Origin of the sequence: Bacillus cereus group sp. MG9 (assembly GCF_040459995.1) — a bacterium.
GTDB classification, from domain to species: domain Bacteria; phylum Bacillota; class Bacilli; order Bacillales; family Bacillaceae_G; genus Bacillus_A; species Bacillus_A mycoides.
The window spans coordinates 5,042,085-5,099,755 of record NZ_JARVHC010000001.1; the positions used below are offsets into that span (position 1 = coordinate 5,042,085).

The window sequence follows — 57,671 nt, forward strand, 5'->3', positions numbered from 1 at the left end:
AAAGAAAAGTATACAAGTGATGAATTACTTGAGCTTCTCAGAGGAAAAAATGCGTTCAGCGTAGCTGATGTTGAATTTGCTGTACTAGAACCGAGCGGTGAATTAAATGTATTATTAAAGAAAGATCGCCAACCACTTACAGCAAAAGATATCAGCTTAAAAGTGCCAAACGAAAAAGAACCGCAAACTGTTATTATGGATGGAAATGTACTAGATGAACCTCTTTCTGCTAGCGGGCATAATCGCGCTTGGTTACATTCTGAGCTAGAAAAACTCGGTGTTGTCATTGAAAATGTCTTTCTTGGTCAAGTTGATTCATACGGACAACTTACTATCGACATCTATAATGATAAACTCCAAATGCCTTCTCCTCAAAACAAGCCTTTACTATTGGCATCCTTAAAGAAATGCAATGCTGATCTTGAATTATTCTCTTTAGAAACAAAATCAAAATCAGCGAGTGATATGTATAGTAAAAACGCAAAACAAATCGAGAAAATCTTAAATAAAGTAACCTATCTGTTAAAAGAATAAAAAATGAAAGAACGCTTCTATACAAAAGGCGTTCTTTTGCCTTTCCCACACCATTAATCACGTTTAAATTTATGTAATTCGGTTATGATGTTGAAGATACATAAGCAGGGAATTTTAAAAACATAGCGAATAAATCATGATACAACTACATATTTTTTGATTTAAAGTGGTTTCGTTTGACCTTCATTGACCATAATTGTATTATAAGACTAAGAAAGCTTTTAAAGGAGGAAATAACAGATGAATTTAATTCCTACAGTAATTGAACAAACAAATCGTGGAGAACGCGCTTACGATATTTACTCTCGACTATTAAAGGATCGCATCATTATGCTTGGTAGCGCAATTGATGACAACGTAGCAAACTCAATCGTTTCCCAGCTTTTATTCTTGGAATCTCAAGATCCAGAAAAAGATATTCACATTTACATCAACAGCCCTGGTGGTTCTATCACAGCTGGTATGGCAATTTACGATACAATGCAGTTTATTAAACCACAAGTATCAACAATCTGTATCGGTATGGCTGCATCTATGGGTGCATTCTTACTTGCAGCAGGTGAAAAGGGAAAACGTTACGCACTTCCAAACAGTGAAGTTATGATTCACCAACCACTTGGCGGAGCACAAGGTCAAGCGACTGAAATCGAAATCGCTGCAAAACGTATCCTATTCTTACGTGAAAAATTAAACCAAATTCTTGCTGACCGCACAGGTCAACCACTTGAAGTTCTCCAACGCGACACAGACCGCGACAACTTCATGACAGCAGAAAGAGCTCTAGAATACGGCTTAATCGATAAGATCTTTACAAATCGTTAAGACACTTAAAAGCGGAGGCGGCTCGTTTAGAATGAGAGGGGGATGGAGCTTCTGACAAAGAGGTGCTTTTTACCTCGACGGAAGAAGCGAAGCCACCGACCATTCTAGCCGCTGGAGCTGGATACAACTAAAAGCGGAAGCGCCCGTCAACAGGGCGCTTTTTTTATTATGTACAAGGGTATCACATACCCCCACCACTCAAACTCACCTCACCCCACAAACAGAAAAATAAAAAAAGCTATCGCACATTCGCGATAACCCTTTATTGTACATATGCAGTTAATGCTTCCAAAGCCTCTTCTGCATCTGAACCTTCTGTTGTGATTGTAATCATGCTACCAGTTCCGATTGCTAAGCTCATAATCCCCATTATGCTCTTTGCATTCACTGTCTTTCCATCTTTCTCGATGAAGATATCCGCATGAAAGCGATTTGCCTCTTGTACAAACAACGCAGCCGGACGTGCTTGTAAGCCGTTTTTTAATGCCACTTTAACCAGTTTTTGAACCACAGCTCCATTTCCCCTTTAACCTTTTATTTTTTTGCTACTGTTTCCCCCGCGCGTAATTTCTCTGCAATTTCATCGATTTTACGCAAACGATGATTAATACCCGATTTACTAATTTTCCCCCCGGATACCATCTCACCTAACTCTTTCAATGTTACATCTTGATAATCTCTTCGTAACTGTGCAATTTCTCTTAATTTATCTGGCAAAATATCAAGCCCAACCGTCTCATCAATATAGCGGATGTTCTCAATTTGCCTTAGCGCTGCACCAATTGTTTTATTTAAATTAGCTGTTTCGCAATTAACTAAACGATTTACTGAATTACGCATATCGCGAACAATTCGAATATCTTCAAATCTTAAAAGTGCATTATGAGCACCTATAATATTTAAAAACTCTGTAATTTTTTCAGCTTCTTTCAAATACGTAATGTACCCTTTTCTTCTTTCCAACGTCTTACTATTTAAATCAAATCCGTTCATCAGTTCACATATAGAATCATTATGTTCCTTATATAACGAAAAGATCTCTAAATGATAAGATGATGTTTCTGGGTTATTTACTGAACCACCTGCTAAAAATGCACCGCGTAAATACGATCGTTTACAACATTTCTTCTCGATTAATTCCTGCGATATATTTCGAATAAACGAAAAGTCATCTCGAACAATGTGAAGATCTGCTAATATTTCACGAGACTTCTCAACAAGCCGCACGATATATACATTATTTTTCTTCAATCGCATTTTTTTACGAACAAGTAATTCTACCGTCACATCATATCCTTTTTTCAAAAGCGTATAAATCCTTCTTGCAATTGCTGCATTTTCCGTTTGAATATCGATAGATAGGCGACGGTTTGAAAAAGAAAGCGATCCGTTCATTCGAAGCAACGCCGATAATTCTGATTTCTCGCAGCATTCCTTCATTTCAAGGTTGGTCAACTCTTTCTTTGTTTCTGATGCAAATGACACAGTCAACACCTCCTTATACTATTACTTTGGAACAAAAATCTTGTCCTATATGAATGAGGAGCGTTACCTCAAATGAGGCAACGCACATTTATAACAATGAATATAAAATAGAAGCTAACTTTAATGTATCATGTCTTACAACACGATCATCATATTTCGCTAATCGATCTTGAATGATTTCGATATTATGTTCAGCAAAACGATTTGTATCCAGTGCAACTGGTTCCGACATCTCTTCCTCATATAACTTACGTAATTCACGAGGAATATCACGATTATTTACAATCGCAGTGTCGATAAATGGTTTACCTAAATGATCATGTAACGCCTGCACATGATCAAATGCAGTATAACCCTTCGTTTCGCCCGCTTGAGTCATAACATTACATACATATACCTTCTTCGCTTTTGCAGCAAGAACAGCGTCTCCAATTTTGTTAACAACTAAATTCGGTAATATACTTGTGTACAGACTTCCTGGACCGAAAACAAGCAAATCAGCTCGTTTAATTTCCGTCAACGTTTCACATAACGGTTCTACATCTTCTGGAGTTAAAAAGACACGATTAATCTTCTTCCCGAAATGAGGAATCTTTGATTCACCTGTTACAATTTCTCCATCTTCTAATTCTGCATGAAGTACCGCACTTTGATTCGCTGCTGGTAATACACGTCCTCTGACATTTAATACTTTACTCGTTTCCGTAATCGCGTGGTAAAAGTCTCCTGTAATCGAAGTCATACCTGCCAATAGTAAATTTCCTAACGCATGCCCTTTCAGTCCGTCTCCAGTTGTAAAACGGTGCTGAAATAAAGCCTCCACTAATGGTTCTACATCCGATAACGCAACAAGTACGTTACGAATATCACCTGGAGGTGGAATTTCTAGCTCATCACGTAGTCTACCTGAACTGCCTCCATCGTCGGCTACTGTTACAACTGCTGTAATATCAACAGGATATTGTTTTAATCCCCTTAATAAAACAGAAAGTCCAGTTCCACCTCCCATGATAACAATTTTAGGTTTTCTCTCTTTTTTCATCCCTTAATGGCCCTTTCTCTTCTCCACATCACGATGAGATACATGAACGCTATACTCTGGTTTCAAATGTTTCCCAAGGTACTCTGTAAGCGTAACAGAACGATGTTGCCCACCTGTACATCCAATCGCAATTACAAGTTGACTCTTACCTTCTCTTTTATAATGAGGCAGCATGAAAGTGATAAGATCCGTCAATTTCTCTAAAAACTTATGTGTTTCATTAAATTTCAACACATACGACGAAACTTCTTCATCCAGTCCTGTTAATGGCTTCATATGTGGAATATAATATGGATTTGGTAAAAAACGAACATCAAATACTAAATCAGCATCAATTGGAATTCCGTACTTAAATCCAAATGACATAACATTTACACGAAATGCTTGCTCAGTTTCTGTTGAGAATAAGTGAACAATTTTTTCTCGTAATTCTTTCGGTTTCAAATCAGATGTATCAAGCACAATATTCGCTCGTGCCTTCATATCAGTTAAGAGACCACGCTCAGCTTCAATTCCCTTTAACGGCAATCCAGTTGGCGCAAGTGGATGTGAACGTCTCGTTTCTTTATAACGAGTTACAAGTGTGCTATCTTTCGCATCTAAAAATAAAATATGAGGAATAATCCATGTACGTTCTGATAAATCATCAAGCGCTCCCCATAAATATTCAAAAAACTCTCGGCCACGTAAATCAATACCGAGTGCCACTTTATTCATTTTACCTTTTGAATCTGCCATAAGTTCAATAAACTTCGGCAATAACATCGGTGGTAAATTATCTACACAAAAATATCCTAAATCTTCGAAACTTTGTAACGCTACCGTCTTTCCAGCTCCAGACATCCCTGTAATAATTACCATTTTTATATCATTATTCTCTGTCATCGTATCCTCTCCTTGCAGGTTTAACTCGGATCTAATCGATATGAAAGCAACTCAAAATCTGGGGTATATACAAATGTACCGTAGATTATACCATTCCCTTTAATTAAATAATCAATAATGTGATAATCTCCTGGTGCCATTGCTAAATCATCAATTTTATCAAATGTATGCCAACCAATGATGCCTTCTTCGCTCTCTAATTTATTTTCTCCTGCAAAATCTGTTGCTAAAAAGGAGAACATCATCCATTCAGAAACAACTTTATCACCTTCTTGGATGACAAAAGTGAAGACCCCTTTTAATGCTGGATTCTTTAAATAAATACCTGTTTCTTCACGATACTCGCGAACAACGGAATCTCTTACTGTCTCACCACGCTCCATTTTCCCGCCCGGTGCAACCCACCAATTCCGGCGAGGTTTTTGGAGTAAGAGTACTTCATTATCTCTAATTAACACACAGTTTGTCACTCTTTGCATGTTTCTTCACCTCAGCTACTTGCAGCAAAATTTCTCACTGCATACTCATTTCATTATACTATCAAAAACAGTTTGCTACAACGAAGGTGCCAGTCCCCTTTCGCTAAGCAATTGTAAAAATTCTTTCTATAACAAGCAATCAAAACACCTTACTTCCCATGAATAGCACATAAAAATCCCCTTAACGATTTTTATCGTTAAGGGGATTAAAACACTTATTTCTTACCGAAATAAGTAACAACCGCAAATCCTAAAATAAAAGTAATAATTGAACTTACAATTGAAATTCCACCAGTCGGAATGCCAGGGAACACAATGACAATCGACCCGATAACGAGCCCAATAATTGCCGCAAATGTCATACTTTTATAACGATCTAACAAATAACTAATTCCTTTACTACTTACAACAAATCCAGCCATCACGCCGGCACCGATAACCACGATTAACGGTAAATTGAGTGTAGTTAAAGCGTTAATTGCTGTCGGATACACACCAATAATTAATAAAATAAACGATCCACTAATTCCAGGAAGAAGCATAGCCATACTAGCCATCCATCCTGCGAAAAATAAACCAATTGCATTTAAAATTGTTAACGTCGTAATCGGATCAGCTGCCTTATCTGGTTTAAAGAATGCTGTTATTGCAACAAGAATTGCTGCAATTATTAATAAGACGATATGACTACCTTTAAACGTTGCCTTTGCATCAGCTTCTCTCATTAACATCGGTAATATACTAATAATTAAACCGAGGAAGAAAAATTGAGTCGGTTCATAATGATTTGCTAATAAATATTTAATAACGTGACTTAACGTTAGAAAAGCTGCCGCTACACCAGCTGCAAGTGGGATTAAAAACGCTAAATGTTTTTTCCATTCACGACTAAAAAATCCGCTAATTGCTGCGAGCAATTGTTCATAAATTCCCAACACAACAGCGATTGTTCCGCCACTCACACCAGGAATTAAATCACTAACGCCCATACAAAATCCACGATATATATTACGCCATTCCATACTGAATAAATTCCTCATTTCTTATAATGATTTTTCCCGTAAATTTTAGTATAACAATAAGAATCATTATATTCTTAATTGTTTTTGACAATAGTTTGACATTTGGACAAAAAAAGAAAGCCACCTATCGGTAGCTTTCTTCTCAAAAGGAAAAATAACCTTATTTTTCTGTTACAGTCTTTAGTTCCTCTACTAACTCTTCTATATAATGCTGTGCACTCTGCGCTGCAATACTACCATCGCCTGTTGCCGTTACAATTTGACGAAGCATTTTTTCACGAACATCACCAGCTGCGAAAATACCAGGAACTTTCGTTTCCATACGCTCGTTCGTTTCAACATAACCATTTTCATTTGTAATACCTAGCTCAACAAACGGTTTTGATAATGGTAACATACCGATGTATATGAAAACGCCGTCAGTTTTAACTTCTTGTTCTTCTCCGCTGTTTACATCTACAAGTGTTACGCTTCCTACTTTACCATTTGCATCGTTAATTTCTTTTATAGTGTGATTCCAAATGAAATCTACTTTCTCATTTTGGAAAGCACGATCTTGTAAAATTTTCTGTGCACGAAGAGTGTCACGACGGTGAACGATCGTTACTTTTGATGCGAAGCGTGTTAAGAACACACCCTCTTCAACAGCAGAATCTCCGCCGCCAATAACAACAAGTTCTTTCCCTTTAAAGAATGCACCATCACATACTGCACAATATGATACACCGCGGCCGCCAAGTTCTGTTTCACCTGGCACACCAATTTTTTTATACTCTGCACCGCTTGAAACGATAATTGCACGTGCTTTATATTCTTTTTTACCAGCAATAATTGTTTTGTACTCTTTACCATCGATGATTGCTTTCACATCACCGTATGCATATTCAGCACCAAATTTCTTCGCATGCTCAAACATTTTATTTGATAAGTCTGGTCCTAAAATAGACTCATAACCTGGATAGTTCTCTACATCTTCTGTATTTGCCATTTGTCCACCTGGAATACCACGCTCAAGCATCAGTGTGCTTAAATTCGCACGAGATGTATATACCGCAGCTGTCATACCAGCTGGTCCTGCACCAATAATAATGACATCATAAATTTTTTCTTCTGACACACTATTCACTCCCATTCATTCATACACATTAAGTTACCCTCATTATACTGTTAGCATCATTTTTTTCCCAATGATTTGCCTACCCTACGTGTGCGTGCGCTTAACAGCCTGCACATACTTTCGTACAGTCGCTACAGATACATTATATACATCACCAAGCTCTGCCTGTGTCATCTTATTTCTTTGTTCGCCGCGCACAATGTATTCAATTGCCGCTGACCAACCGTACACATTTGTAAAAGTCGCTCCAGATGTATATAAACGTATGAACGTGCAAAACCAAAAATTCAAACACTCTTCGATTAATTCATCGTCTTTTTTCGTATAATTGTATAATGCATCCGCGATTCGTACGCACTTTTCAAATTGCTGTAAATCAGCTGGGATGCTTTTATGACTATTAAGTAAAAAGAAATATTTTGCAAGTTGCGATACGATTGGAACACCATTTTTCGCTTGCGTTACATCAAAGAAGAATCCAACCTTCTCTGGTGTTGACAATTCATTCATTAAATATAAAGCTAGCATTTTCTCTTCTAGCGTCGTACTTTGCTGAAATGATTTTCGTAACTCTTCAAATAAAAGATTTTGTCCTTCATCTGCTAAATTCAGTGCATTCCACGGTTCTTTTCCTTTTTTATCAGGATGCAATTCTACAACATGTTGCCACATTTTTTCAGCTACTTGCTGTTCCTTCACCATATACGCAGAGTATGCAAACCAGTAATAAAAACTGACGTCTCCTTCGTACCCTTGACGCTTTAATACTTTGAACCATTTATATGCAGGTTCAAAATGACCAATTGTTGCAAGCGTTGTTCCAAGTTTCAAACGATGCTCAAATGAAATTGGATATACCGAAACTAACTGCCCCGCTAATGACTCTACTTGCTTATGCTCTCCAATTGAATATAGAAAAATAAGCGTATTACAAAGCGCATGCATATTACCAGGATTTTTCTCTAAAATCATTTCTGTTAACTTAAGCGCTTGATCTACATTACCTGATTGAAAATGTGCAATCGCTAAATTATTATGTCCTGACCAAAATTCTGGATATTCTTTCGTAACAACTTCTAGTGTAGCAATCGCCTCTTCTAATTGTCCGTTACGAATGTAGCGGTTCGCTTCTTCTTGCATAACAATTAGCTCATCTTCATCCTCAATCTCTTCCGCACCCATTGCATCTTCTTCCATAATCTCAAGCAATTCTAATGTATCTTCTACAAATTCCTTCTCTTCCGCAACTTCTAAATATCGCTCTGCATACTTCTTCGCCTGTTGAAACAAGCCCATATATGCATAATTATTTGAAATAAAATAATAGCATTGCTCAAGTTCAGGATTGGATCTAACAAGCTTTAGAAATATCTGATTCGACTCTTGATATTCACCAGATTCAGATAATGCTATTGCTAGTTGGCATAAAATAAACGGCTCCTTCTCGCTTTGTGCTGCTCTTCGAAAATATTTAATTGCATCTTGCAATTTTTGCCCTTTATAAGCCCTCATCCCTTTTTTATAAAAGAAGTCCGCTAACTGATTAAAAGAGATAACTTGTCCGTTCTCCTTATATATTCTTTGATTTTTCCCCATATATCCTCCAGTTTTTTGTTTTCTTCGTTCACACATTCTTCTATCTATAAGTATAAACGATTCCATAAAAAACAAAACAGTATATTATAATCAATTATTTCCTTTTTATTCATAAAAAGAGAAGGGAAATGTTACATTTTTAACATCAACCTTCTCTAGTGGCCATTTCCTCTTTCGTATAAATAATACGCATCGGATTTCCGCCTACGAAAGCGCCGCCTGGTACATCTTTATGGACAAGTGTGCCTGCAGAAATGATAGCTCCATCTCCAATTGTCACACCTGGTAAAATTGTCGTATTCGCTCCAATCATAACTTCATTCCCTATGACGATTTCTCCGAGTCGATACTCACGAATTAAATATTCATGCGCTAAAAGCGTTGTATTATAGCCGATAATTGAATTGTCTCCCACAGTAATCTTTTCTGGAAACATAATATCTGGCATTACCATAAGTGCAAACGACGTTTTCTTTCCTACTTCCATCCGTAAAAACGTGCGATATAACCAATTCTTTACGGATAAAAATGGCGTGTAACGTGCGATTTGGATGATAATAAAGTTTTTCATTACCTTCCAAAAAGAAACTGTTTTATACACATTCCACAATGAATTTTCTCCTGAAACAGGATAGCGCGTTGTCCGTCGCACTGAACTCTCTCCTCTACTTATATAAAGTGACACTTTAACCGGCAGGAATCTTACTACCCGTTAATGCGGGACAAAATCGGTAGTAAATCACTCATTTTATCTAGCACAAAATCTGGTTTATACGCTTCTAAATACGCTCTACCTTTCAATGTCCATGAAACCGCTACTGTTTTCGTACCTGCATTTTGTCCACCGACGATATCATGATGATTATCACCAACCATCAATGTTTCTTCTGGCTTTGCATCTAATAATTTCAATGCTTTTTGAAGTGGTTCTGGATGTGGTTTCACATGTTCCACATCATCAATCGTCACGACAACATCAAAAAACTGATCAAGTTTCGAAAGCTTTAATCCCATTTCAACCGTCTGTCTCGCTTTCGTTGTAACGATGCCGATCTTATAACCTTGCTTCTTCAATTCTTGAACCGTTTCATATACAGTTTCATACTCTTCCACTAATTCATCATGATGCTCATGATTAAATTGACGATAACATGTAATCATCTCTTCAACCTTACTTGCATCAATCTTACTAAAAGTATCATGCAAAGATGGACCGATAAATGGCAATACATCTTCACGCTTATACTGATTAGAATAATAGTGATTTAACGTATGTAAAAAAGAAGAGATAATAAGTTCATTTGTATTAATTAACGTTCCATCTAAATCAAATAACACTGTATTTATTTTCATCGTCCTTAATCCTTTCATTACCTGAATATGAAAGAAGCAGCATCTTATATAAGATGCTACTTTTCTCTAATTTTCTAAATATCTTTTATCAGCTTGCCCCATTTTTCGTCTCACAATAATGAAAATGATAGAAATAACAACAATTCCAATAGACATTACTTGTGCAATACGAAGTGGTCCTAACATTAAACTATCTGTACGCAAACCTTCTACGAAGAAGCGTCCCACTGAATACCAAATTAAATATGTGAAGAATAATTCACCACGGCGTAAATTCACTTTTCGTAACGCGAGTAGTAAAATAACACCTGCAAAGTTCCATAATGATTCATATAAAAACGTTGGGTGATAATACACACCATCAATGTACATTTGATTAATAATGAAATCTGGTAAATGAAGACCTTCTAAAAACTGTCTCGTTACTTCATCACCATGCGCCTCTTGGTTCATAAAGTTTCCCCATCGGCCAATTGCTTGTCCTAGTAAAATACTCGGCGCAGCAATATCCGCTAACTTCCAGAATGAAAGCCCGCGTCGTTTCGCAAAAAGGATTCCTGTAATAACAGCCCCGATTAAACCACCATGAATCGCCAAACCACCTTGACGAATATTAATAATTTGACTCGGATTTTGCGAATAATATTCCCATTCAAAAATGACATAATACATTCTCGCAAAAAGAATGGCAATTGGTACTGCGATTAATACAAGGTCGATAAATGTATCTTTGTGAATACCAAGCCTTTCTCCCTCGCGAGTTGCTAGCCAAAGACCTAATAGCACGCCTGTACCGATAATAACCCCATACCAATAAACAGGGAACGGCCCAAGTTGGACTGCTATACGGTCAAGCTGTGGTACAGAACCTAACAGCATATATATGACCTCCCTCTCCAGAGTCTACTCTTGATTTCCTAACTCAATCGCACTCATTAATCGTTCAGAGAACTGTTGTGCCGCATTGACTCCCATACGTTTTAATCTGAAGTTCATCGCTGCTACTTCAATAATAACAGCCAAGTTTCGACCAGGACGAACTGGAAGTGTAATCTTCGTAAGTTCTGTATCAATAATCTTCATCTTCTCTTCATCAAGACCTAAGCGATCATAATTTTTCTTTTGATCCCAAATTTCAAGATTAATAACAAGTGTAATACGTTTATAATTTCGTACTGCCCCTGCACCGAATAACGTCATTACGTTAATGATACCTAGACCACGAATTTCTAATAAGTGCTCAATTAAATCAGGTGAGCTCCCTACTAATGTATCTTCATCTTCTTGACGAATTTCTACGCTATCATCCGCAACAAGGCGGTGACCACGCTTTACAAGTTCAAGCGCTGTCTCACTTTTCCCGACACCACTTTGACCTGTAATTAAAACACCAACACCATAAATATCTACTAACACACCATGAACAGCTGTTGTTGGCGCTAACTTACCTTCTAAATAGTTTGTTAAACGACTTGATAATCTCGTTGTCGTTTGAGCAGAACGTAATAAAGGCACGCCTGATTCACGTGATGCTTGTAATAACTCATCCGGTACATCTTGATTACGAGTTACAATAATACAAGGCGTCTCCTCAGTACAAAGCGCTTTCATTCTCTCTTGCTTTTGCTCTGTCGTTAACGTATCAAAGAACGTAAGCTCCGTTTTTCCAAGAAGCTGCACGCGATCAGCTGGATAATATGTAAAAAACCCTGCCATTTCAATTCCAGGTCGCGATAAATCACTCGTATCAATCGGACGATGAATCCCTTCTTCACCACTTACTAACTCCAATTGAAATTGTTCAATTAAATCTTTTGTCCTTACTTTCGGCATATGTATAAACCTCCACTCCGCTGCGGGTTCAGTCTCATTTGATGTAAAATTCCATTCTATCGGATATTGTACCATTTTTTTCTGGAAACAAGAAACTCGGTTTCTAATAAATAGAAAAAAACATTTCATATGAATCATGAAATGTTTTTCTTTTTGTCATTTTCTCTTTTTTTCATGTAATGGTTCAACAATTACTTTTTCAATTATCATATTAAAAATAGAAATACAAATTGCCGCAACAATCGCTACACCAAATCCAGATATATTAAAGGCGTCCCCTAATAACGAATCCGTCATCTTTAACGTAATCGCATTAATAACAATTAAGAAGAAACCGAAAGTTACAAGAGTAATCGGTAGCGTAATTAAAATTAAAAGCGGCTTTACAAATACGTTTAAAATCGCCAATATAATACTCGCAATAATTGCAGTTTGTATATTTGCTATGTAAAATGCGTCTGGTGCAACCCCTTTTAAAAGTCCGGATACAGCGATTAACACAACGCTATTTACAAGAAGTGATACAATCCATCTCATTTCCTTACACATCCTTTTAACATATATATTTCATCATACGCTAATAGCTAATAAACGCAAGTAACATGCAAACACTTATACCAATTTATTCTATTCTTTATACTTGTATACCTACTAACATTCTTGCCAGTTTCCCTTAGTGAAATAAAAACCGAGTGCAATTCCCACTCGGTTTTTATTAACAACTTATTGTGATAACTCTACTTCTTTTATTTTCTCTTTCATTCTTGCTTTATCACGATCTAAAATCTCTTTTAAATACTTACCTGTATAAGAGCGCTCTTCTTTCACTACTTGCTCTGGCGTTCCGGAAGCAACAATTTGTCCGCCTTTGTCTCCGCCTTCTGGTCCAAGGTCAATAATATAATCAGCTGTTTTAATAACATCTAAATTATGCTCAATTACAAGTACCGTCTCACCACTCTCAACAAGACGTTGCAACACTTCTAGAAGGCGTGCAATATCATGTGCATGTAAGCCAGTCGTTGGCTCATCTAAAATGTATAACGTACGCCCTGTAGAACGACGATGTAATTCAGAAGCTAATTTCACACGCTGCGCCTCACCACCTGATAACGTCGTAGCTGGTTGTCCTAATTTCATATAACCAAGCCCTACATCTACAAGCGTTTGAAGTTTACGCTTAATTTTCGGGATATTAGCAAAGAACTCTACCCCATCTTCAATTGTCATCCCTAACACTTCAGAAATATTCTTATCTTTATATTTCACTTCTAACGTTTCACGGTTGTAACGTTTACCGTGACAAACTTCACACGGAACATACACGTCTGGTAAGAAATGCATTTCGATTTTAATAATTCCATCACCACGGCACGCTTCACAACGGCCGCCTTTTACGTTAAAGCTGAAACGTCCTTTTTGATACCCACGTACTTTCGCTTCATTCGTGTGCGCAAATACATCACGAATATCATCAAATACGCCAGTGTATGTCGCCGGATTTGAACGTGGTGTACGCCCGATTGGTGATTGATCAATATCAATCACTTTATCTAACTGCTCAAGACCTTTAATTTCTTTATGAGCCCCTGGCTTCGCTTTCGCCTTATATAGCTTTTGAGCTAATGTTTTGTATAGTACTTCATTAATTATCGTACTTTTTCCAGAGCCAGATACGCCTGTTACTGCTACAAATGTTCCTAGAGGGAATGACATTTTCGCATTCTTTAAGTTATTTTCTTTCGCACCGACAATCTCCACTTTACGTCCGTCACCTTTACGTCTTTCAAGTGGTACCGGAATAAACTCTTTACCGCTTAAATATTTCCCAGTTAATGAATTCTCGTCTTGCATAACTTCAGCTGGTGTACCTGCTGATACAACTTGACCACCATGAATACCTGCACCAGGTCCGATATCAAGTAAATAATCAGCAGCCATCATCGTATCTTCATCATGCTCAACAACAATTAACGTATTTCCTAAATCACGCATTTCCTGCAATGTACGAATAAGACGATCATTATCACGCTGATGCAAACCAATAGAAGGCTCATCAAGAATGTAAAGTACGCCAGTAAGGCGAGAACCAATTTGTGTCGCTAAACGAATACGCTGCGCCTCACCACCTGATAAAGTTCCTGCAGCACGACTTAACGTTAAATAATCTAAACCGACGTTCACTAAGAACCCAACACGTTCCTGAATTTCTCTTAAAATTAAATGAGCAATTTTTTGTTGTTTCTCAGTTAGCTCAACAGTTGAGAAGAACTCCTGTACTTCTTGAACAGAATATTTCGTTACATCGGCAATCGTTTTTTCACCAACGAAAACAGCTAAACTCTCAGGCTTTAAGCGTCCACCTTTACACTTCGGACAAGCTTGCTCTGCCATATATTTCTCCATCTGCTCACGAATATAATCAGAACTCGTCTCACGATAACGACGCTCAATATTCGGAATAACACCTTCAAATAAAATCTCATTTTCCTTTACTTGACCAAATTCATTCACATAGCGGAAATAAAGCTTCTCTTCCCCGCTTCCGTACAGCACTTTATCAAATAAATCCTTCGGTATATCTTTCACCGGCATATCCATATCGATGCCGTAATGATTACACACAGATTTTAATAATTGCGGGTAATATTGTGAACTTGTCGGTTCCCAAGGAGCAATCGCATGTTCATTTAATGATACATCCCAGTTCGGAATAACAAGTTCTAAATCTACCTCTAACTTCGATCCAAGTCCATCACAAGAAGGACACGCGCCGAACGGACTATTAAACGAGAACATACGCGGCTCTAATTCTCCGATTGAAAAACCACAATGTGGACAAGCATGATGTTCACTAAATAGAAGTTCTTCCTCTCCCATTACATCGATTAAAACTCGGCCCCCGCCAAGCTTTAAAGCACTTTCTAGTGAATCTGCAAATCGGCTTGCAATTCCTTCTTTCACAACAATACGGTCAATAACAACTTCAATTGAATGCTTCTTATTTTTTTCTAAAGTAATCTCTTCCGATACATCCAGCATCTCTCCATCAACGCGCACACGAACATAACCTTGCTTCTTAATATCTTCTAATACTTTTGCATGCGCACCTTTACGCCCTGACACGATAGGCGCTAGCACTTGCAACTTCGTACGTTCAGGATATTCAAGAACACGGTCTACCATCTGTTCCACTGTTTGTGATGTAATTTCAATTCCATGATTCGGACAAATCGGCGTACCAATTCGTGCAAATAATAAACGTAAATAATCATAAATCTCCGTTACCGTTCCAACCGTTGAACGAGGATTACGACTCGTCGTTTTTTGATCAATTGAAATCGCTGGAGATAAACCTTCAATCATATCAACATCCGGCTTATCCATTTGCCCTAAAAACTGGCGCGCATACGCAGATAAAGATTCCACGTATCTACGCTGCCCTTCTGCATAAATCGTATCGAATGCTAACGATGATTTCCCCGAACCAGACAATCCCGTCACAACAACAAGCTGATTTCTCGGAATGGTTACGTCAATATTTTTTAAATTATGCGCTCTAGCACCTTTTACAACAATAAAATCTTTACTCACTCTTTTCACCCTTCCGCTTTTAATTCTAATAGTAAATCTCTTAATTCAGCTGCACGCTCGAAATCTAATGCCTTTGCTGCTTCTTTCATCTCTGCTTCCATCTTCGCAATTGTATTTTCACGTTCTTTTTTCGTCATCTTCTTAGCTGGTGTTGCTTCATATATTTCCGTATCCTCAGCTGCTGTTGTCGCACGAATAACGTCACGTACTCCTTTTTGAATCGTTTTCGGCGTAATACCATGCTTTTCATTGTAAGCTTCTTGTATACTACGACGACGCTGTGTTTCTTCAATTGCAATTCCCATTGATCTCGTTATGCGATCTGCGTACATAATAACGCGGCCGTTTGCATTACGCGCCGCACGACCAATTGTTTGAATTAATGAACGCTCTGAACGTAGGAACCCTTCCTTATCTGCATCTAAAATAGCTACAAGTGATACTTCTGGAATATCTAACCCTTCTCGTAATAAGTTAATACCGACAAGTACATCAAACTTACCAAGGCGAAGATCACGGATAATTTCAATACGCTCTAATGTTTTAATTTCAGAGTGAAGATAATTCACTTTAATTCCTACATCTTTTAAATAGTCCGTTAAATCCTCTGACATTTTCTTCGTTAAAGTCGTAATTAATACACGTTCATTTTTCGCAATCCGGTCATGGATTTCTCCTAATAAATCATCTATTTGTCCTTCAATTGGTCGTATATCAATTGGTGGATCTAAAAGCCCTGTTGGACGAATAATTTGTTCTATTGCTTTCGGTGACTGCTCTAACTCGTACGGTCCTGGCGTTGCCGAAACGTAAATAACTTGATTCGTTTTCTCTTCAAACTCATCAAACGTGAGCGGTCTATTATCTAAAGCTGATGGCAGACGGAATCCATGATCAACAAGCACTTGCTTACGTGCTTGGTCCCCGTTATACATCGCTCTTACTTGCGGAACCGATACGTGCGACTCATCCATAACGATTAAGAAATCCTCTGGAAAATAATCTAAAAGCGTATACGGCGTTGAGCCTGCTGGACGAAGTGTTAAATGACGGGAATAGTTTTCAATCCCTGAACAAAAGCCCATCTCGCGCATCATTTCTAAATCATAACGCGTTCGCTGTTCTATGCGCTGCGCCTCTAACAACTTACCGTTATCATTTAATTCTTTTAAACGCTCTTCTAATTCTTTTTCGATATTTTCAATAGCAACCTTCAGCTTTTCTTCACGTGTAACGAAGTGAGATGCCGGGAAGATTGCTACATGATCACGTTCTGCTAATACTTCACCCGTTAATGCATTTACTTCTCGAATACGATCTATTTCATCCCCAAAAAATTCAATTCGAATACAATGCTCATCAAGTGATGCGGGGAAGATTTCAACTACATCTCCGCGCACACGGAATGTACCACGCTTAAAATCAATATCATTACGTCCATACTGTACATCAACAAGTTCACGAAGCAATTGATTGCGGTCCTTTTCCATACCAACTCGAAGCGAAACAACTAACTCGCGGTATTCTTCCGGAGAACCTAAACCGTATATGCACGAAACACTCGCAACGATAATAACATCATCTCGTTCAAATAAGGAAGACGTTGCCGAGTGGCGTAATTTATCAATTTCATCGTTAATTTGCGCATCTTTTTCAATAAACGTATCCGTATGTGGTACGTACGCTTCCGGCTGATAATAATCGTAATAACTAACAAAATACTCCACAGAATTGTTAGGAAAGAAATCTTTCAGCTCACTATATAACTGTCCTGCTAACGTTTTATTATGAGCCATTACAAGTGTTGGCTTCTGCACTTCTTTAATGACATTTGAAATTGTAAATGTCTTACCCGTTCCTGTCGCTCCAAGCAACACTTGCTTTTTCTTTCCACTATTAATTCCCTCTACAAGCTTCTCTATCGCTCCCGGCTGATCACCTTGCGGGGAATACTCTGAGATAATTTCAAATGGATGTTCCAACTAAAAACCGACCTCCTCATAAAAATCTGTATTATTATTTTACCACGAATGCCCATAAAAAACCTAAAAAAACGAACAGATATTCGGTAAAATTTTCGACAAGATATACATAAAAAAAGAAGGAATAAATACTTCCTTCCTTTACTAACTCTATTTTTCAAGTACATATAATAAGTCATATCCATTGCGCCCATTTTCATTCGTACAATCTATTAACCTATATACCGTTTCTGATTCACGTTGCTCTTTAACAATCCTTTTACAACTATCTTTATGTAACCCTTTATGGTCACCAGCAAATTGATCTTGTCTATTATCTAACACATAAAGTATATCTTTCTCACTATGCTCTAACGTTTGAAAAACAGGATCACCTTCATGTGTATACTGTACAATTCTTATTTTATCAACTTTCCCTTGTTCCACATTCCAAATGAACTTCTCGAATTTATCTAGATTAGAAATTTCTGCCCCCTTTGCAACGACATCATTCTTCTTATCAATTGCACTGTTAGGTTGTGAACATGCTACTAAACTAAAGAGAAATAAGCATATAAAACCTGTTCTTTTCCCTATTGTTATCCTCTCCTATACAAACTATTGGTATACTAGAAAAAAGCTACTTTCCTCTATGAAAGTAGCTTCTTGTTTCCTTTCTCCTTCTTCGGAAAAATCACATATGAAAATGAAATCGCAGTATCCACTAAAAGAATAATAGCCCATACTTGGCTTACACGGCTTGCTGTTTTATTTAAAACGATTCCTGACTCTAACCAATTCCCCCACTGTTCTACTGGAATAAGCCCATACATGAAGAAAAAGAATATATGAACCGCAATAAACAAAATAAGATGTAAAATCCAATTTTTTATTTCCTGCTTCGCATGCGCCATCCCTGTTACTTCAAGTGGTTCTTCGATAATAGGCGCCGGTTCATTCCGCCACTTCGCAACTAATTTTTGTGCATATATGTCTAATTTCTTCAAATCCTTTTTCCCATAAAAAACTGCATATAATAAAATGATTACCGTAATGATTTGAAAATTAGAGAACTTCCCTGTTTGATAATAGTCCAATACCCCTAAAGTTAAAATAAACACTTCATTTATGAGTAGCACAATCCCCATAATAAAGCTCGCCTTTTTCAAGCGAAATCCATACCTTAGTAAAAAGAATCCGATAGCTGATAGCCAAAATACAATCTCTGCACCAATTAAAAAGTACCATCGATATTCTGCGAGTATACTCATTTATCCCTCTCCCTTTCATCATATATACGAAAAGCCTCATCCATATATACTAGAAGCTCTTCCTCAATTGGATACATACTCATTTTCTGTGAATCTTCTTTTGACTTTCTTACTTCCCACAGTTTATCTAAAAATGCTTCATCACCATTTGCCATCTCTAAACACTTCTGCATTAATTTCTTTGTTGCGCCTTGTACCTCATCACATGATGCTTCCTTACCGTCTTTCATAAAGTTACGTAGTTGCTTCAATAAATTTACCCATTCTAAAACATTCGGATCTTCTTCACTCATGTTCGGCAAATTATGAAGCAACTTTTGTTCTCCCTTAGAAAAAACTTCATTTTGAAACATCTCACGTATTCGCGGAGACTGTTTCGAAAGCTGAATGAGTTCAAACATAACTTTCCAATCCAGTTCTCCCTCCACATCTACTGAATAAACAACTGCCTGTAAAATACGTTCCATTCGATTAAATTTTTTCTGTTCTTCCTGTACAAATCTAAGTTGCTTTTCAAGCGATACTTTTAAATTGAGCTCATCCGTTATTAACATATTCATAATCTCTTTTAATGAAAAACCCATTTCTTTTAAAAATAAAATTTGCTGCAAACGAACAACATCTCTCTCGCTATATAACCGATGTCCTCCATCAGTTTTCCCACTCGGCTTTAATAAATCAATTTGATCATAATAACGTAACGTCCTTACTGTAACCCCTGTTTCCCTCGTTAGTTCTTGAATTGAAATCAACTCCATCACCTCTTCTCCTTCATTATAAAAGGTGACGTAACGTAACTTTCAAGTAGTTTGTAAAAAAAATACAAAAAGCTATTTATACCTTTTGTATAAACAGCTTTTATGGAAATAACCCCTTTTGTATAGCACGCCCACAAAATAAAATAATTGCCCCTACAACAACACTTGTTGCTGTTTTATGATAATGCGCTAAAATTAATAAATAGTATGATAAACCTACAGCACCAATCATAATACATGCACTTGGCACTGGATTACGAGAGAAGTTTTGTATTCCCCAAAACAAAGCAAAAATAGCCGTAGCGACACATAATACCGGTAATCCCATCCCAGTTCCCCTTTTTCTATCTATTCCTTGTTGCTAACACACTCGTCGATGCCATACTTATTAATAAACCAAAAATAGCAATATATAATAACTCATTTACATGTACTACTTGCCTATCTAAATACTTATTTACACAAAGTTACATAATGAACAAAAAAACGCAGCTTGTAATACAAATCGTAAAATATGACTTCATCTTATTCACAACTCGCTCATCAATCGACGGTACTCCCTCTTCTTTCAAACGCTTTTGTTCTCTATATTCCGAAATACCATATAAAATGACTAGTGCTACATTCGATATAAAAATAGTTCCCCACGAAATACGTGAACTACCCCCACTTAGTATCTCTTACGAGCTTACCCCTAAGTGGGGGCTTCTCGGTTCATCGCTACTTTTGATAGCTAACGAATTTGTCCTAGGACACCCGAGCTAACTCCCTTGTTCCAAAGGTTATTTTGTTACTATTTATGCCAACGCTAATAAGCGTATGGATTCCTTTTTGATATTGATCGCTGCGTTATAGTCACGATTGATTGTGAGTCCACACGAACACACATACATGCGCTCACATAATGGCATTTCTTTTTTGTTGCCACAACGACTACACATCTTTGTAGAAGGAAACCATTTATCTATTTTTACAAGCTGATTTCCTTGTTCTTGTAGCTTATATGCTAAAAATGTCGTAAACATCCTCCAACCGTTGTCCGCTACACTTTTACCAAAGCGAAGCGCTTGTGACATTCCTTTCATATGTAAGTCTTCGATTGCTACAACGTCAAAATTCGTAGCTAATTCTTTAGACTTGTGATGAAGGAAATTTTTACGTTGATTGGCGACCTTTTCATGCAATTTCGCTACACGAATGCGCTGTTTATTCCAGCGCTCTGAACCTTTTACACGTCTGGCTAATACTCGTTGTGCCTTCGCTAATTTGTCTAACATCTGGCGATAAAAGCGAGGATAATTGGCTTTCTCATCTTCGCTACTCACGTACAATTCAGCCATTGCGAAGTCTAATCCAACTATACTTTGTACTTCTTTTTGTACAATCTCTTTTTCATATTCAGTCAAGATGGACACATAGTATTTACCAGTAGGTGTCATCGAAATCGTACACGATTTGATGATATGATTTGGCGGTATCTCCCTATGTTGCTTCAGTTTCACCATTTTCAATTTTGGTAATTTGATATAACCATGAAATAACATAATATTTCCGTTTACTCGATTCGTTGTATAGGATTTTCTACTTTTTTTACTTTTGAATGTAGGGAAATCATTTTGACCACTAAAAAAATTCTTATACGCAGCTTGCAAGTTTAATTGCGCGTTGGCCAATGCCAATGAATCAACTTCTTTCAACCATTCATACTGCGCCTTGTATTTCGCAGGAGTAGGAAATTTTTTCTTCTTCAGTTCTTCCTTATTCGCTTTGTGTTTTTCATATACTTCTTTTCGTTCAGCCAACATTTTATTATATACAAAGCGTACACACCCGAACGTTTTACGTATGAGATGTGCTTGTTCTTCTGTTGGATACAGACGAAATTTGTACGCCTTATTCTGCTTTGTCATATCCATTCACCTCAGTTTTCGCTTCATTTCCCATAAGCTATGACGGTGATCACACAACCTGAACATTACAAGATTATTATCTACTTTCATTGTTATACCAAACTTTACCTCTTATAAGACTGATTATATCAGAGGCAAAATAAAGAAGAAAACCAATTTTCTGACTACCGCAAACTGAAATTCATCTCCCACCTGCCGCTAGACTATCGTCTTTCACACGCTTGAGGAAGGAGACTTCTTTCGGATAATACGTTAAAGCAAGACCCGCTAAAAACAAACTTCCTATGAACCGTATAACATCTTACTTACTCATACATGATCAGCCTCTTGTTGATTTCTATACTTCCACTTCGGCCAATAGTTCACAAGAAAATACACCCACTGCCCTAGTACAAATAAAACAAACGGCATACCAGCATTTCCATCAACAATTAAATTATATAAACTCCATATCGCTAAACTAATCGTAAAAAATAACCCTACATATTTAAACGCTTTATCTGACTGGAATCTCTCAAACTCATCTTGCATTTTTCATTCCTCCTATCTCTATGCTCGTTTCCCTATCATGACTCCTATGATGAGACTACCCGCAAATAAGGAACTACATATCCTAAATATTTCTTGCACTGGTATAACAGCTCTGCCCATTGCTTTACTCGCAACAATATAAACAATAAGCAATAGAAACGCGAATACAAATGAGACATTTACATATTTTTTATATTTTCATTTACTCGCTCATCTATATCTGGAAGTTCTTCTTTTTTGTACTTACGCTTTTTGTAATAGGCATACACTATCAAAAATACAATTGCTAAAACGTTACTCACTACGAGCGGTAAAATTGGTATAGCCGGATTCATAATATGAACTACAATGTCTCCCAAAAACAATCCAATAGTCGCACCAATCAATAACTTTTTAGTATCTTCCATTTTTTCTCCCCTTACTCTAGCGTAAATATTTCCTCCACCTTCACCCCAAAATATTTGGCGATTTTTAGGGATAACTCTAGACTCGGGTTATAATGATGGTTTTCAATCGCCACAATCGTCTGCCGTGTCACCTGCATCGCCTTTGCCATTTCAACTTGCGTTATATGATGTTGCTTTCTTAACTCTTTTATTTTATTTTTCACACCCATAGGCTCCACCTTCGAAAGTAAAGATATCTTTACTTTAATTATAAATATTTTCCAGTTGTAAGTAAAGATATCTTTACAAATTTTAGTAAAACATTTCACTGAACATCTTCTCTAACCAAGTACAAGAGTAATTCAATTTATATCAGCGATTTTTTAAATATATCGACATCCGTAGCACTATAATCATAAGAAAAAAGCTGTCCCAAAATATCTTTTGGAACAGCTTCTTCGTCCTACTACATAAATCCTAAAGCATACACAAGAACATACCCAAGAACAGATAAGCAAACCGAGCCAATCAATCCTGCCATGAATGCCCTACTTCCTAATTTACGGAACGTTTTAAACTCTACATTTAAGCCTAGCCCTGCCATCGCCATTGCAATAAGCATGTACGCAATTACTACAATATATCCGGCAACAACTTCTGGGATAATCCCAATCGAATGCACCGCACTCATTGCTAAAAATCCGAAGATGAACCAAGGAATCGGAAGGTCGCGCCACGATCTTTTTTCCTTGCTGTCCTCACTCTTACCAAACCATAATCCAATTAAAATCGCTACTGGCACAAGCATCGCAACGCGCGTTAATTTCACAATAACTGCGATGTCTACAGCCGTGCTACCTCCTGGCGCCGCCGCAGCGATAACGTGAGCAATTTCGTGCAGCGTCGCCCCTGAGAACACCCCGTAACCGTAGGGTGAGAAGCCAAGCACTGGGTATAATAGCGTATAAATAAGTGTAAATATTGTACCTAAAATTGCAATAATTGCTGCCCCAACTGCCGTTTCCTCATCTTTCGCTTTCACTTGCGGTGCAATTGCCACGACCGCAGCCGCACCGCAAATTGCAGTCCCGCATGCTGTTAAAATTCCAAGTTTCTGTTCTACTTTAAATACTTTCGTTAGTCCATATACAACGAAAATTGTAAATGTAATAACAACCGCTGCGATGACCAATACTTTCGGCCCCGCCTTCGCAATATCTACAAGATTTAACCGCATTCCAAGTAAAATGATCCCAAAGCGTAGCAACTTCTTACTCGCAAAGTTCGTTCCCACTATCGCTTCTTTAGGAATCCCGATTGCCGCGCGCCAAACCATCCCGATTAGAATAGCGATTACTAATTGTCCCATAATATTTAAAAATGGAAGCTCTGCTAAATATTTCGCGGCGATTGCGATTAATAACGTAATCCCAATACCTTGCGAAAATCCAAAGCCCTTCTTCTTTTGTATAACAAGTGTTTGTTCCACTTTGTACCACCCCAATAATCGTATTGGAACATGCATGTTCTTTCTAGTTACATTATAAGAGAGTTTTAATAATAAGTTTAATATCAATATTGAATCCCTATCATCAGAAATACTTATGATAAAATAAAAGCAAAAATAAAGGGGCCTAACAAATGAACGTCGACATTTTAAAGATCTTTGTTACTGTCGTTGAACAAAAACATTTTTCGCGTGCTGCGGAACTATTAAACCTTTCACAACCTGGCGTTAGTATGCACATTCGCAACTTGGAAAATGAATTTGGGACTACACTTATTCAGCGCTCCCCAAAGCACGTCCAAGTTACGGAAGCTGGAAACATATTATACATACACGCAAAGCAGATGCTCTCACTTTATGAAGATGCAAAACAGGAAATTAATGCGCTGCATAACGTCGTAACAGGAACACTTCGCATCGGCGCTAGCTTTACAATTGGCGAATACTTACTTCCAAAAATACTTGCGCGCTTTGCCAATGAAAATGCACACGTCGAAGTTCATACATTTATCTCCAATACGGAAGAAGTTTTGCAAAGCCTCCGCTCTAATCAAATTGATATCGGCTTAGTGGAAGGCCAAGTCGTGTACGCTGACGTAGATGTTGAAACTTTTATGCAAGATGAAATGAAACTCGTCGTCCCGCCAAACCACCCATTGCTCCATATCAAGGGGATTAACGAAAATGCATTGCAAGACCAAGTCTGGGTATTAAGGGAGAGCGGCTCTGGCACACGTGCCTATAGCGATCGATTTATACACCAACATCATTTAAAAATGAAACGCTTCTTTACATTTAGCAGTATTCAAAGCGTGAAGGAAGCCGTTGCAGCCGGTCTTGGCATCGCCATCCTTTCAGATTGGACTGTTCGAAAAGAACTATTAGCAAAAGAACTATTCCACATCCCTGTTCCGAACGAAGAGCTAATCCGTCCATTCTCCATCGTGCGCGGCAAATATTTTATCCCGTCTAAAGCTATTCAAGTCTTTTTAAAACACGTAGATTCTTTTGCGAAAAAACAGAGTTGACCTTCACATCAGTGTGAAGGTTTACAATACATGTAAAAGGAGTGAAACGCATTGCGAATTGGAGAGTTATCAAAAGAAACTGGGGTTAGCGAAAGGGCACTAAGACATTATGAAGAAAAGGGATTACTCCCTTCGAAACGCCTAGCAAATGGCTACCGTGATTTTGATGAAAGTGCAATCGAAAAAGTAGAGCTGATTCAAATGTACTTGCAAATCGGCTTAAATTTAGAAGAAACAGAACGAATGCTACGTTGCCTCGAAATCGAGCCACATCTCTACGAAAATCCGTGTAGTAGTATCCTTGCACTTTACGAAGACAAACTTGATGAGGTAACGAAGCAAATCACATTACTTTCCAACATTCAAACGAATTTGCAAAAACACGTTTCACTCCTAAAACAAGCAAAAGAAAAGGGATGATTACATGTTTGTTATACATGGCAGTTCAAGACAAAACGGAAATACGGAAGCTTTAACACATATGGTGATTGATGGGATTGAAACAGAACAAATCTACTTGCGTGATCATATCGTCCACCCAATCATAGATCACCGCCATGATGTAGAAGGATTTCAACCTGTAAATGATGACTACGAGCAGTTAATCGAGCGCATGCTAGAGCACGACACGATTATCTTCGCTACACCGCTATACTGGTACGGAATGAGCGGCCACATGAAGAACTTCGTTGATCGCTGGTCACAAAGCTTGCGTAATAAATCTCTTCATTTCAAAGAAAAAATGAAAGGCAAAAAAATGTACGTTGTCATCGTTGGCGGAGACAGTCCAAAACTGAAAGCATTGCCACTTATCGCCCAGTTTCAATATATCTTTGATTTTGTTGGTTCATCATTTGAAGGGTATATTATTGGGGATGCGAATGGACTAGATGAAATCAAGAACGATGCTGAGGCGCTGGCAAAAGCACAATTGTATAATAATAAATTCAAAAATAGCACACAGAAATAAGTTTGACAAATCCATTTGTATGCGCATACAATAAAAATAATATTATGAAAGGAAGGTACTTTGACCAATGAAGTTCTAATTCTCTTATTTATTTCATCCATCACAAATAGTGAACAAAAATGATGAAAACTAGCAGAGGATTAGTCTGTCCATTTGTCGATACTTTCTTTCGATACGATCATGTAAAAAATCGTTTATTTATGTACGATTTTTACATTAAAGGGCGACATTTATCCTCTCTAGTGAAACTAGGGAGGTTTTTTTTATGACTATTTTAATCGCACGTAATATCGAAAAGAGCTTTGGTGATCGCACCATATTTACGTTACCATCACTAGAAATTCAAGCAAACGATCGTATAGGAATTGTCGGAGTCAACGGAGCTGGAAAATCTACGTTATTACAAATATTAAGTAAAGAAATAGAAGCTGACAAAGGCACAGTAACTCATCATAGTTCTATCGCCATCATTCCACAGCTTAGCGAGGGGATACCGGAAACCGCTTCTCCCCTCGCTAAGGGCAAATGGAATATTTCAAACGTCGCAAATTCAATGAGCGGGGGTGAACGAATGCGCCTAAAGATCGCCCATGCCCTCGAACAAGATGCAGGCATTCTATTTGCTGATGAGCCAACAAGTCACTTAGATATGTTCGGTACAGAGCAATTAGAAAAGGCACTTTTATCTTATAAAGGTGCACTTGTTTTAATATCGCATGATCGTGATCTTTTAGATGCCATATGTACAAAAATCATCGAAGTTGAAGACGGTACTATTCAAGAATATAAAGGTAATTATTCAAACTATCGAAAGCAAAAAGAACGTGAGCGAATACAAAAGCAGGCAGAATATGATCAATATATACAAGAAAAAAATCGGTTAGAACAGTCAATTTCACAAAGAAAGCAACGTGCTTCTAGCATGACAAAAATCCCAACACGGTTCAGTTCATCTGAATCTAAACTTTATAAGTGCAGCGGGGCTCATGGGCAAGAAAATGTTAGCAAGGTAGCGAAAGCACTAGAAACACGCCTTGAAAAGTTGGAACAGAAAGAAAAACCGAAGGACTTTTCTCAAGCTCAGTTTGACGTACAATACCACACACCAATTCATAGTAAAGCAGTTGTTCAGTTTAATAAAACAACGAAGAAAATAGGGGATCGCACATTATTTAAAAATATGAATGGAACAATTGTCCCTGGGGCAAAACTTGCTATTTTAGGGGAAAACGGAAGCGGAAAAACAACTTTGTTCAAAATGCTTCTCGCGAACGAGCGTGGCATTCAGCTTTCGAAAAGTTGTAAAATTGGATACTTTGAACAAACATTATCTATTTTAAAAACAGATAAAACAATTTTAGAAAACGTTCTAGAAGAAACAAACTATACAGAATCGTTCGTTCGAACAATACTTGCAAGGCTCCTATTCCGCCGTGAAGATGTTCATAAACCTGTGCACATCTTAAGTGGTGGAGAACGCATGAAGGTTGCACTCGCAAAAGTATTTTTAGGAAACTATAATATGCTTCTGCTCGACGAACCGACAAACTATTTAGACTTGGCAACGCAAGAAGAATTAGAAAGCATGTTACAGGAGTATCCTGGTACAATACTTTTCATTAGCCATGACCGTGCCTTTATTCGTTCTGTTGCAAACCATATTCTACAAGTAGATGAGAGCGAACCAAGAATATTCCACGGCAATTACGAGCAATACACAAAAAGAACCACCCAAGCTTCTGTAAACGTTACTGAACAAGAATTATTACGATTACAAACAAAATTAACAGAAATCATCAGCCGGATTTCTATCCCAAATCAGCATGATGACATCACATTTCTCGAACAAGAATACGAAAAATTATTAGTTCGAATTCGGCAGTGTAAAGAAGCGCTCTAATGTCTTCCCCATATATCGACGGGACCTTCCGCATTTCCCAAGAAATATCGAGGCTTCGACATAGAATATCACCCTACCTATCATGTTAGACACAATAACAACAAAAAGCCGTGCACCAGCACGGCTTTTCACTTTATCCCGCTATTTGTGGGCAGTAAGACTCCCACCTCAAAATTCGGCTTGAGCAAAGAAATTAGGTGGGAGATCAACTGCCCGTAAACGCCCGATTGGTTCAACTAATAATCAGTGGGGGATGACCATTAAAGTTTCACTTTATATACGGACAGCAGTCCCACTCACCGCAACCATTAGCATTCCTTCGCGAACTACTTCGTAGTCCACATCGATACCAACAATGGCGTTCGCATTTTTTTGTCTTGCGAGAGTTTTCATCTCTTCCATTGCAATGTCGCGCGCTTCTTTTAATTTACTTTCATAGGCGCCTGCGCGACCACCGACAACGTCACGGACAGAAGCGAAAAGGTCACGCACGATATTCGCACCCATGATTGCTTCGCCATTAACGATATCGATATAATCAATAATTTCTTTCCCTTGAATTGTAGAAGTTGTTGTTACAATCATGCTTTGTAGCCTCCCAAATAAGATTTCCACTTACTTATGGTGCACTAATTCAGCAGAAATTATATTTACGAACTAAACTGCGCCTCATACAATCGGCTGTAACCCTCGCCACGTTTGATTAGTTCCTCATGTGAACCTTGTTCTGCAATACCGTCTTTATTTACAACGACGATGCGATCTGCATTTTTAATAGTTGCAAGCCTATGAGCGATAACTAATGTTGTACGGCCAACAGATAGTTCTGCAAGTGATTTTTGGATGGCAAGTTCTGTCTCTGTATCTAGCGCAGAAGTTGCTTCATCTAAAATTAAAATTGGCGGGTTCTTCAAGAACATACGGGCAATTGCTAAGCGCTGCTTTTGTCCTCCTGAAAGTTTCACACCACGCTCACCGATAACTGTATCTAAACCGTCTGGTTGCGAGTATATTAAGTCCTCTAGCTGAGCACGTTTTACCGCCTGCCAAATTTCAGACTCTGAAGCTTTTAAGTTTCCGTAAGCGATATTTTCACGAATTGTTCCTGAGAATAAGAAAACATCTTGCTGTACAATTCCGATTTGCTTACGAAGTGACGATAACGTCATCTCTTTGGTGTCAATGCCATCAATTTGAATTGATCCAGATGATTGTTCATAAAAACGAGGTAATAAACTACATAGTGTTGTTTTCCCTGCCCCTGATGGTCCAACGAAAGCAACTGTTTCACCTGCATGTATTTTCAAACTAATATCGTTTAAAATCGGCTCTTTATTTTCATATCCGAACGTGATGTTATTGTATTGAATATCGCCGTGTACATGTTTAACTTCTATTGCATCTTTAGAATCTACAATATCCGGCTCTGTTTCCAGAAGTTCTACATATCTTTTAAAACCAGCGATTCCTTTCGGATAACTTTCAATAACCGCGTTAATTTTTTCAATTGGGCGGAAGAAAATATTCGTTAATAAAACGAATCCAATAAATCCACCGTACGTTAATTCACCTTGCAGAACAAACCATGTACCACATATTAATACAAAGAGTGTTACAAGACGCATCAGCATATAACTAATCGATGAATTTAACGCCATAATTTTATACGCCATTAATTTTGTTGTACGGAAACGAGCATTATTTACAGCAAATTGCTCTTTCTCAAACTTTTCATTTCCGAATGCTTGTACAACGCGGATACCACCTACATTGTTCTCGATACATGCATTGAAATCAGCAACGTCTGAGAATAAACGTCTAAACGTACCTGTCATTTTTTTATTGAAGTAAAGTGCCAACCATAATAAGAACGGGATTACGAAGAATGTTAGAAGTGCTAACTTCCAGTTAATCATCATCATAAATGAAAATGCTCCAACTAAAGTCATAATGGCAATGAATAAATCTTCTGGTCCATGGTGAGCAATTTCCCCAATTTCCATTAAATCGTTTGTAAGACGTGAAATTAAATGACCTGTTTTATTATTATCAAAAAATCTGAATGATAGCTTTTGAATGTGATCAAATAATTTCTGCCTCATATCTGTTTCAATGTTAACCCCAAGCATATGTCCCCAATATGTAACGACATATTGCAGACCTGCATTTAACACATAAACTACGAACAAGCCGAAACAAGCCCATAAAATAAGCGTCCAGTTTTGTCCTGGTAATAACTTATCAATAAATTGATTTACGATAAGCGGGAAACCAAGTTCGAGTAAACCTGCGATAACTGCACAGGAAAAATCGAGTACGAATAAACCTTTGTACGGTTTATAGTAAGAAAAAAATTTACGTAGCATATCTTTCCTCCCTTTTCCAAATTAAAAGACTCTCTAAATGATAACCATTATCAAATAATTATTCAAGTTATCCGTCTACGAAACTAAAAAAACCTTCATCTATATTTGATGAAGGTTTCCATTTTATTTTATATAGCTTCCGAATCCCACTCGTGCTCTTGCTGAACAAATACAACACCTAATTCATGATGTCCCCCGGCGTATAATGCCGTTTGAGCAAGACGAAGCTCACCATTTGTATCTACTACTTCTAATTTACAAAACGCTCCTGTTGTCTTCGTTTGAAGCGCGTCATAAAACTCTTCGGTACTTCTTGGAATGATTCCATTTACTTTCGTAATAACTTCTCCAGGCTTTAAATTCATCTCTGCCCCAATTGTATTCGGAATTGTATCTAACACAACAAGTCCATCATTACGTGCGGCAAAGTATGCTGGTCTTTTCTCGTCTGCAATTTTCTCTTGCATCGAGATTGTAAAGCGTCCAAGCATTGCGACTCCCATCGCGATAATTGCAAGTACGTGCCACCAGTAACTTGCGATACCTAAAACGAGTACGAGCCCCGCTAAACCATAGACGCGTCTTCCTGTAAATAATAAAGCTTCCGTCGGCTCATAACTTCTAACCTTTCTCATAAATCCAATTAAAAATGGAACGAGGAATAAAGAGTATGTAGTCGAACCTATTGAAACGACAGGCCACCAAGAAATAAATCCTGTCACCGCGTCTCCTGGTATAAGAATAAATACTGGTACAAGCCATAAACGATTGGATTCATGTAGTCCAATTCGTAGCCCACGCTTACCTTTGTTAATTTTTGGCGTAGAATAACGAACTGCATTTTTAGAGATTAATAAACCCTCTACAACGAGCATAACGCCTAGTAAAATAGCAAGGGATACAATCGTACCCTCTTCACCTTCTCCAAGCTGTAAGAAGGAAACTGGCATCTTAGACGATAACAACACGAGTGCAATCGCGATTCCGAAAGTATAAGCTACAGATAAATATCGATACATAGCAGTTAATCCGAATAATAACGTCCAAAGTAAAATTGCCCATAAACTCGCTTTTGAAACAACAAGCCCAAGCCCAATCGTAATAATAGATACGATTAATCCGTACCCAATACCTGCAAATAGAGTTGTTCGTAGTTCAAACCAAATATCATATACTTTAAAAGAAAAATCTTTTCGTTCTCGTAATATACGTAAGTATCCAACGAAGATACTACTAATTAAAAATACATAGATAGCAGGGTGTAAGAAGAAACGTCCAACTGCTCGTAGTATTTCAAAAAGCCATGCCTCCACGAATTCATTCACCACCATTTATATCATTTTTTCTTTTTATCTTATCATATTTAACACATAAAAAAATACAGGCATCAAAGTGCCTGTATTCTTTCTTATTTCGCTATTAATTTCAATGCCGTCTGTAATTGTAAGTCATTTTCTCCAGAACGAATTTTTTCAATGATTTTAGTTTGAATCGCTTCAGCTGTCTTTTTATCGAGTTGTCCTGTTGCTTCCATCTCATTCGCATTTTGGAATGCTTTTAGTGCTGATTCTGTCTCTTTGCTAAAGTATCCATCTTCACGTCCTGGTACATATCCTAAGCTCTTAAGCATTTCTTGTGCGTGTTTTACTTGTACATCATTTGAATTGTATGAAAGTGTCTTTTCAATTTGAATTGGTGTCGCATGATAATAATCTGGTTGCTTCACTTCTACAGTTGGCGCGATTCCTTTTTTATGAATCCAATTGCCATCTGGTGTTAACCATTTAAACATTGTTAATTTAATGTTGCTGCCATCTTTAAATGGAACAGCCTGTTGAACAGTACCTTTACCAAACGTTTTTTCACCAATTAAATCGTATCCTTCTCCTTCTTTTAGCGCACCAGCTAAAATCTCTGAAGCAGAAGCACTTCCGTTATCAATTAATACTGAAATTGGATATGACTTTCTCTCTTTCAGTTCCGTAGAGAATTTCTTCTTCTCACCATTTCGCTGTTCTACTTGTAGCATTGGCTTTTTATCTGTCATGATGTCTCCTAGTATATCTTCTACACTATTTAAATAACCGCCAGGATTACCACGCACGTCAATAACTAAGCCTTTTATGTTTTTCTTCTCTAGCTCTTTTAACTGATCCTTAAATTCTTTCGCAGTATTTTCAGCGAAAGAAGTAATTTGCATATAACCGATATCTTTTCCGCTATCTTGCTTTACAGAACTAAATACAGTGAAAATCGGAATCTTTTCACGCTTAATTTTAAATTCTATCGGATCAGCCACTCCTGCGCGCTTAATTTCAATTGCAACAGTCGTTCCTTTTTTACCACGAATTTTTAATACTGCTTCTTCACGTGATAAATCTTTCACACTATTTCCATCTACAGATAAAATTTGGTCATTCGGTTTAATTCCTATCTTTTCTGCTGGTGAACCTTTAATTGGCGATACGATAATAAGCTTACCGTCCGTCTTGTTCACTTCAGCTCCAATCCCTTCAAGTTCAGGATCCAGTGACTGACTAAACTGTTTTGCCGTTTCTTTATCCATATACGTGGAATAAGGGTCCTTCAGCGTAGACAACATTCCCTGTATCGCACCTTCGACTAATTTGTCGTCTTTCACGTCTTCCACATAACGTGAATCAATTAGTGCATACGCCTCATTAATCTTTACCAAATTCCCTTGCGCTGTGCCAGCATTACCATTCGATACTGTTTGCGTTACATACGCTGGGTTTATCCCAAACCAGTACATACCACCAAACATCCCGCCAGCACCAATTAAAAATGCAACAACCATTCCAATAATTGCAACTCTACGTTTCAATGCGGAATTCCCCTTTCCAGAACACACAGGTGGTGTAGCAAAAGGCATCACACGATGTGTGATGCCTTTACCTATTTCTACTATATGATAAGCTTGTACGAATTATGTTTGCAACTTTTTATACTTTTAAGAAGCGACGAATTGACATTACACTTCCCCACATACCGATTAATGCACCGATTAACATTAATAAACCAGCTAATTGGAATACGAATGGGTTGTATGGTAGAAGCTCGAAAATTGTTCCGCCAAGTTTTTCATTAAACACACCTTGCAACGAATTATACATAACTAAAATTAGGCCAATTGGAATAATTGATCCTAATACTCCTAGGAATAATCCCTCTAACAAGAACGGCCAACGAATAAACCAGTTTGTTGCACCAACAAGTTTCATAATTTCAATCTCAGTACTACGAGCATAAATTGTAATTTTAATTGTGTTAGAGATTAAGAACATCGCTGTGAATAGAAGACCCGCAATTAACGCAATCCCGATGTTACGACCAGTTTTTACAGTATCAAATAATTTTTCAACTTGACCTTTACCGTATTGAACATTACTTACAAACTGCATTTTCTCAATCTTTTTCGCAATTGTTGCCGTATCTGTTGGTTCTTTCGCCTTTACAACAAATACGTTTTTCAGTGGGTTATCTTGCTCAAATAACTCGAACGTTTTTCCACTATCGCCTAAGCTTTTAATTAAACGTTTCAACTCTTCTTCTTTAGAAGAATATTTAATAGAATCTACTTTCGCAATTTTACTCATATCTTCTTCTAATTTCTTTTGATCAGCTTCTTTTGCTGCTGGATCAACATGCACACGAATTTCTACATCTTGCTCTACTTTCGTCGCAAAATGGTTCATATTCATAATCGCTGTCAAAAAGACACCTACAAGTAATAATGTAACTGTTACTGCACTTACAGAAGCAAATGTCATCCATCCGTTACGGGATAGATTTTTCACACCTTCTCGCAAATGTCGACTAAGGGTTTTAGCCTTCATATCCGTATCCTCCCTCAATCTCGTCTCGAACAATTCTTCCACCTTCAATTGCAATTACACGATGACGAATTGTATTTACGATATCTGCGTTATGTGTCGCCATAACAATCGTTGTACCACGCTCATTAATACGTTTAAAAATCTTCATAATATCAAGAGCTGTTTCAATATCTAAGTTACCTGTTGGCTCATCGGCAATTACAACCTTTGGCTTATTTACAATCGCTCTTGCAATCGCCACACGTTGTTGCTCTCCGCCCGAAAGCTCATTTGGAAGTGCATCGGCACGCTCTTCAAGACCAACAAGACCTAACACTTCTGTAACGCGCTCACGAATCGCTTCCTTCTCTTCTTCAATTACTTCTAAAGCAAACGCAACATTCTCATATACCGTTAATTTAGGTAGCAATTTAAAATCTTGGAAAATTACGCCTAATTGACGACGGAAATATGGAACATCTCTTTCTGCTAATGTTTCAATTACAAGTCCATTTACATTAATTGATCCTGTAGATGGCTTCTCTTCACGATACATCATTTTAATAAATGTAGATTTTCCGGCTCCACTCGGTCCAACTACGTATACGAATTCACCTTGTTTAATGTTAACTGTGAGACCAGCAATGGCTTTCATACCATTTGGGTACTCCTTATAAACATTCGTCATTTTTATCATTATTTATCACCCAATACTTAATGATTTTTTTAGAAATACTTTTCTGTACATTTGAAAATAAAAGAAAAACCTTTATTTTCATTCGACCATTCTTGTTGAAGGTAGCTTCCATACATGCTTTTTATTAGCAACGCTACTCTATGTAATATATTTCATCAAAATTCTACAAACCCCATTGTAACATCAATCGGTTTCCAATTCGGATACATTTTTGTTACAGTTATGTTACATCCTAATAAAAGGTAAACGAGCTCATGTAATTACTTAACTCGAAGCACTTTTCGGTCAAGTTATACAATCAGCTCGTTTATTAATTACGTTTCTTATTTATGCTCCGCTAACCATTCAGCTACTTTTTTCGCATCTTCACCTTGAATAATTCCTGGTGACATTGAACCGCGGCCTTTTTCAATAATCTTTTCAATCTCTGCTGCGTCATATTTCTGTCCTACTTTTCGTAAATCTGGTCCAGTTGCTCCTGATAAATCTTTAGCGTGACAACCTATACAACTTTTTTGGTAAATTTGCTCTGCGCTATCTGTGCTTGCAGATTGTTTTGATGGTTTACTCTCTTCTTTATTTCCACATGCTCCTAAAGCAAAAACGACTGACGTCCCCAGCGTAATAGCCAACAATTTCTTTTTCACTTCTATCGCTCCCCATTGTTGATATTCTTTTCATTCATAACTAGGCAATAGTTTTCATAACACATTCAATATTCATTATAAGCATTATCTTTATATAGAAAAACTAAGGTGTATTTCATATTTTTCACAAATATAGTGAGAAGCCTAATAAAATAAGCTTTCATAAATTGTTTCAATTCTGTGAACACCTTAGAAAGTTCTATAAAGAGCCTTTTTCTCCAATCAAAACTGAGAAATTCTATATAAAGTCCTACTCTATTACCACTTTGTTTTACTATTCTCTACCTTTTACAAAACAATATACGGCATTGTATTCTACATATAATCTCATCAAAAAGAGAAGTTGTCGTTTCCAACTTCTCTTCCTCTTTATTTCATCAATATAAATAAGATAAGCCTCTTTATATCCTCTTGGACCTCAGCATGTGCCAACAATTCTGTTGGCTTTTTCTCTTATTAAATACGAGAACGTAAATACGCATCAATAAACGGATTAATTTCTCCATCCATAACTGCTTGTACGTTACCAACTTCTGTATTTGTACGATGGTCTTTCACAAGAGAATACGGGTGGAATACGTAAGAACGGATTTGGCTGCCCCATCCAATTTCTTTTTGCTCTCCGCGAATCTCATCTAATTGTGCTTGTTGTTCTTCTAATTTCTTTTGATATAATTTCGCTTTTAGCATTTTCATCGCATGCTCACGGTTTTTAATTTGAGAACGCTCTGACTGACATGTTACAACCGTGTTTGTCGGTAGATGAGTTATACGAACTGCTGAATCTGTCGTATTAACGTGCTGTCCACCTGCACCACTTGCACGATACGTATCTATTTTCAAATCTTCTGTACGCACTTCAATTTCAACTTCATCATTGAATTCAGGTACAACTTCACAAGATACGAACGATGTATGACGACGACCTGAAGAATCGAACGGTGAAATACGTACAAGACGATGTACACCTTTCTCCGCTTTCAAGTAACCGTAAGCGTTATGACCTTTAATTAATAATGTAACACTCTTAATACCAGCTTCATCGCCCGGTAAGTAGTCAACCGTTTCTACTTTAAACCTACGTTTTTCAGCCCAGCGCGTGTACATACGTAATAACATAGAACCCCAGTCTTGTGACTCTGTTCCACCTGCACCTGGGTGTAATTCTAAAATAGCGTTATTTTTATCATAAGGATCGCTTAATAGTAACTGCAGCTCGTACTCATTCATTTCTTGAATTAAAGTTTTCACTTCAGATTCTAGTTCCTCATGTAAATCTTCATCATACTCTTCTTTAAGTAAGTCATGCGTCATTTCTAAGTTTTCGAACGTCTCATCTAACTGACGGAACCTTCCAACCATATCTTTCAGCGCATTCGCTTCATTAATTACAGCTTGTGCGCCTTGTTGGTCATCCCAAAATCCTGCGCCCATCATCGTTTCTTCTAATTCTGCAATTTGTTTTTCCTTAGTAGGAAGGTCAAAGAGACCCCCTAAAAGCCGCTAATCTCTTAGCCATTTTTTCTAATTCTTGCCTAATTTCTACTAATTCCATTTCCTTCACCTCTATGTAATTGCTGTTACTTTCATATGAAAACAAGGGAAACTCTCTCCGCTTATTACGGAGAGAGTTTAATCCTTTTCATTATACATTTTTGATGTAAAAATTTGCAAAGCAGTCTAAATTACAGTTTCTTATTACTGCCCAATGCCACAACAGTTTTTATATTTCTTGCCACTACCACATTTACATAAATCGTTGCGTCCCATTTGGTCACCTTTTACAACCGGTTTTTTCTTCGCGTCTTCGCCATCGCTTGATGGATGAACAGCTTCACCTTGAACAACTTCTTGACGCTCTAAGTTTTGCTCAATTTCAGCTTTCATAATGTAACGAGAGATTTCCTCTTCAATAGAAGCGATCATCGACTCGAACATTGCGAATCCTTCCATTTGGTATTCACGAAGTGGATCGATTTGTCCGTAAGCACGTAAATGAATACCTTCACGAAGATGATCCATTGCATCGATATGATCTGTCCATTTCGTATCTACAACACGGAATACAACAACCTTTTCGAATTCACGCGTCTGCTCTTCAGGTAGAAGCTTCTCTCTTTCGTTATAACGCTCTAATAATTTCGCGATAATTGATTCACTCATTTCTTCTGGAGCAAGGCGACGTAACTCTTCTTCTTTTACATCTCCTTCTTCAAGAAGGTTTGTATTTAAGTAATCGACAAGACCTTTAATGCTCCAATCTTCTTCGATTTCTTCTTGCGTATGAAGTGCAACAGCACGTTCTATCGTAGATTTCATCATACCTTCAATAATACTGCGTAAGTTCTCTGAATCCATTACTTCTTGACGCTGTTTATAAATTACTTCACGTTGTTGACGAAGTACATCGTCGTATTGCAATAGCTGTTTACGTGCATCATAGTTATTTCCTTCCACACGTTTTTGCGCAGATTCTACCGCACGAGAAACCATTTTACTTTCGATTGGCTGTGAATCATCCATACCAAGGCGATCCATCATCGCTTTCATATTGTCAGAACCGAAGCGGCGCATTAGTTCATCTTCCATTGATAAGTAGAACTGTGTTACACCAGGGTCCCCTTGACGACCAGAACGACCACGTAACTGATTATCAATACGACGACTTTCGTGACGCTCTGTACCGATAACTGCTAGGCCAACGTTTCTAATATCGTCGCCTAACTTAATATCCGTACCACGACCAGCCATATTCGTCGCAATTGTTACAGCGCCTTTCATACCAGCTTCTGCAATGATATCTGCTTCACGCGCATGGTTTTTTGCATTTAAGATATTATGACGTACACCTTTACGTGTTAACATTTTTGAAATAAGCTCTGACGTTTCAATTGCAACTGTACCAACAAGAATAGGTTGCCCTTGCTTATGACGATTTACAATATCCTCAACAACTGCATTGAATTTACCTTCCATTGATTTGAAGATTAAATCAGCACGATCATCACGAATAATATCTTTATTCGTTGGAATTACGATAACATTCATATTGTAAATACTACGGAATTCTTCTTCTTCCGTTTTCGCTGTACCAGTCATACCAGATAATTTTTCGTACATACGGAAGTAGTTTTGGAACGTAATTGTTGCAAGCGTCATACTTTCATTTTGAATTTCTACGCCTTCTTTTGCTTCAATAGCTTGATGTAAACCTTCGCTATAACGACGACCTTTCATAAGACGACCAGTGAATTGGTCTACGATTACAATTTCGCCTTCTTGTACAACATAATCTGTATCAAGGTGCATAACAACGTGTGCACGAAGCGCCTGATTAATATGGTGAAGAAGTGCTACATGTTTTAAATCGAATAAGTTATCGATATGGAAAGCTTTCTCAGCTTTCGTAATACCATCTTCTGTTAACATTACATTTTTCGTTTTCACATCAAATGAATATTCTTTTTCATTTTCTAATGTACGAACGAATGCATTTGCAAACATGTATAGCTCTGCTGATTTTTGAGCTTGTCCCGAAATAATAAGCGGCGTACGTGCTTCATCGACTAAAATAGAATCGACTTCATCGATGATAGCAAAATTAAGTGGACGCTGAACGCACTGCTCTCTATATAACACCATGTTGTCACGTAAGTAATCGAACCCAAGCTCGTTATTTGTGCTATACGTAATATCAGCAGCATAAGCAGCTTGTTTCTCTTCACGTGACATACTATTCAAGTTAATCCCTACAGTTAAGCCAAGGAACTCATGAAGTTCTCCCATTTCACTTGCATCACGTTGTGCTAAGTATTCATTGACTGTAACAACGTGAACACCTTTTCCTGTTAATGCGTTTAAATATACAGGTAAAGTAGATGTTAACGTTTTACCTTCACCTGTTTTCATCTCAGAGATATTTCCTTCATGTAAGGCGATACCACCCATTAGCTGTACGCCATATGGACGCATTCCAAGAACACGATTCGCTGCTTCACGAACAACCGCAAAAGCTTCAGGAAGTAGATCATCTACTGTCTCACCTTTTGTTAGACGTTCTTTAAATTCAATCGTTTTTCCTTTTAATTGTTCATCAGTTAGCGGCTTAATAGATGATTCTAATGCATCAATTTGCTCCACTGTCTTCTGCATACGTTTAATTTGGCGTTGGTTGACATCAAATACCTTTTTTAAAATACCGATCATAGGAAATACGCTCCTCTTTTATTAAAATAAAACTTCCGATTGCTTTCTTTTTCTCTTTACAATCAGTCGTTATAAAAATCAAATTTACCCCGCATTAACGGGCTGTAAGATCCCTACCTCAAAATTAAGCAAAAACAAAAATTAGGTATGGGATCAACTGCCCGTAAATGCCCGATTGGTTCAACTAATAATCAGTAGGTGGGAAGAACCCACCACTGATTAAAGTTTCACTTTATGTTATGCCAATTTTTCTCCTAATTAAAAAACTAAAATGTATAAACCTAATGATAATTGTAACACTTGTCTTATAACTATGACAACAATCGTCCAAATGTGGGGTCTTATATTCAGAAAAAAATTTTATTTTATTTGTTCCAACAAACTAATATCTCTTCGTTACAAATTTTGTATTAAATCTAAGTAGTATTCTTTCAAGTTCTCTTTTAAAGAGGATGGCTCAATTATTTTTATAGTTTTACCAAAACTGGCCAAATACGAAATAATAAAATTGATTTCAGCAGGCTCATAAGTTCCTATCAAATATGTATCTTCGTGCTCTTCCCATAACTTCATCGAAGGATATTGTTGTTGTTTAAATATCTCTATCCCCTTTGCAGTAATCGAGCATTTAAAATGAATAGCTTGTTCAGTCGCCTTCCAAAGACTATGTGCGTTATGTATATTTATATTTTCTAAATCCACACTACCCTCGGCGCCTACCACTTCTAACGACCTAATGCGATCGCAACGAAGAACTCGATAAGCCGATTTATCTAAATCATAAGCTTGGCAATACCAATAACCTTTCATTGCATAAATCGAAATTGGCTGAATACGACGCATTGTCGTTTGCTTCGGCGTAACATAGTTTACATTTAATGCCTCTTTTTGAACAGCAGCTAATAAAAGTTCTTCTAGATAACCACATTCATGCGCCTGTTCCAAATGATAAAAAGCAACTCTCTTTTGCAAGTTTTCAATTTGCTCACGCTGTTTTGACGAAACACTATTTAAAAATTTCTTATTAATGGAATGAAACGAAATTTGAAAGGGAATACTTACAAAACTTCTTAACGCTTGCATTGCAAAATAAAGTGCAAAAACTTCATGATTTGTAAATGAAATCGGTGGTAATGTCATCGTTTTTATTAAACGATACCCTCCATACCGACCATACTCTGCAAAAAGAGGTACACCCATTCCCTCTAATGATGCAATATCACGTAACGCTGTCCTTTTTGAAATTTGAAATTCATCCATTAAATCTTTCAATGTGAATATTTGTTTTTGATTTATAAAACGCAGCATCTGATTTAAACGTTCAACTTTTTTCATAAACTCTCCCTATAGGTGCCATATGTTGGCACCTTATATTTGTATAGTAATAAGTGTAAACATATATGAAGGAGGCAATACAATGAACTTTGAAGTAATCCCTTTTTTATCATTAAATGGGCAAGGTGCCAAAGCAATTGCATTTTACGAACAACATTTAGGGGCAAAAGTTTTATTTTAAAAGAATTATAAAGAGATGAAAGAAATAGATCCAGATTTCACATATGAAGAAAGCCAAGAACATTATATTACCCATTCTGTTTTACAAATTGGCACTAATAAAATTATGATTGCGGAACAGGCAGTGGATTCCACACGCCCTTGGCAATTAAGTAATAGCTCATCATTATGCATTCAATCTAAAGATTTCCAAACCGTTGAAGCACTCTATCACAATCTAATTCAACATGATGAGGTTTATATTTTAACGCCTTTTGAAAAAAACTCCTTCAGCCCGGGTTATGCCATTGTGCGAGATCCTTTTGGAATAGTAATACAGTTGACCGTTACAAAACATGACTTCTAAATTTCATTACGAATAAGCCATTTAAATTTATATCAATATTACAAGATAGGAAGGCAAAAACAGATAAAAAAAGCGCAGCCATTTCGGCTACGCTTTTGAATGATTATTTTGTTTCGATTAAACCATATTTCCCGTCTTTACGGCCATATACAACATTAGTTTCATTTGTATCCGCATTTGTGAAGACGAAGAAATTATGTCCTAGCATATCCATTTGTAAGATTGCTTCTTCAACGTCCATCGGTTTTAAATCGAATCGTTTTGTACGTACAAGTTCTAATTCATCCTCTTCTACCTCATCCAGAACAGCTACTGCTTGTGGAAGGATAAAATTAGTTTTAACAGAACCCTTTTCACGTAATTTACGGTTTACTTTTGTTTTATGTTTACGAATTTGTCGCTCAATTTTATCAACTACTAAATCAATCGCAGCGTACATATCGCTATTTGTTTCTTCTGCACGAAGTAATAAATCTGTAAATGGAATTGTTACCTCGATACGTTGCTTGTCAGAGTATACTTTTAAATTAACCTTAATCTCTGGGAATGTATCAAAATAACGCTCTAATTTACTTAGCTTTTTCTCTACATATTCCTTTAATGCTGGAGTTACTTCAATATTTTCACCACGAATGTTGAATTTCATAGATGAATTCCTCCTTTCAAGCCTATGTACTATAATTTCGACATTGGCTTAAAAACTCCTTCTAATTTTTTTGAAAAATTAGTGGAATTGCGATTTTTTTATCGTTTTTTGTTGAAATGAAAAGATGCATCGTTTCTATCTTTATTTTATCCTATTAACATCGTGAATAACGAATGTAACTGTGGACAATTAGTTACAGAAAAGAAACAACTTTTTGACAACTCCTCTAAAACAAAAAAGCCCTTGTTACGAGCAAGAGCTTTCGCCATCTATATAATGCTGCTAAAAATACAGCTCTATCTTTTCCAAAAACTTAATTTTTACAGTTTCACAACATTAGCCGCTTGTGGCCCACGTGCTCCATCAACAATATCAAACTCCACTTGTTGACCTTCTTCTAACGACTTATACCCATCTTGTTGAATAGCAGAAAAATGAACAAACACATCGTCACCATCTTCACGCTCAATAAACCCAAATCCCTTTTCTGCATTGAACCATTTTACTCGTCCTTGCATGTTCATTCCATTCCCTTCACTCTTAAAATCAGGGCATTCGCCCCATATTCTGACTATAGCGAATGACAAGACTGTAAGTCAAAGAAGACCTGTCGTCTTTTTATTACTCCTTTCGACATTCACATATTAACCTCTACAAAGCGTCAAACAAGAAACCTCTCTCGCTCCTCGATCATACAAAAGGCTTCCAATTTGCCTAACAGTAATTCCTGTCGTATACACATCATCCACGATTAAAACGTGTTGCTCATGAAACATCTCTTCTCCCTGAAAATAAAAAGGATTAACTCCCGATATCCTTTCTTTACGCTTCTTCTTACTTTGTTTTTCTGTTTCTATTCTTCTTAATGATGTACAAAACATTTTGATAGGCAAACAAGAAGCTAGTAACTCCGCTTGATTAAAACCACGCTCGTATTCTCGCTCTTCACTAAGAGGGACCGGAATGGCAACTGAAACATTCGCAAAATATTTTTGAAAAAGACTTCGAAAAGGCTGATGAAAAATATGCACTAATTCAGCATCTCCTCGAAATTTAAACTGTGCTAATATTTCTTTCATCCCTTCATCATACACATGCAACGAACGATTTATGAGAGACGGAAACCCCTGCTCGTTCGTCCACCTTATGCAGTCCATACAAATATCCCCGTTTTTATATTCAGCTGGTACAAGTTCTAAAGGCCGACCACACTCCTTGCAAATATCTCCTATAATATAGGAAAGTTTTTGTTCACATCTATCACATATATACTTTTTATGAAGCTTAACAAAAAAAGTGTACCAACTAATCGCATATGAAATATACTCATCACAAAGTAGACAATGCATCAATCTATCAGTCCTTGTTCTTTAGCATTCTTATTCATACTTTGAATATGTTTTTTCGCACGAACCATCGCCTCTGTCTTTCCATAATGAAAATAGATAACATCTCCATGCGGTTCATCAGAGCTTCTGCCAGCACGCCCTGCAATTTGAACGAGAGCACTTTCTGAAAATATTTCTTCCTCAGCTCCTAAAACTGCAACTTGCAAATTTTTAACAGTTACTCCTCGTTCCAAAATCGTCGTTGTAACTAATAAAGGGATTTCTCCTTTTCTGAAAGCTGCTACCTTCTCTTTTCTCGCCGGATCTTCTGCATGCACACCGTCAATTTGATTGTTTAATGATTTTAATAACTGGCTAATTTCTTCTACATATCGCACATGAGGAACAAATAAAAAAATGGGGCATCGTTTCGATAAGTACAGATTTAACCATTGTAATAAAGCACGAGGAATTTTTTTACGTATAAGACCCTTTTTCCAATTTCCGCACCACTGAAATATCGGAACTGGCAATGGATGACGATGGTATCGCCCTGAAATAATAACCCCTTTTTGCTTACCACTTCGCAACTTACGCTTCCACTTTTCATCTGGAGTTGCAGTTAAATAAATACGCGCTGCCTTCTCTTTCATCGCTTCGTTTACTGCATACTGCAACATCTTATCTGCATGATACGGAAAAGCATCTATCTCATCTACAATCATGACATGGAACGCCCTATAATAACGTAACAATTGATGTGTAGTTGCAACGATTAACGCCGCATCTTTTTCTCGGTCTAAACTCCCTCCGTATAAAGCAGCTACATTTATATTTGGAAACACTTCTTGTAATCTTGGTGCTAATTCAAGTACAACGTCCGTTCTCGGCGTTGCAATACAAACTCTTTCTCCCTTTTGTAGTGCCTCTGCAATTCCGCGAAACAACATTTCTGTTTTTCCAGCCCCGCACACCGCCCAAATAAAAAATGATTCTTTCTGCTTAACAGCGTCAACGACACTTTGCGCAGCTAACTCCTGACCGTCAGACAAAACGCCTTCCCACTGTAACGGATTCAAATAACTTTCTCCGCTTATTTCAGCAATCCCGCGAACAAGTACAGTACATTCACTTACCCTGCCCATCGTTATACATTTCCGGCAATACGTACATACTTCATTGCACCTTTTACATAGCAATGATGCAAATAGTCGCTGCTCTATATTTCCGCAGCGCTGACACATATATTTTGAAGACTTCTTAATTACCCCTTGTACACAAACGACGTCTCGATTCCTTTTCAGATGATCCAATTTATCCTGCAAACCTGAAGAGAGTTCTTCTAACAGTAACTGTCTACCAGCTAACATCATCAATAGCCACCTCCAGCACTACTATAAATCCTGCTCTTTATCTCGTAAAAACTCAAAAAAGCCGATAACCTACTTATAAAATAGTAAGCTATCGACTTTATACACGTTTTTTATTCAATTATAAATCCTATAATCTACCGTAACCTAAGAAATGTTTTTGGTTGTAGCTACTGCTTAAGCTAGCGTAAGCAATCCCTTTATCACCTGCATGAATCATCTGGTCGTTACCAACGTAAATACCGATGTGAGATGGACCTGCTTTATAAGTACCTTGGAAGAATACTAAATCTCCAGGTTGTGGGCTACTTACTTTCGAAACTGAGTTCCAGTAACCTGCAACGTCTTGACGACCTACACCATAAATGTAAGAAATAAATCCACTACAGTCAAAACCACCGTTTGATGGAGATGCACTTCCCCAAACATATGGCTTACCTAAGTATTGTTGCGCTTTACCAATTACGCCAGGAGCCGGAGTTGGATCTGGTACTGGCTCTGGTTTTTTATTTTCTTGTTTAGGTATCTCTTTTTTAGGCTCTTCTTTTTTAGGCTCTTCTTTTTTAGGCTCTTCTTTTTTAGGCTCTTCTTTTTTAGGCTCTTCTTTTTGAGCTTGTCCACCATTGTTTGCTGGAGCGGCTTGCTCTGCTGGCACTGCAGCAGGTGCTTGTTGAACTTGTGCTTCTTTAGCAGCTTGCTCTGCTTGTTTTTGAGCAGCAGCTTCTTGTGCAGCTTTTTCTTGCGCTTCTTTTTCAGCGATTTGTTGTAATTTTAATGCCTGTTGTTCAAGCTCTTTCAATTGACCTTCCGTACTTGTCATTGTAGTTACAACTGTATCCATTTTACCACTTAAATCGTTTACTGCTGTTGCTTTTTTCTCTTTTTCAACGTCAAGTTCTTTCTTAGCAGTTTCAATTTGAGCTTGTGCTTCTTTTAATTCTTTTTGTTTTTCTTTTACTGTCTCAACATCTTTTTTCACGCTCGTTTGATCTTCTTGTTGTGTTTTCATGATATCTTCGTCAGATTCCATAATTTTAGACACAGAAGCTAAACGATCAACTAAATCTGCAACGTTTTTAGAGTTTACAAGAACTTCTGTTACAATGTTCGTATTTGGCTGTTCTTGTAGTGCAACTAAACGTTTTCTTAATAACTCTTCACGTTTTGCAATCTTTGTTTGTAGTTCTGCAATATCTTTATTTTTATTTTCGATTAATTGCTCAGTATCAGAAACTTTTTTTGTTGTTTCATCAAGTTTTGAAGCGTTCTCTTGAACAGACTTATCCAAACCTTGGATTGTTTTGTTTAAGTCATTCATTTGTTTTTGTAATTCATCACGTTCTTGTTGTTGTTTATGTAAAGTATCATTTTGTGTGTTAATTTGTGATTTCACGTCAGAAATTTTATCTTCTGCAAATACATTTGGTGTTAGCCCAGAAAACATTAACCCTGCAACTAATGCGCAAGATGCCATTTTTAGCTTTTTCATTTTATTTTTTACACCGCTTTCTTTTTTTCATTTTCCGTATATAACCTATTAAAATTTATACCATAATTCGGGAGTTTTTTTGCTAATGTTACGGTTTTGTAAAATAAATGTAATATTAAATTTATCTCTATAGCAAAGTATATCTAAATTTGTATATATATGTAGAATTTTAAGAGCCTTACACCGTTTTTTATAGGATTGAAAAAAAACGTAAGGGAACCCCTTACGTTTTGAAAATACTCCAATATGAATGAAATAGAAACGTTACTTCATCCATTTCTCAGCCCAATTTTGGACCTCATCCATAACACTTTCCAACGCTTTCCCTTTATCAGTTACACCGTACTCGATTCTAACTGGTACTTCTGGATAAACATTACGAACTACAATACCTTCGCCTTCTAATTCCTTTAAACGTTCTGACAACATACGATCGCTCATATTCGGTATAATATCTGCGATTTCTCTGAAACGTTTCGGCTCTTCGAGCAAAGATTTAATAATTAAGCCAGTCCATTTCTTACTAAGCATTGTAAAAGCTGACTCAAACTTTGGACATAAACAAGAATTATGCTCCATATGTTTCACCTCTCTTCTATTATAATATAGTTTCTTGTAAAAAGTAAGTAATAAAACTTTCCTCATTATTTAATTTTACATACATTTCACCATTTCCAAATATTAACTTGTCAAATCCCCGTAAAAAAACCCTCTTCAAGTAAGAGAGCTTTTATATCTTTATCACTTCGTATACCAACCTAAACCAAGCGCACCTTCACCTAAATGCGTCCCAATTACAGCTCCGAAATAACTCGTACGAATTGTAACATGAGGGTATATCTCTTCTAATTCTTGTTTCCATTCATTAGCTTCCTCTTCACGATTCGCATGAATAATAACAGCTTCCATAGGCACACCTTTATTTGCCTGCTCATCAAAGATTTCAACGATACGCTTTAACGCTTTTTTACGCGTACGAATTTTTTCGAATGGAATAATTACTTTATCTCTAAAGTATAATACTGGTTTTACTTGTAACAAACTACCAATAAAAGCTTGTGCACTATTTAATCTTCCACCACGTTGTAAATGATGTAAATCATCCACTACAAAATAAGCATCCATCGTTTGCTTCATTTCATCAAAACGAGCGATAATCTCTTCTGGGGCTTTCCCTTCACTTACTAATTTTGCCCCTTCACGCACGTAAAACCCTTGTACTTCACAACTAATTTCAGAGTCGTACGTATATACATCAATACCATCTACCATCTGTCCAGCTGCCGTTGCTGTTTGATATGTACCACTAATTCCACTGGAAAGGTGAATGCTAATAACTGCATCATATTCTTTAGATAACTCTTCATATAACTCTAAAAACTTTCCAATTGCTGGTTGCGAAGTTTTCGGAAGTTCCTCTTGTTCACGTACCTTTATATAAAAATCATTTGCTGAAACTTCAGCCTCTTCTTGATAAGATTCCGTTCCAAACACAACGTTTAATGGAATCATATATATATTGAGTTCGTCACGAATATGCTTCGGTATATATGCTGTACTATCGGTAACAATAGCTGTTTTCATTTTCGTACCTGCCTTATAAAAAATTTTTATCCCCTAATTTTACACGAAAACTAGAAAAGGTGCATCCATACATAAAAATGCCGGCTAGAAACTACAATCACTCGCTCGACAAATTACAACAAAAAGATAAAGTGAAACTTTAATCAGTGGGGGTTTTGTTCATCCCCCACTGATTATTAGTTGAACCAATCGGGCTTTTACGGGCAGTTGACCTCCCACCTAACTTCTTTGCTCCAGCTGAATTTTGAGGTGGGAGTCTTACTGCTCGTTAATGCGGGATAAAATACTCACCAAAAATTTCAACATATTTGTAAAAAATGTTTGAATATAAAAACGCTCGCTTTTAAAATGTAAAGTACTAGTTATTTTGAAAGATAGGGGCGTATACCATTGTTATTACAATATTTAACAATAAAAGGCTATGGAGAGCACGAAATTGTGATTCAAAAATCAAGATTCATTTGCTATGTGAATCGCGCCACAACGGAAGAGGAAGCTCAAACATTTATACAAAAAATAAAAAAACAGCATTGGAATGCAACACATAATTGTTCAGCATATTTAATCGGTGAACAAGATCAAATTCAAAAAGCGAACGATGACGGTGAACCGAGCGGCACAGCTGGTGTACCTATGTTAGAAGTATTAAAAAAACGAGGTCTAAAAGATACTGTCGTCGTCGTTACGCGCTATTTTGGCGGCATTAAACTTGGTGCTGGCGGATTAATTCGCGCATATGGAAAATGTACAAGTGAAGGTCTTAACCATGTAGGCGTTGTTGAACGAAAACTAATGCGCGTTATGCAAACAGAAATTGATTACACTTTACTTGGCAAAGTTGAAAATGAATTACGCAATTCAGAATATGCTATTAAAGATATACATTATCTAGAAAATGTCACATTCGATACGTATGTAGAAGAAAATCGAAAACAAACATTTACAGATTGGATGATTGAATTAACAAACGGGAAGTGTACAATTAAAGAAGGAGATATGTTGTACTTAGAACAAGGTGTTATCTAAGAATAGCTAACGTATCGCCTTTAAAGATTAATGTAGTGAATTAATTCCCTACAAATGAACTAAGGAGATTATATATGGAAGAACGTGATTATCATCTCCAAAATAGCAGAATAAAAAAGAAACGTAGAAGAAAGTTTTTCTTCTTTCTTATTTTCGCATTTTTATTTGGTAGCGTAGGACTTTATATGTTAAATTCCTACACTTCTCTCATGGGGATGTACAGTGGATTTAGCCGTGAAAAATCTAAATTACGAGCAGAAGATGTGGAAATCACAAAAAAACCTTTCACAATACTAATTATGGGTATTGAGGATTACGCAACAGATGGTCAAAACGGCCGAACAGATTCACTCATGTTCGCGACAGTTAATCCAAACTCAAAAAAGGTTTCACTTATGAGTATCCCACGCGATTCTCGTGTTAAGATTGTTGGCAAAAATAAAGAAGACAAAATTAACGCTGCCCATGCTTACGGTGGAGAAAAAATGGCAATCGACACCGTCGAAGAGTTTTTAAAAGTTCCTGTTGATCATTATATTAAAATTGATTTCCAAGGATTTAAAGGTATCGTTGATGCTGTTGACGGTATTACCGTTGATGTCCCCTTCGATTTCTGGGAACGCTCTGACGTGGATTACTATAAAAAAATCCAATTTAAACAAGGTCAACAAAACTTAAATGGTGAAGAAGCACTCGCATACGTCCGTATGCGAAAGCAGGATCCTAACGGTGATTACGGTCGAGCTGCTAGACAAAGACAAGTACTGGCTGCTGTTGCCCAAAAGCTAAACTCTGCTTCTACCGTATTTAAAATTAAAGATTTAACAAAGGTAGTTGGAAAATATATAAAAACCGATATTCCTATTTCAGACGGACTTGCTCTTTACAATAAAATCTCTGGATTCGATCCTTCTACAATACAAACGTTAAAACTTGAAGGAGAAGACCGAAAAATTGGCGGTATTTATTACTTCCTTCCAGATCCAATCAGTGTAGAGACTGCACGTAACGAAATTGAAAAGGAAATAGGAGAAAAAGCAAAAGTTCCAACAGAGACTACGAAAAATGAGAATACAAATTCCGATTCAAATTCTAACTCCAGCGCAAAAGCAAAGAAGGAGCCGAGTGAGAACAAAACACCACCGCCTCCTCCCCCTTCTACAAATGCTCATGCAGAGTGGATTATGAGGAATCATGAATAAAAAAAGAGCCAAATCGTATACGATTTGGCTCTTTTTATTTCACGCAATTGTTGTTACTTCTTAAAGTGTTGTAAAATCGCTTCTACAATACGCTCTGATGCACGACCATCGCCGTAAGGGTTAGATGCTTTCGTCATCTTATCATGAGCTTCTTTATCAGATAACAACTCATCAGCAAGACCAAAGATTGTCTCTTCATCTGTTCCTGCTAATTTCAGCGTACCTGCTTCGATACCTTCTGGGCGTTCCGTCGTATCACGAAGGACAAGGACTGGCACACCTAGTGATGGTGCTTCCTCTTGTACACCACCAGAATCAGTTAACATTAAGTATGAACGAGCTGCAACGTTATGGAAATCAATTACATCTAACGGCTCAATTAAATGAATACGGCTATGCTCGCCTAAAATATCATTCGCTATTTCGCGAACAACAGGATTCATATGAACAGGGTATACAACTTGTACATCTTCGTGCTTATCAACAAGACGCTTAATTGCACGGAACATATTGCGCATTGGTTCTCCTAAATTTTCACGACGGTGTGCTGTCATAAGTACAAGACGATCATTTCCAAGTTTCTCTAACACCGAATGGCTATAAGTTTCTTTTACAGTTGTCTTCAGTGCATCGATCGCTGTATTTCCTGTTACGAAAATGCGTGACTCATCTTTATTTTCTTTTTGTAAGTTCGTTGCTGATTTTGTTGTAGGTGAGAAATGAAGATCCGCCATTACACCTGTTAGTTGGCGATTCATCTCTTCTGGATATGGAGAATACTTATCCCATGTACGAAGTCCTGCTTCAACATGTCCTACTGGAATTTGATTATAGAAAGCAGCTAAGCTTGCAATAAATGTCGTCGTTGTATCACCATGCACAAGTACGATATCAGGCTTCGCTTTTTTCATTACTTTATCTAAACCTTCTAAACCACGTGTTGTAATATCGATTAACGTTTGACGATCTTTCATGATATTCAAATCGAAATCTGGCGTAATTCCAAAGATATTTAATACTTGATCTAACATTTGACGGTGTTGTGCTGTTACAGTCACAATTGATTCAATCTTTTCTGGGTGCTTTTGCAACTCTAATACAAGAGGTGCCATTTTAATTGCTTCTGGTCGTGTCCCGAAAATTGTCATTACTTTTAAACGTTCAGTCATTTCATTGCCTCTTTTCTTTCACTAGTTAAAACTTCTATTATCGCATATAAAAATATGCATGTGAAAATACATTTTTTAACGAGCCTGAGAAACATTACTATTACAGACGTCTTTTCGCCCAACTGAGTAATAATCTAATCCATGCTTCTCGGCATCCTCATTAGTATAACAATTTCTCCCATCAAATAGAATAGGTTCCCTCATAAGCTGTGCATACTTTTCTAGCGGATAATTTCGAATTGATTCCCATTCTGTTACGATAAAAACTGCATGCGCCTCTCTAATCGATTCATCTATACACTCAGCGTATCGTATCGTATTTCCAAATAAACTTCTTACATTTTGAATAGCTTGTGGGTCATATAAAACCACATCCGCACCCATATTAATTAATTCTTCTATTATAATAAGAGATGGCGCTTCCCTAATATCGTCAGTATTCGGTTTGAATGCTGCACCAAGAACCGCAATTTGCTTCTTCTTCATATCTATAATTTTCTTCGCTTTTTTAACTAACAACAACTGTTGTTTATTATTCACTTCAATGACTGCTTTCAACAAGCGAAAATTATGAGAAACATTCCCTGCAATTTGCACAAGCGCTTTCGTATCTTTTGGAAAACAAGATCCTCCATATCCGATGCCTGCATTTAAAAAAGATGCACCAATTCTCTTATCCATCCCCATCCCTGTAGCTACATCTACTATATCTGCACCCACTTGCTCACATATATTAGAAATTTCATTAATAAAACTAATCTTCGTAGCTAAAAAAGCATTAGATGCATATTTAATCATCTCAGCACTTCGAATATCTGTAATATACGTTTGTAAGCTTAATTTACTGTACAAATTCTCTACTTTCCTTGCAGCTTCTTCACTACATGCTCCAATTACGATACGATCACCCTGAAAAAAATCATAAATACCAGAACCTTCTCTTAAAAACTCTGGATTCGATACAATATATAATTCATGTCTACCTTGTAGTTTATCCTCAATCCATTCTCTCATTACATCATTTGTCCCTACAGGAACCGTACTTTTCGTAACAACAATAATATCGTTATTCACATATGTTCCAATATCATCACAAGCACTACGAATATACGTTAAATCTGCTGTTCCATCTAATAAAGATGGCGTTCCAACTGCAATAAATATAAACTCTACATCATTAAATGCCGCTGATTTACTTGCTGTAAAAGTTAAATGATTATTCTCGTATGCTTCATTTATTAATTCATTTAATCCACATTCATAAATAGGTAACTCGCCTTGTTTAATCCGTTCAATTTTCCCACTATTTATATCGAAACATGTGACTGAATGTCCCAATCTCGCCAATCCTACTCCTGTAATCAATCCAACATATCCGGTACCTATTATCGTAATTTTCATTTTCTTTTCGCACAGGAATATACATAAGAAAATATACGAATACATAGAACTCCCCCTGCGCTTCCCCCTCTCACACTAAGAATGAGAAAACTCTTTCACTTCTTTATTATATGAATCGTTTTTTTATTATTTTTTAAGATTTTGTAAAGTTAAATGATGCAATATATACAAAATGTAAATTCCCACAATTTAACACGGAACTTACTCATTTTACGTGCAACACTTATAATACTGAAACAAAAGTCATCGCTATATGAGAGGGGAGTACAATGTCATATTACAAGACACAATATGAGATAAACCTTCTCTAAGGACACAACATTCCATATCCAATTGTCATATATTCTATTCACTGCCCTTTACAGCCAAAAGAAAAAAAGATTGAATTCTAATCTTTTTGTGATACCATATGTTATGAGCCTGTAAATAAACATCATAATTTTCAGATAAATAAGATTGAAAAAATTACGTTAAACTATAAAGGGTGGGGTATTAATGGACTCACAAGTGATTTATGCCATTTTGGCATCTTTCATCACTGTACTCGTCGTTACTCCTTTAGTTATTAAATTAGCTTTCAAAATAGGAGCAACAGACAAGCCAAATGCGCGTAAAGTACACCAAAAAATTATGCCTCGTCTTGGCGGGTTAGCAATTTTCATCGGTGTAGCCGTAGGATTTGTTGTCGGTGGATTGTACGAACAAAGAATGTTATCGATAACTTTAGGTGCTATCATCATTGTTATCATCGGGATTTTAGATGATATGTACGAACTATCTGCGAGGGTAAAATTCGGTGGACAACTATTAGTTGCCATCATGATTGTCAAAAGTGGATTATTAGTGCAAGTATTATATATTCCAATTTTCGGAGATACTGAACTCGGATGGCTTGCTTATCCAATTACTGTATTTTGGATTGTAGGTATTACAAATGCCATCAACTTAATTGATGGATTAGATGGATTATCCGCAGGGATTTCATCTATCGTACTTGCAACGCTAGCATATATGGCCTTCACTAGCCCATGGGGTACTGGAGCAGCTATTATATTACCTCTAGCACTGATTACATTAGCAAGTACAATTGGATTTTTATTCTACAACTTCCATCCAGCAAAAATTTTCATGGGAGATACAGGAGCACTATTTTTAGGATACTGTATTTCTGTTATATCGTTACTTGGATTATACAAAAGCGTAACGTTATTCAGTTTTATCGTTCCAATCATTATTTTAGGTGTACCTATATTTGATACGACATTTGCAATTATCCGCCGTATCGTAAATAAAAAGCCTATTTCAGCACCTGATAAATCGCATTTACATCACCGTTTGCTTGCAATGGGATTCTCTCATCGTAAAACGGTACTAATTATTTACGCATTGGGTATTTTCTTTAGTGTAAATGCAATTATTTTCAGTAGTGCAACATTATGGTTATCCATTATTCTTCTTTTCATTTTAATCTTCTTTACAGAAATCATTGCTGAAGTAATCGGTCTTGTACACGAACGTTACAAACCAATTATTTCCTTCTATAAAAAAGTGAAAAAACGCGAAGACTAATTGTAGTATAGCCTTTACTATTATGAAATATTCAAATAGCATCCTCTTTTCATAAGAGGATGCTATTTTTTATTTTTTAATCCTTATTCCCCATTTCCAAAATATAGATTGTTTGAGAGTGCCTCTATTGGAGAAAGATATACGTATAACGAAAAAAGTATCAAATTTTCATTTTTACATCTTGATTGTCAAACTGAGGGTGAATGTTATGATCAAGCGATTACTTCAATGTATAATTTTATTTTTAACTATTACTATGTACGCATCATCGAATACAAAAGCAACTACAGACATTCAAGTAAAAGATTACCAAAGTACTCAAACTACCTCTCCTACAACAAAAATTGCGTACTTAACATTTGATGACGGACCAAATAAATACACACCACAAATTTTAAATATTTTAAAAGAGAAGAACGGAAAAGCAACTTTCTTCGTTATTGGCGGAAAGGTGCCACATTATAAAAAAACGATGGAGCGATTGATTAAAGATGGACATTATATCGGTCTCCATAGTATGTCGCATGATGTAAAACGTCTTTATACTGGCGATCCATCTGTTTTAATTGCAGAAATGGAGCAAACCCAAAACATTGTCCAGCAAGTTACACATTTAAATACACATCTCGTTCGGGTCCCATACGGTAGCATGCCTTACTTAAAAAAGAATTACCGTGACGCACTCGTATCTGCCCAGTATAAAATGTGGGATTGGACAATTGATACATATGACTGGAAAAGCTATGATAATCCTTCCGCAATACTAGAAAGAGTACGAAATCAAAGCGATGAACAAGTAGAGGTTATTTTAATGCATGATTCTAGTGTCACAGTGCAAATACTCCCAAAAGTAATTGATTATTTACACTCACAAGGATATAAACTACTTCCCTACAATCCATCTTCCCATCTTGAAGTGAATTTTTGGAAAGACACAAGATTGTAACAGCTTTAGTGCCTATGTACTAAAGCTGTTTTACCCCGCGTTAACGGGCAGTAAGACTCCCACCTCAAAATTCAGCTGGAACAAAGAAGTTAGGTGGGAGATCAACTGCCCGTAAACGCCCGATTGGTGAAGGCTAATAATCAGTGGGAATGAACAAAAACCCTACTGATTAAAGTTTCACTTTATTTTTCTCTTCCCACACTTCTCATTTTTGTGTAGAATTTTAAATAGTGATGAAGTTTCGAGGTGAATAGAAATGAAACGAATAGATCTCATTTTTAACGCAATACAAAAAGGGAATTATACAGAAGGTATAACAGCATCAGAACTCGCTACACTTCTACAGCTAGACCGTGCAAATGTTAGTAGCGATTTAAACAAGCTTGTGAAAGATAATCGTTTATTAAAAACGAGTACACGCCCTGTCCGTTTTTATATAGAAACGAACACTTCATTGGAAACGCATTCAACAAAGGGCACTTCATTAGATACATTTGCTATTGAAAATACAAGCCTAAAAATTGCAATTGAAAAAGCAAAAGCTTCTATTCTCTATCCTCCAAACGGTATGCATACTTTACTACTTGGAGAAACAGGTGTCGGAAAATCGATGTTCGCTTCTTTAATGCACGAATACGCAATTGAAGTGGAACAACTTCCAAAAGATGCACCTTTTATCGTCTTTAACTGTGCTGATTATGCAAACAATCCACAACTACTACTTGGACAGTTATTTGGGATAAAAAAAGGAGCTTACACAGGTGCCAGTGATCAAAAAGGGTTAATTGAAAAAGCACATGAAGGAATCCTCTTCTTAGATGAAGTACATCGCCTTCCTCCAGAAGGACAAGAGATGCTCTTCACATTTATTGATCGCGGAGTATACCGCCGCCTTGGAGAAACGGAAAATGAACGTAAGGCACGAGTGTTGATTATTACTGCAACAACCGAAGAACCAAATTCATTTTTATTAAAAACATTTACAAGACGTATTCCGATGACCGTTACGCTTCCACCACTTCGTGAGCGAACACATAAAGAACGGTTTGCTTTACTGCAACTATTTTTCACAAATGAAGCAATTCGTCTAAGGAAAGAGATTCATGTTAGTCCAAATACAATGCGTGCTTTCGTCTTTTACAATTGTCCAAATAACATCGGTCAATTGAAAACGGACGTACAAATTGCCTGTGCGAAGGCTTATTCTGATTTCGTAACAAAAAAACGTGATTCTGTCTGTGTTTCAAGTACAGATTTACCTTGGTATATGAAAGAAGGATTATTTATTGAAAGAAAGAGCCGTCATCTATATCAAATACCAAATGAAACATTTGTATTTACAGGTGATGAAGGTTGGAGTAAACATACAATAAAACCCGAAGGAAGTCGCTCTTCTATTTACGATTATATTGATTATAAATATGAAGAACTTCAAGCACGCGGCATTGAAGAGGAAGAATTAGAATTACTAATAGAAAATGATATTCAAAGCTTTTTCGTCCAATACTTTAACCAAATATCTAAAAAAACAAGTCATGAAAATGTTTTTAAAATTGTGGATCGTAATATCGTTTCCGTATGTGAAAAAATTGCGGAACTAGCTGAAAAATATTTATCTAAAACTTTCGATGAAAAAGTATTTCTCGCTTTAAGTTTACATGTACAGACAACTCTACAACGTTTACAGGGCGGGAAACAAATTCACCACCCACAATTAAATCAAATTCGTACGAAATATAAAGAAGCTTTTTCCGTAGCTATGCAATGTATTCAGCTATTAGAAGAAGAATTACAAATAACAATACCTATTGATGAAGCTGGCTTTTTAACAATGTTCTTCGTTGTTGATCCAATTCCTGCCTCACAAACAGAAGTAAAAGTATTAATATTAGCACACGGTAATGGTATCGCAACAGAAATGGCAAACGTTGCAAACGAACTTCTCGGTATTGATGAAGTAACTGGTATCGATATGCCCTTGCATGAATCACCAAAAGACTTCTTAGAGCGTGTTAAAGTGTATATGCAAACACTTCAAAATGTAAACGGGCTTCTCTTACTTGTTGATATGGGATCTCTCGCTTATATTGGTGATATATTAGAAACTGAATTCAAAATCCCTGTACGTGTTCTTTCCATGACGAGTACACCACACGCACTAGAAGCAGCTCGAAAAGCTCAACTTGGCTATTCATTAGATGCACTATACGAAACAGTGAAGAACTTAACGCCGTTCTATTTAAACGTACAGGAAGAAAAGAAAAAGCCACTATCGCCAATGAAATCAGTGATTTTAACAGCTTGTTTAACCGGCGAAGGAAGTGCTTTAGCAATTCAAAAAATG

53 protein-coding genes and 3 pseudogenes (2 of these 56 cut by a window edge) are annotated in these 57,671 nt (G+C 37.0%); 12 read left to right on the forward strand and 44 right to left on the reverse strand.

Annotated features, from left to right (window positions below; genetic code table 11):
- Positions 1–534, forward strand: partial view of a DUF421 domain-containing protein gene (locus tag QCI77_RS26085; protein WP_002016080.1) — the 3' portion only. Its footprint begins 336 nt before the window's first position; only the last 534 of its 870 coding nucleotides appear in the window; its start codon lies off the left edge, out of view; it ends in the stop codon at positions 532–534.
- 240 nt (positions 535–774) lie between these two features.
- Complete coding sequence (clpP, locus tag QCI77_RS26090) at positions 775–1,356, forward strand: ATP-dependent Clp endopeptidase proteolytic subunit ClpP (protein WP_001049163.1); 582 nt, start codon at positions 775–777, stop codon at positions 1,354–1,356.
- 262 nt (positions 1,357–1,618) lie between these two features.
- Here clpP and QCI77_RS26095 read toward each other — a convergent pair whose 3' ends face one another.
- From QCI77_RS26095 to QCI77_RS26215, 25 genes and pseudogenes are all read right to left on the reverse strand, one after another.
- Positions 1,619–1,867, reverse strand: a complete 249-nt coding sequence (locus QCI77_RS26095) for an HPr family phosphocarrier protein (RefSeq protein ID WP_002016081.1) — start codon at positions 1,865–1,867, stop codon at positions 1,619–1,621.
- 23 nt (positions 1,868–1,890) lie between these two features.
- Positions 1,891–2,841 (reverse strand): DNA-binding protein WhiA, encoded by a 951-nt coding sequence (gene whiA / locus QCI77_RS26100; protein ID WP_002016082.1) that lies wholly within the window; start codon positions 2,839–2,841, stop codon positions 1,891–1,893.
- An 88-nt stretch (positions 2,842–2,929) separates the two neighbouring features.
- Entirely contained in the window at positions 2,930–3,883 is a 954-nt protein-coding gene (locus QCI77_RS26105; protein ID WP_002016083.1) for a gluconeogenesis factor YvcK family protein, read from the reverse strand.
- Between the two features lie 3 nt (positions 3,884–3,886).
- Positions 3,887–4,768: an RNase adapter RapZ gene (gene rapZ, locus QCI77_RS26110; protein WP_002016084.1), complete on the reverse strand. Its 882-nt coding sequence runs from the start codon at positions 4,766–4,768 to the stop codon at positions 3,887–3,889.
- Positions 4,769–4,788: 20 nt separating this feature from the next.
- Positions 4,789–5,247 carry an NUDIX hydrolase gene (locus QCI77_RS26115; protein WP_001190080.1) on the reverse strand — a complete coding sequence of 153 codons (459 nt, stop codon included), beginning with the start codon at positions 5,245–5,247 and terminating at the stop codon, positions 4,789–4,791.
- Between the two features lie 215 nt (positions 5,248–5,462).
- Positions 5,463–6,269, reverse strand: coding sequence for a DUF368 domain-containing protein (locus QCI77_RS26120; RefSeq protein WP_002034722.1), 807 nt, complete (start codon positions 6,267–6,269; stop codon positions 5,463–5,465).
- A 160-nt stretch (positions 6,270–6,429) separates the two neighbouring features.
- Positions 6,430–7,386 (reverse strand): thioredoxin-disulfide reductase, encoded by a 957-nt coding sequence (trxB, locus tag QCI77_RS26125; protein WP_002143727.1) that lies wholly within the window; start codon positions 7,384–7,386, stop codon positions 6,430–6,432.
- An 84-nt stretch (positions 7,387–7,470) separates the two neighbouring features.
- Entirely contained in the window at positions 7,471–8,982 is a 1,512-nt protein-coding gene (locus QCI77_RS26130; protein ID WP_002143728.1) for a tetratricopeptide repeat protein, read from the reverse strand.
- 145 nt (positions 8,983–9,127) lie between these two features.
- On the reverse strand, positions 9,128–9,634 hold the full coding sequence (locus QCI77_RS26135; protein WP_061689019.1) for an acyltransferase: 507 nt from the start codon (positions 9,632–9,634) through the stop codon (positions 9,128–9,130).
- Positions 9,635–9,687: 53 nt separating this feature from the next.
- On the reverse strand, positions 9,688–10,335 hold the full coding sequence (gene ppaX / locus QCI77_RS26140; RefSeq protein WP_353825657.1) for a pyrophosphatase PpaX: 648 nt from the start codon (positions 10,333–10,335) through the stop codon (positions 9,688–9,690).
- Between the two features lie 66 nt (positions 10,336–10,401).
- Entirely contained in the window at positions 10,402–11,214 is an 813-nt protein-coding gene (gene lgt / locus QCI77_RS26145; protein WP_002034719.1) for a prolipoprotein diacylglyceryl transferase, read from the reverse strand.
- Between the two features lie 24 nt (positions 11,215–11,238).
- Entirely contained in the window at positions 11,239–12,168 is a 930-nt protein-coding gene (hprK, locus tag QCI77_RS26150) for an HPr(Ser) kinase/phosphatase (protein ID WP_002016091.1), read from the reverse strand.
- A gap of 156 nt (positions 12,169–12,324) precedes the next feature.
- Positions 12,325–12,705: a phage holin family protein gene (locus tag QCI77_RS26155; RefSeq protein WP_002089574.1), complete on the reverse strand. Its 381-nt coding sequence runs from the start codon at positions 12,703–12,705 to the stop codon at positions 12,325–12,327.
- Positions 12,706–12,891: 186 nt separating this feature from the next.
- Positions 12,892–15,762, reverse strand: a complete 2,871-nt coding sequence (uvrA, locus tag QCI77_RS26160; RefSeq protein WP_353825658.1) for an excinuclease ABC subunit UvrA — start codon at positions 15,760–15,762, stop codon at positions 12,892–12,894.
- A 5-nt stretch (positions 15,763–15,767) separates the two neighbouring features.
- Entirely contained in the window at positions 15,768–17,744 is a 1,977-nt protein-coding gene (gene uvrB / locus QCI77_RS26165; protein WP_002016097.1) for an excinuclease ABC subunit B, read from the reverse strand.
- A 150-nt stretch (positions 17,745–17,894) separates the two neighbouring features.
- Entirely contained in the window at positions 17,895–18,326 is a 432-nt protein-coding gene (locus QCI77_RS26170; RefSeq protein ID WP_199693002.1) for a DUF4362 domain-containing protein, read from the reverse strand.
- Positions 18,327–18,373: 47 nt separating this feature from the next.
- Positions 18,374–18,994: a hypothetical protein gene (locus QCI77_RS26175; RefSeq protein ID WP_193652136.1), complete on the reverse strand. Its 621-nt coding sequence runs from the start codon at positions 18,992–18,994 to the stop codon at positions 18,374–18,376.
- Entirely contained in the window at positions 18,991–19,752 is a 762-nt protein-coding gene (locus QCI77_RS26180; RefSeq protein WP_353825659.1) for a MerR family transcriptional regulator, read from the reverse strand. The genes QCI77_RS26175 and QCI77_RS26180 overlap by 4 nt, the downstream gene beginning before the upstream one ends.
- A gap of 100 nt (positions 19,753–19,852) precedes the next feature.
- Positions 19,853–20,080 (reverse strand): hypothetical protein, encoded by a 228-nt coding sequence (locus QCI77_RS26185; protein ID WP_088033345.1) that lies wholly within the window; start codon positions 20,078–20,080, stop codon positions 19,853–19,855.
- A 16-nt stretch (positions 20,081–20,096) separates the two neighbouring features.
- Positions 20,097–20,429: pseudogene (locus QCI77_RS26190) on the reverse strand (ATPase).
- Between the two features lie 120 nt (positions 20,430–20,549).
- The gene (locus QCI77_RS26195) at positions 20,550–21,662 is read right to left on the reverse strand and encodes an RNA-guided endonuclease TnpB family protein (RefSeq protein ID WP_483298987.1); all 1,113 of its coding nucleotides are present in this window, start codon (positions 21,660–21,662) and stop codon (positions 20,550–20,552) included.
- 309 nt (positions 21,663–21,971) lie between these two features.
- A complete protein-coding gene (locus QCI77_RS26200) occupies positions 21,972–22,193 on the reverse strand; it encodes a hypothetical protein (RefSeq protein WP_078184823.1) in 222 nt (73 codons plus the stop codon).
- A gap of 18 nt (positions 22,194–22,211) precedes the next feature.
- Positions 22,212–22,600, reverse strand: a pseudogene (locus tag QCI77_RS26205) (hypothetical protein).
- 11 nt (positions 22,601–22,611) lie between these two features.
- Positions 22,612–22,809, reverse strand: coding sequence for a helix-turn-helix transcriptional regulator (locus tag QCI77_RS26210; protein ID WP_000538359.1), 198 nt, complete (start codon positions 22,807–22,809; stop codon positions 22,612–22,614).
- A 236-nt stretch (positions 22,810–23,045) separates the two neighbouring features.
- On the reverse strand, positions 23,046–24,068 hold the full coding sequence (locus QCI77_RS26215) for a YeiH family protein (RefSeq protein ID WP_353825660.1): 1,023 nt from the start codon (positions 24,066–24,068) through the stop codon (positions 23,046–23,048).
- Between the two features lie 152 nt (positions 24,069–24,220).
- On the opposite strand from QCI77_RS26215, the gene QCI77_RS26220 reads away from it, so the two are divergent.
- The 4 genes from QCI77_RS26220 to abc-f all read left to right on the forward strand — a co-directional run bounded on the left by QCI77_RS26220 (position 24,221) and on the right by abc-f (position 27,984).
- Positions 24,221–25,114 carry a LysR family transcriptional regulator gene (locus QCI77_RS26220; protein WP_002034705.1) on the forward strand — a complete coding sequence of 298 codons (894 nt, stop codon included), beginning with the start codon at positions 24,221–24,223 and terminating at the stop codon, positions 25,112–25,114.
- Positions 25,115–25,165: 51 nt separating this feature from the next.
- On the forward strand, positions 25,166–25,534 hold the full coding sequence (locus QCI77_RS26225) for a MerR family transcriptional regulator (protein WP_002016114.1): 369 nt from the start codon (positions 25,166–25,168) through the stop codon (positions 25,532–25,534).
- A 4-nt stretch (positions 25,535–25,538) separates the two neighbouring features.
- Complete coding sequence (locus tag QCI77_RS26230) at positions 25,539–26,084, forward strand: flavodoxin family protein (protein ID WP_353825661.1); 546 nt, start codon at positions 25,539–25,541, stop codon at positions 26,082–26,084.
- A 265-nt stretch (positions 26,085–26,349) separates the two neighbouring features.
- On the forward strand, positions 26,350–27,984 hold the full coding sequence (gene abc-f / locus QCI77_RS26235; protein ID WP_353825662.1) for a ribosomal protection-like ABC-F family protein: 1,635 nt from the start codon (positions 26,350–26,352) through the stop codon (positions 27,982–27,984).
- Between the two features lie 273 nt (positions 27,985–28,257).
- Here abc-f and QCI77_RS26240 read toward each other — a convergent pair whose 3' ends face one another.
- The 10 genes from QCI77_RS26240 to QCI77_RS26285 form a co-directional block, all read right to left on the reverse strand.
- On the reverse strand, positions 28,258–28,569 hold the full coding sequence (locus tag QCI77_RS26240) for a YbjQ family protein (RefSeq protein WP_002112849.1): 312 nt from the start codon (positions 28,567–28,569) through the stop codon (positions 28,258–28,260).
- Between the two features lie 65 nt (positions 28,570–28,634).
- Positions 28,635–30,350: an ABC transporter ATP-binding protein gene (locus QCI77_RS26245; protein WP_002034767.1), complete on the reverse strand. Its 1,716-nt coding sequence runs from the start codon at positions 30,348–30,350 to the stop codon at positions 28,635–28,637.
- 128 nt (positions 30,351–30,478) lie between these two features.
- Positions 30,479–31,663, reverse strand: coding sequence for a PDZ domain-containing protein (locus tag QCI77_RS26250; protein ID WP_353825663.1), 1,185 nt, complete (start codon positions 31,661–31,663; stop codon positions 30,479–30,481).
- A gap of 95 nt (positions 31,664–31,758) precedes the next feature.
- A complete protein-coding gene (locus QCI77_RS26255) occupies positions 31,759–33,195 on the reverse strand; it encodes a S41 family peptidase (RefSeq protein WP_012261984.1) in 1,437 nt (478 codons plus the stop codon).
- A 118-nt stretch (positions 33,196–33,313) separates the two neighbouring features.
- Positions 33,314–34,207 (reverse strand): permease-like cell division protein FtsX, encoded by an 894-nt coding sequence (ftsX, locus tag QCI77_RS26260; protein ID WP_002089596.1) that lies wholly within the window; start codon positions 34,205–34,207, stop codon positions 33,314–33,316.
- A complete protein-coding gene (gene ftsE / locus QCI77_RS26265; protein WP_002016128.1) occupies positions 34,197–34,883 on the reverse strand; it encodes a cell division ATP-binding protein FtsE in 687 nt (228 codons plus the stop codon). The genes ftsX and ftsE overlap by 11 nt, the downstream gene beginning before the upstream one ends.
- Positions 34,884–35,206: 323 nt before the next feature.
- Entirely contained in the window at positions 35,207–35,530 is a 324-nt protein-coding gene (gene cccB / locus QCI77_RS26270; RefSeq protein ID WP_002016129.1) for a cytochrome c551, read from the reverse strand.
- Between the two features lie 456 nt (positions 35,531–35,986).
- Positions 35,987–37,085 (reverse strand): peptide chain release factor 2 gene (gene prfB, locus QCI77_RS26275; RefSeq protein WP_100248371.1). Its coding sequence is split into 2 segments (ribosomal slippage): positions 35,987–37,012 and positions 37,014–37,085, totalling 1,098 coding nucleotides; the frame shifts between segments, so codons are not numbered across the junction.
- 143 nt (positions 37,086–37,228) lie between these two features.
- On the reverse strand, positions 37,229–39,736 hold the full coding sequence (gene secA, locus QCI77_RS26280) for a preprotein translocase subunit SecA (protein ID WP_353825664.1): 2,508 nt from the start codon (positions 39,734–39,736) through the stop codon (positions 37,229–37,231).
- A gap of 396 nt (positions 39,737–40,132) precedes the next feature.
- Positions 40,133–41,071: a helix-turn-helix transcriptional regulator gene (locus tag QCI77_RS26285; protein ID WP_353825665.1), complete on the reverse strand. Its 939-nt coding sequence runs from the start codon at positions 41,069–41,071 to the stop codon at positions 40,133–40,135.
- 82 nt (positions 41,072–41,153) lie between these two features.
- Between QCI77_RS26285 and QCI77_RS26290 the strand changes: the two are divergent.
- Positions 41,154–41,597, forward strand: a pseudogene (locus tag QCI77_RS26290) (VOC family protein).
- Positions 41,598–41,700: 103 nt separating this feature from the next.
- Here the strand turns inward: QCI77_RS26290 and hpf are convergent.
- The 7 genes from hpf to QCI77_RS26325 all read right to left on the reverse strand — a co-directional run bounded on the left by hpf (position 41,701) and on the right by QCI77_RS26325 (position 48,014).
- Positions 41,701–42,243: a ribosome hibernation-promoting factor, HPF/YfiA family gene (hpf, locus tag QCI77_RS26295; protein ID WP_193646842.1), complete on the reverse strand. Its 543-nt coding sequence runs from the start codon at positions 42,241–42,243 to the stop codon at positions 41,701–41,703.
- A gap of 320 nt (positions 42,244–42,563) precedes the next feature.
- The gene (gene cspC, locus QCI77_RS26300) at positions 42,564–42,761 is read right to left on the reverse strand and encodes a cold shock protein CspC (RefSeq protein ID WP_001990088.1); all 198 of its coding nucleotides are present in this window, start codon (positions 42,759–42,761) and stop codon (positions 42,564–42,566) included.
- 126 nt (positions 42,762–42,887) lie between these two features.
- The gene (locus tag QCI77_RS26305; RefSeq protein WP_002129929.1) at positions 42,888–43,592 is read right to left on the reverse strand and encodes a ComFC family protein; all 705 of its coding nucleotides are present in this window, start codon (positions 43,590–43,592) and stop codon (positions 42,888–42,890) included.
- Positions 43,592–44,941 (reverse strand): ATP-dependent helicase ComFA, encoded by a 1,350-nt coding sequence (gene comFA / locus QCI77_RS26310; RefSeq protein ID WP_353825666.1) that lies wholly within the window; start codon positions 44,939–44,941, stop codon positions 43,592–43,594. Before comFA ends, QCI77_RS26305 begins: the two co-directional genes overlap by 1 nt.
- A gap of 130 nt (positions 44,942–45,071) precedes the next feature.
- The gene (locus QCI77_RS26315; protein WP_353825667.1) at positions 45,072–46,430 is read right to left on the reverse strand and encodes a C40 family peptidase; all 1,359 of its coding nucleotides are present in this window, start codon (positions 46,428–46,430) and stop codon (positions 45,072–45,074) included.
- Between the two features lie 264 nt (positions 46,431–46,694).
- A complete protein-coding gene (locus tag QCI77_RS26320; RefSeq protein WP_002089608.1) occupies positions 46,695–47,009 on the reverse strand; it encodes a winged helix-turn-helix transcriptional regulator in 315 nt (104 codons plus the stop codon).
- A 162-nt stretch (positions 47,010–47,171) separates the two neighbouring features.
- Positions 47,172–48,014 (reverse strand): DegV family protein, encoded by an 843-nt coding sequence (locus QCI77_RS26325; RefSeq protein ID WP_002016143.1) that lies wholly within the window; start codon positions 48,012–48,014, stop codon positions 47,172–47,174.
- Between the two features lie 390 nt (positions 48,015–48,404).
- Here QCI77_RS26325 and QCI77_RS26330 point away from each other — a divergent pair, with 390 nt between their 5' ends.
- Both QCI77_RS26330 and QCI77_RS26335 read left to right on the forward strand, forming a co-directional pair.
- The gene (locus tag QCI77_RS26330) at positions 48,405–49,040 is read left to right on the forward strand and encodes a YigZ family protein (RefSeq protein ID WP_353825668.1); all 636 of its coding nucleotides are present in this window, start codon (positions 48,405–48,407) and stop codon (positions 49,038–49,040) included.
- 74 nt (positions 49,041–49,114) lie between these two features.
- On the forward strand, positions 49,115–50,242 hold the full coding sequence (locus tag QCI77_RS26335) for an LCP family protein (RefSeq protein WP_353825669.1): 1,128 nt from the start codon (positions 49,115–49,117) through the stop codon (positions 50,240–50,242).
- A 53-nt stretch (positions 50,243–50,295) separates the two neighbouring features.
- On the opposite strand, the gene wecB is transcribed toward QCI77_RS26335, so the two are convergent.
- Entirely contained in the window at positions 50,296–51,411 is a 1,116-nt protein-coding gene (gene wecB, locus QCI77_RS26340; RefSeq protein WP_353825670.1) for a non-hydrolyzing UDP-N-acetylglucosamine 2-epimerase, read from the reverse strand.
- A gap of 75 nt (positions 51,412–51,486) precedes the next feature.
- On the reverse strand, positions 51,487–52,857 hold the full coding sequence (locus tag QCI77_RS26345) for a UDP-glucose dehydrogenase family protein (RefSeq protein ID WP_353825671.1): 1,371 nt from the start codon (positions 52,855–52,857) through the stop codon (positions 51,487–51,489).
- 450 nt (positions 52,858–53,307) lie between these two features.
- Here QCI77_RS26345 and QCI77_RS26350 point away from each other — a divergent pair, with 450 nt between their 5' ends.
- The 3 genes from QCI77_RS26350 to QCI77_RS26360 form a co-directional block, all read left to right on the forward strand.
- Entirely contained in the window at positions 53,308–54,381 is a 1,074-nt protein-coding gene (locus tag QCI77_RS26350; RefSeq protein WP_012261991.1) for a glycosyltransferase family 4 protein, read from the forward strand.
- Between the two features lie 208 nt (positions 54,382–54,589).
- The gene (locus QCI77_RS26355; protein ID WP_012261992.1) at positions 54,590–55,327 is read left to right on the forward strand and encodes a polysaccharide deacetylase family protein; all 738 of its coding nucleotides are present in this window, start codon (positions 54,590–54,592) and stop codon (positions 55,325–55,327) included.
- 256 nt (positions 55,328–55,583) lie between these two features.
- Positions 55,584–57,671, forward strand: the 5' portion of a protein-coding gene (locus QCI77_RS26360; RefSeq protein ID WP_113770750.1) for a sigma-54-dependent transcriptional regulator. Its footprint extends 591 nt past the window's final position; only the first 2,088 of its 2,679 coding nucleotides appear in the window; it begins with the start codon at positions 55,584–55,586; its stop codon lies beyond the right edge, outside the window.

Coding starts and splice junctions, on each gene's coding strand:
- clpP (WP_001049163.1), top strand. CDS start 775: ATGAATTTAATTCCTACAGTAATTGAACAAACAAATCGTGGAGAACGC.
- QCI77_RS26105 (WP_002016083.1), bottom strand. CDS start 3,883: ATGAAAAAAGAGAGAAAACCTAAAATTGTTATCATGGGAGGTGGAACT.
- rapZ (WP_002016084.1), bottom strand. CDS start 4,768: ATGACAGAGAATAATGATATAAAAATGGTAATTATTACAGGGATGTCT.
- QCI77_RS26115 (WP_001190080.1), bottom strand. CDS start 5,247: ATGCAAAGAGTGACAAACTGTGTGTTAATTAGAGATAATGAAGTACTC.
- QCI77_RS26120 (WP_002034722.1), bottom strand. CDS start 6,269: ATGGAATGGCGTAATATATATCGTGGATTTTGTATGGGCGTTAGTGAT.
- QCI77_RS26130 (WP_002143728.1), bottom strand. CDS start 8,982: ATGGGGAAAAATCAAAGAATATATAAGGAGAACGGACAAGTTATCTCT.
- ppaX (WP_353825657.1), bottom strand. CDS start 10,335: ATGAAAATAAATACAGTGTTATTTGATTTAGATGGAACGTTAATTAAT.
- lgt (WP_002034719.1), bottom strand. CDS start 11,214: ATGCTGTTAGGTTCTGTACCACAGCTTGACCGTATAGCAGTCCAACTT.
- hprK (WP_002016091.1), bottom strand. CDS start 12,168: ATGCCGAAAGTAAGGACAAAAGATTTAATTGAACAATTTCAATTGGAG.
- QCI77_RS26155 (WP_002089574.1), bottom strand. CDS start 12,705: ATGAGATGGATTGTATCACTTCTTGTAAATAGCGTTGTGTTAATCGCT.
- QCI77_RS26175 (WP_193652136.1), bottom strand. CDS start 18,994: ATGAGTATACTCGCAGAATATCGATGGTACTTTTTAATTGGTGCAGAG.
- QCI77_RS26180 (WP_353825659.1), bottom strand. CDS start 19,752: ATGGAGTTGATTTCAATTCAAGAACTAACGAGGGAAACAGGGGTTACA.
- QCI77_RS26185 (WP_088033345.1), bottom strand. CDS start 20,080: ATGGGATTACCGGTATTATGTGTCGCTACGGCTATTTTTGCTTTGTTT.
- QCI77_RS26195 (WP_483298987.1), bottom strand. CDS start 21,662: ATGACAAAGCAGAATAAGGCGTACAAATTTCGTCTGTATCCAACAGAA.
- QCI77_RS26200 (WP_078184823.1), bottom strand. CDS start 22,193: ATGCAAGATGAGTTTGAGAGATTCCAGTCAGATAAAGCGTTTAAATAT.
- QCI77_RS26210 (WP_000538359.1), bottom strand. CDS start 22,809: ATGGGTGTGAAAAATAAAATAAAAGAGTTAAGAAAGCAACATCATATA.
- QCI77_RS26220 (WP_002034705.1), top strand. CDS start 24,221: ATGAACGTCGACATTTTAAAGATCTTTGTTACTGTCGTTGAACAAAAA.
- QCI77_RS26230 (WP_353825661.1), top strand. CDS start 25,539: ATGTTTGTTATACATGGCAGTTCAAGACAAAACGGAAATACGGAAGCT.
- abc-f (WP_353825662.1), top strand. CDS start 26,350: ATGACTATTTTAATCGCACGTAATATCGAAAAGAGCTTTGGTGATCGC.
- QCI77_RS26240 (WP_002112849.1), bottom strand. CDS start 28,569: ATGATTGTAACAACAACTTCTACAATTCAAGGGAAAGAAATTATTGAT.
- QCI77_RS26245 (WP_002034767.1), bottom strand. CDS start 30,350: ATGCTACGTAAATTTTTTTCTTACTATAAACCGTACAAAGGTTTATTC.
- ftsX (WP_002089596.1), bottom strand. CDS start 34,207: ATGAAGGCTAAAACCCTTAGTCGACATTTGCGAGAAGGTGTGAAAAAT.
- ftsE (WP_002016128.1), bottom strand. CDS start 34,883: ATGATAAAAATGACGAATGTTTATAAGGAGTACCCAAATGGTATGAAA.
- secA (WP_353825664.1), bottom strand. CDS start 39,736: ATGATCGGTATTTTAAAAAAGGTATTTGATGTCAACCAACGCCAAATT.
- QCI77_RS26285 (WP_353825665.1), bottom strand. CDS start 41,071: ATGAAAAAAGTTGAACGTTTAAATCAGATGCTGCGTTTTATAAATCAA.
- hpf (WP_193646842.1), bottom strand. CDS start 42,243: ATGAAATTCAACATTCGTGGTGAAAATATTGAAGTAACTCCAGCATTA.
- cspC (WP_001990088.1), bottom strand. CDS start 42,761: ATGCAAGGACGAGTAAAATGGTTCAATGCAGAAAAGGGATTTGGGTTT.
- QCI77_RS26305 (WP_002129929.1), bottom strand. CDS start 43,592: ATGCATTGTCTACTTTGTGATGAGTATATTTCATATGCGATTAGTTGG.
- comFA (WP_353825666.1), bottom strand. CDS start 44,941: ATGTTAGCTGGTAGACAGTTACTGTTAGAAGAACTCTCTTCAGGTTTG.
- QCI77_RS26315 (WP_353825667.1), bottom strand. CDS start 46,430: ATGAAAAAGCTAAAAATGGCATCTTGCGCATTAGTTGCAGGGTTAATG.
- QCI77_RS26320 (WP_002089608.1), bottom strand. CDS start 47,009: ATGGAGCATAATTCTTGTTTATGTCCAAAGTTTGAGTCAGCTTTTACA.
- QCI77_RS26325 (WP_002016143.1), bottom strand. CDS start 48,014: ATGAAAACAGCTATTGTTACCGATAGTACAGCATATATACCGAAGCAT.
- QCI77_RS26335 (WP_353825669.1), top strand. CDS start 49,115: ATGGAAGAACGTGATTATCATCTCCAAAATAGCAGAATAAAAAAGAAA.
- wecB (WP_353825670.1), bottom strand. CDS start 51,411: ATGACTGAACGTTTAAAAGTAATGACAATTTTCGGGACACGACCAGAA.
- QCI77_RS26345 (WP_353825671.1), bottom strand. CDS start 52,857: ATGTATTCGTATATTTTCTTATGTATATTCCTGTGCGAAAAGAAAATG.
- QCI77_RS26350 (WP_012261991.1), top strand. CDS start 53,308: ATGGACTCACAAGTGATTTATGCCATTTTGGCATCTTTCATCACTGTA.
- QCI77_RS26355 (WP_012261992.1), top strand. CDS start 54,590: ATGATCAAGCGATTACTTCAATGTATAATTTTATTTTTAACTATTACT.